The organism is Citrobacter sp. S55_ASV_140 (assembly GCF_018919505.1).
Taxonomy (GTDB): domain Bacteria; phylum Pseudomonadota; class Gammaproteobacteria; order Enterobacterales; family Enterobacteriaceae; genus Citrobacter; species Citrobacter werkmanii.
Map to the genome: position 1 here is coordinate 1 of NZ_JAHLQZ010000014.1, position 45,673 is coordinate 45,673.

The window sequence follows — 45,673 nt, forward strand, 5'->3', positions numbered from 1 at the left end:
TTTGTTAAAGAAACGGCGCTTATTGCGGAAAAAGGGAAGTTGGATTTTATTTTTGTCGCCGATGGTCTGTATATTAATGAAAAATCAATTCCACATTTTTTAAATCGCTTTGAGCCGCTGACGGTATTATCTGCGTTGGCCAGCATCACTCGCAATCTGGGACTGGTTGGCACTGTCTCCACGTCATACAGCGAGCCCTTTACCACCGCCCGGCAGTTTGCCAGCCTCGACCATCTCAGCCAGGGCCGTGCCGGATGGAACGTGGTGACGTCGCCTCTGGAAGGGTCGGCAAAAAACTATTCCCGCGCCCAGCATCCAGAGCATGCCCAACGTTATCGTATTGCCGATGAATATTTACAGGTAGTGAAAGGACTGTGGGATTCCTGGGAAGATGATGCTTTTACCCGTAACAAGGCAAGCGGAGAATTTTTTAATCCGCAAAAATTGCACACGCTTAACCATCATGGGGATTATTTCCAGGTTGCCGGGCCGTTAAATATCGGGCGAACACCACAAGGCCGTCCAATTATATTTCAGGCTGGGGCTTCATCCGATGGCAAGAAATTAGCAGCGCAGCATGCTGATGCCATTTTTACTCATCAGGAGTCGCTGGCGGAAGCTAAAGCGTTCTATCAGGATGTAAAAAGCCAATTAGCAACCACCGGGCGCGGTCCCGAACAATTGCATATATTCCAGGGCGTCAGCGTCATTGTTGGCGACAGTGCAGAGGACGTAGAGCAGCAGTATCAGACTACCGCTGCGCTGGTTTCCATTACTGACGCACTGAACTACCTTGGCCGCTACTTCGAACATCATGATTTTGCCCAATATCCGCTGGACGCACCGTTCCCGGATCTGGGTTCTCTCGGACAAAACAGCTTTCGCAGTACGACTGATGAGATCAAACGCACTGCGCGTGAGCGTGGCTTAACTCTCCGCCAGGTTGCACTGGAGGCGGCCAGCCCACGTCCGCGCTTCAGCGGCACGCCGCAACAGGTAGCCGACGGCCTTCAGCAGTGGTTCGACGAGAAAGCGGCTGACGGTTTTATCATTCAGGGAGGAACGCCGGATACCTTCCCACGTTTTGTCGAACAGGTTATCCCCGTGCTTCAGGCTCGTGGCCTGTTCCGCCATGAATATCCCGGTACGACCCTGCGCGCAAGCCTGGGATTAGCGACACCTGCAAATCAATTCACACAATAAGAGAAAAACGCTATGCAGAAAAAATCAGTTTTCCTCGCGCTGTCGCTGGCCTTCAGCGCGACCGTCTGGGCAAATGACGTGACTATTAACGGCACGGGCGTAAGCCTGGAAGCCAATAAAACGCCGATTAATACGGCAAAAAATCCGCAGGCGATTGCGCAATTACCTGCGAACCTGCACCTGGCTGTACCGGGCAAATTCACCGTGGCGATTGCCGGGCTCAGTCAGCCGCCGCTGACCGTGTTTGCCGATGACAATAAAACACTGATCGGCAGCGAGGCGGACATTGCCCGTCTGGTGGCAGACAGTCTGGGGCTGGAACTCAACGTTGTGCCCACATCATGGGAAGACTGGCCGCTGGGCGTCACCTCCGGCAAATATGATGCCGCGATCAGCAATATTACCGTCACAAAAGCGCGCAAAGAGAAATTCGATTTCGCGACCTATCGTAAGGACTCCCTGGGCTTTTATGTCAAAACCGGCAGCAAGCTGAAGAAAATCGAGCAGGCGGAAGATATCGCCGGTCTGCGCATTATCGTCGGTTCGGGGACGAACCAGGAAGCCATCCTGCTGGCCTGGAACGATGAAAACGTGAAGAAAGGGTTACAGCCGTTTACGCCAGTGTATACCAAAGACGATGCCGCCCAGACTCTGGCCCTGCAGTCAGGTCGCGCTGATGCCTACTTCGGTCCTAACGTTATTGGCGCGTGGAAAGCCGCGCTCAACGGTAAAACACAATTGGTGGGTAGCGTTGATGGCGGTTGGCCAAAAGCGGCACATATCGCCGTGACGCTGAAAAAGGACAGCGGTTTGGTTCTGCCTGTGCAAACCGCCCTCAACGGCGTGATTGGCAACGGCGACTACGACAAGGTACTGAACCGTTGGGGGGAAGGGGTGGAACGCATTCCGCAATCTGAGATCAACCCAGCCGGGTTAGGCGACTAAGGAGGTTATCGTGAGCGATCAATTTCGCGTGGTCTCACCTGAAGCCAGCGAGCTGCAACCCATTTTAAACGGTCTATTTGGTGAATATGCCGCCCGCTATGGCGATTATTTTTCTCGCGACGCAGAGGTGGAGCTGACCGAATGGTATCTGGCGCCGCAGGGGCTGTTCGTAGTACTGGAACGTAACGGTGAGATCATCGCCACCGGGGCCTACAAACCTTACGACAAAGATACCGCCGAGATTAAGCGTATCTGGACGAAAAGTAGCCTGCGACAGCAGGGGCTGGCGGCGCGCGTAGTGCAGGAGCTGGAGCGTAGGGCGCTACTCGCGGGCTACAGCCGGATTTATCTGACCACAGGATTTCGCCAGCCGGAGGCCGTCCGGCTGTATTTAAGTCAGGGCTACGATCCGCAGTTTGATACGGAGCGCGATCCCGAAGAGTACAGCCAGCCGCCGTTTGATGGACGACTGCGCTTTACTAAACTGTTGACCATCGCCGGTCAGGCCAGAATAGCCTGAGGAGATAAAATGAAAACGACTGATAGCATTAAAGTCGTACCGGCGCGCTATCCCATGCGTACCGTCGGAGCGATCATTGCTTTGTTTGTTCTGGCGGTGATTATCCAGTCCGTGGCGTTTAACCCGCGCTGGGAATGGGCCGTGTTTGCCCGCTGGTTCTTCGATCCGGTTATCTTGTCCGGTCTCGGGCAAACATTGTTGCTGACGCTTATCGGTACGCTGTTGAGTATTCTCATCGGCGGTCTGCTGGCGCTGGCGCGACTTTCATCTTCCTGGCTGCTGAACGGTCTGGCATGGGGATACATCTGGCTGTTTCGCTCGTTACCGCTGATTGTCGTGTTAATCGTTCTGTACAACTTCTCCTATCTGTACGACACGTTGACGATTGGTATTCCGTTTACTCCCATTCAGTGGGGCAGTTTTGAGACCATCAATGTACTCGGCCAGTTTTCCACTGCGGTAGTCGGCCTGACGCTGGTGCAAAGCGCCTATACCGCTGAAATTATTCGTGGTGGATTTTTGGGGGTTGATCACGGTCAGTACGAGGCTGCTGCGGCGCTGGGCTTACCGGCATGGCGACGTACGCTGCGAATTATCCTGCCACAGGCGCTGCGCACTATTTTGCCTGCCGGGTTCAATGAAATCATCAGTCTGGCGAAAGGGACGGCGATGGTATACGTGCTGGCCATGCCTGAGTTGTTCTACACCATCCAGATGATCTACAACCGCACGCAGGAGGTGATCCCGCTGCTGATGGTCGGCGCGGTGTGGTATCTGGTGATCACCAGCGTCCTGTCGTTAATTCAGCACCTGGTCGAACGCGCGCTGGCACGTAGCGAACGACGTTCAGCGATCAATACCGCCCGGGTGAGTCGTGCAGAAAAACGCAGTCGTCAACGTCCGCAGCAGGAGACCGTCCATGTCCCACTTGCCTGAAGGCCATATTTCTATTACCGGCGTCAGCAAATACTTTGGTCGCCACAAAGCGCTGGATAATGTGTCGCTGGAGATCCCACCCGGTACGGTAACCGTTATTCTTGGCCCATCCGGCTCCGGGAAATCCACGCTTTTGCGGACTATCAACCATCTGGAGCGCGTCGATGAAGGGTTTATTCAAATTGATGGCGATTACATTGGCTATCGTCGGCAGGGAGACAAGCTGTATGAGTTGAAAGAGGCGGAAATTTTGCGCCAGCGCGTTAACGTCGGCTATGTGTTCCAGAACTTTAACCTGTTCCCGCACTTAACGGTGCTGGAGAATTTGATTGAAGCGCCCATTGCGCACGGTCTGGCAACACGTAAAGCCGCCACCGAGCGGGCATTAACCCTGCTTGATGCGGTAGGACTGCGTAATAAAGCCGATGCCTGGTCGCGTCACTTATCCGGCGGACAGCAACAACGTATCGCCATTGCCCGTGCACTGGCATTAAATCCGCGCGTCATGCTGTTTGATGAACCCACGTCAGCGCTTGATCCCGAACTGGTGGGCGAAGTGCTGGATGTTATCAAAGCGCTGGCGCAGTCGGGAACCACGCTGGTTGTAGTAACGCACGAGATTGGCTTCGCCCGGGAAGTGGCGGATCAGGTGGTGTTTATGGTCGATGGCAAAATTGTCGAGCAGGGCAGCAGCGAGCAGGTGCTGAATCATCCACGCCACACGCGTACCCAGCAGTTTTTGTCGAAAGTGCTTTGAGTACTGCGTCCAAAGAGTGAAATTATCAAGAAAATATGAACGTCCGTTAATCCTAAATTAGTTTTCCTTTCGAGTAACAAACTTAGTGACTAATTATCAAAAAATCACTTTATTATCATGTGAATAATGACTTGGATCTGGAATATATCACCCTTAGTAAAGTTGTGAGCAAGCATAGTAAAACTTTGCTTAAATCATGTGTTATGTATCATGCCATTGAGTATTACCACTTTTTAACTAAAGAATTGAAAATGGTAAGAGCACTGGCCTGTCTCGGCGATAAAACAAGTTATGGAAAAATTATTACTGCTTCTGCATCCTGGTATGATGGTGATAGAGCTATTGCCCAAACCGGTGACAGGGCAATTTGTCGGAAATGCAATGGACATTTTCCAATTTTCGCTTCTGCAGTGGACTGGATGGAAAATGGTAAAGCATATGTAGCTACTGGCGACAGGGTGTTGTGTGGCTGCTCCAATCACTATGTTTTTGGTACAGCCACACAATATACCAGCAGTGGCGCGGGTACTTTAACCACCCGCGACACCAGTCAATTATCGATAATGATGCAGAACTCACAGGATGTCAGCAGCAGAAACTGTATTCGTTTTAAGTGTGCAGATGATAACGGCAGACTGATGGTGGATTGCCGGTATCTTCTCATACTCCCGGACGGCCATACAGAAACGGGGAATACAGATAGCCAAGGGATGACAGAGTGGCATTATGCTGAATCCGCTGAAAATATTAACCTGCACATATTAATGGATTAATTATGGCTGTTTATCCGCTCAGCACCCGTATTCGCTCTAATGTTCCTGCAAACTCTTTATTATATGATCTATCTATTTATCGTATGAATGCTGACAGAAATAAATATTATCTGATAGATGTGAGACAGCAGAAATTTAAGGATAACTACCAAACTCAGATACATATGTCTGAAGATATAAATGAGCCTCTATCAACTATCTACATTATGGAAATGACGCTTTATCGTAAGACGATGCTGCATACTCACAGTGTTACTCCAAAGCCTTTCACAAAGATGTATACGCTTGCAGAATTTAGTACAGGTAAAGCATGGTCTGAGGCTAAACGTGAAAATCTCTGTTATTTTGAATCGGCAGGTACACCTAAACCTGAAAGTCAGGGCGGTGAAACGAAAATAATTACCATAACCCGCGAGGAGAGACCATTTATAGCAAAAGAATATCCCATTGGTAATTCCAGGGATCCTTTTGATAAAAAATTAGTAGAACGTCAAATAGAAGAAAGATTTAACGGATTTGATTTCCCTAATCAAATAGCTGCAAGTGTATGTGGACCTGCAGCATTTTTTTACTGCCTGCAAAAGGATCGCCCTGATGTGTATGCGCAAGCTGCCCGTGAACTTTGGCGATACGGAAAAACTAAAATAGGTAATTTAATCATTTCGCCAGGTAAAGGCTGTCGGCATCCTACAGGTGCATTTTACTATGATGACGGCAGACCGAAGATAGCCGGTACTGACTGGATGACACTTGCTGGACTCAGAGATTCAGAGAATACAATGCTGAGCTTTGATGCTCTTGATTCTCCAGTTGCTGGTATCACAATTTGGCAAATTTTGGCAGAATGGTTTGAAAAAGTCGGCTATAAAATGGTTTTCAGTAATGTCGGTATTACTCAGGCGGGTGTTCAGGGAATCAGAGATTTAAATAAATATATTGAGCAAGATTATAAAGTCGTAACATTGATAAATGACGGGCTTCTTGTAAATAGTACAAATAAAACAACATTACCTACACACTGGGTTGTTTGGAATGGTTCAGTCATGCAAGATCCTAATGGATATATTAGTTTAGAATTGTTTTCTTGGGGAAAGGAAAAAAACTGGATAAAACCAAACAAAGATTTGCAATTTTTTATCAACAGGTTTTTTGGAGGGATGGTTTTCAAATCATTGAAATAAAATGGGAAAATTTTTTTTGATTCTGCCTTTATTTTTACTGTCTGCCTGTTCGTTGCAGGCAGAATTCACTCCAGAAGGGGAGGTGCTTAATGATGCAACTGTTGGCATTCCCTATTGTAACCAAATAAATATATTTGGTGGAGTAGTCCTTTCTTATGATCTTTATGGTAAACAAGTCATTGCTGGAGATATTCATCCAGATAATTTAGGGCTTCACTTACAGTATTGTGATGATAATGAATTCAATAATTGTATCCAGATTAGAGGGACACCAACAAAAGCAGGCATAGCTAAAGTGCGAGTACATGGGGGCTTAGGTGGCGGAATGCTTTCAAAATCAGGAGAGTTCGATAAAACCTATACTATTACGGTCAAAGATTCAGAAGGATCTTCTTAAGATCGTTTGAGAGGCGCTCTCAGCATAGCCCATCAAGATACGAGAACCCGCTCAGAGACAAGTTTTCTCATTTCTTGATGGTTAAAAACAGCATTAACGTACAATATTAGGTGCTGAATCATCCACGCCACACGCGTACCCAGCAGTTTTTGTCGAAAGTGCTTTGAGACACATTGCGGCACAAGGGTGTGCCGCACAGGGGTTATACAGTGACGACGATTTTGCCTACCTGACCGTTGGCTTCCATGTATTGATGTGCCTCGACGATATCATCAAAGGCGAAGGTTTTATCAATCAGCGGCTTGAGCTGCCCGGACTGCAATCCTTTAAAGATAAACCGTTTCGCTCGCGAAAGTTTTTCTGCGTCCGAGGTGATTTCAAAAATTTCATAACCACGGAAAGTCAAATGGCGACCGAGGATCTCAATGACCGGTATAGAAAGGTCGCGTGCATCAAGCGAGCCATATTGGAAAAAGATCCCACCGGCCGGCATCACCTGGGCAATTTTTGCCACTCCCGGGCCACCGACCGGATCGAAGACCACACGGGTTCCTTTGCCATCAGTAATGCGTGAGATCTCAGTGACAAGATCTTGCTCATGACTGGCGATAACATCTGCTGCGCCAAGCTGCAAAAGCTGGTTTCGCTTCTCGCTGGTTCGCGTCATCGCAATAGGCTTTGCGCCGAGCATATTAGCAATCTGAATTGCCGCCAGTCCGACGCTACTGGAAGCAGCATTGATCAGCACATTATCTCCAGGTTTAATATCCGCATATTCAACCAGTGCACCGAATGCGGTCACATACATCATCCAACTGGCGGCGGCTTCGGCAAAGCTGAGGTTTTGCGGATGCTTTACGACCGCGTGCGCCGGGGCATTAACGACTTCTCCATACATACCATATTGATGAAAGCTGAAAGCCGGAATGACGCTAACGTAATCCCCTGGTGCAAACTCACCTACGTTGTCTCCTACAGATTCAACGACTCCGGCAGTTTCATAACCCAACCGTGCCGGGAAATTAGGTTGGTAAATATACTGACCTGTGCGGTACATAATCTCCGCACGGTTGATACCAATTGCCCGTACGCGGATCTGAACCTCATTTGCATCAGGCGCGGGAACCTGCATGTCCTGAATCTTCAGGACGTCAGCGTCACCAATTTGATTAAAAACTACGACCTTAGACATAGCAGACCTCAGTAAATTGTTCTGTATTGGGTCTGCACAATTTAACGATTCAGATGAGAGTGAAAAACCGCAGTTGCGGAACTTCACTATTACTCATTTCGTAACAATCCCTGAAGCCGCGGTTTTTGTTGGCTAAAAAGTTCGCACAGCCAGTCAATGAATACCCGTACGCGAGGGGTGAGGTGACGCCTGTCGGGGTAAAGCACAGAAACCGGTTTTGATTCTCCAGCGTAATCGGCCAGCACCTCAACGAGCTGACCCGACTGGAGGTAGGGGGCCAGCACGGCATGAACACCACGTATGATGCCGAGTCCAGATAAACAGCCGGTCAGCAATATATCGGAGTTATCAACGCTTATCCGCCCGGTGGGCGTGAACGATAAAGTTTTACCTCCGCTAATGAAGGACCACTCCAGCGCTTCCCGGTGACGCTCGCTAAAAAAGTTAAGCGCCTGGTGTCGGGATAAATCCTCTGGCGTCTGTGGTACGCCATGTTGTTGCAAATAATCCGGTGACGCGCAGGTCACCATCTTTACTTCACCAAGTCGCCTGGATATCAGGGAAGAGTCTTGTAATTCGCCGATACGGATCATGCAGTCGATACCTTCGGCAAGCATATCGATTTTACGGTCGGTGGAGGTGAGTACCATCTCGATGTCAGGATATCGCGACTGGAAATCTTTCAGCGCAGGAACTAACACGGAATGCGCCAGCGACAGAGGGGCATTAACCCTGAGTTTTCCGCGTGGCGGGCGGGTTGGCGAGAAAGAGGCCATGATGTCATCAACGTCGCCAAGCAGTATTTTTGTGCGTTGGTAAAAAGCGTCACCTTCATCGGTCAGCGTCACTTTACGGGTTGTGCGGTTAAGTAACTTTGCCCCCAGTTCGTCTTCAAGATGCTGGATGGCTTTGGTCACTGCGGGGCGATGCAGGTGTAATACGTCTGCAGCTCTGGCAAATCCACCTTGCTCAACAACCTGTATAAAAATGGTCATATATTCAAACATACTGGAACGCATCGCTTATTTCTCCCGATATCCGATCATTGTTATTATGAGAGTAATAATCATGCCTGCATAGGTTATTGAATGCTGCTCTACACTTAGTGTTTTAACGTTGAGGGTTACAGCATGATTAAGGTCTATGGGGTGCCGGGCTGGGGATCGGCCATCAGTGAAGTGATGCTCACACTGGCGGAGATCCCTTACAGTTTTATTAATGTCGACGGTTTTGACAGCGATGGTCCTTCGCGGGAGTTGCTTAAGACAATGAATCCGCTATGCCAGGTGCCCACACTGGTACTGGAAAATGGCGAAGTCATGACGGAAACTGCGGCGATCGCCCTGATGATCCTCGATCGTTGTCCCGAGCTTTCGCCCTCCGTTGGGCGCAGCGAGCGTCAGCAGTTCCAGCGTCTGTTGATATGGCTGGTGGCAAATGTCTATCCCACATTTACCTATGCCGATTATCCTGAACGCTGGGTGCCGGATGCTCCGACGCAGTTGAAAAAAAATTGTATTGAGTACCGAAAATCTCTCTATATGTGGTTGAATGACCAGCTAAGCGCCGAGCCGTACGCTTTCGGAGAGCAGCTAACCTTGCTGGACGTCTATATTTGTGTGATGCGTAGCTGGGGGCCGGGACATGACTGGTTCCAGGACAACACGCCGAATATTAGCGCTATCGCTGATGCGGTTTGCCAGCACCCACGGCTACGTTCCGTGCTGAAAAACAATAAGATTATTTGAGAAAACACACTTTCTGACCAAAACAATAAGGAACCTGCTATGCCGCACGTTGATATTAAATGTTTTCCCCGCGATCTGAGCGACGAGCAAAAATCCGCGCTGGCGGCGGATATTACCGACGTCATTATTCGTCATTTGCAAAGCAAAGACAGCTCGGTAAGCGTGGCGCTGAATCAAGTTGAGCCAGAGGCGTGGCAGGGCGTGTGGGATGCGGAGATTAAGCCGCAGATGGCAACGTTAATTAAAAAACCTGGCTACAGCATGTGAGATAAAACGGGCGAATTTTCCGCCCGTTTTCAACAGGTTTACGGTGTAACGATGTTAAACCAGAATTCGAACTTATCCATATAGCCGAGCATAGCGTCAAGTTTAGCGCCGTCGCCGGTTATCTTCACATCGCCGCTGTCTTGCGCCTGTTTCAGCGTCACTTCCTTGAGGATGATTTTATTGAGCGTGTCGCGACTCAATGTGATGGTGGCGTCAGCCTCTTTTGCTTCGGCATTGGCGGTATGGTTTAGCACGCCATTTTCCAGTTCAAGCTTATATTTACCACCGTCGCTGCCAAGGTCGATGTTAAACACCGATTTGGCATCACCCGCTTTCTGCCCGTTAATATGTACCGCCAGATAGTCGAAGAACATTTCCGGCGTCATGGCGCGTACGGTATCCGGGCTGGCGGTGTTCGGGGTTGGGCCTTTAACCACACCATTACGCAGCTCTTGCGCGCCGGTCAGGTAGAAGTTGCGCCACGGACCGGATTCAGCCTGGTATCCTAGCTGTTCCAGCGCATCAGCTTCCAGGTTGCGCGCGGCCTGGTTATTGGGATCGGCAAACACCACTTTGCTCACCACCTGGGCCACCCAGCGATAGTTACCCTGGTCATAGTCGGCTTTCGCTTTCTGCAGAATGGCGTCCGCTCCGCCCATATAGTCGACGAATTTCTTCGCCGCTTCTTCCGGCGGCAGTTCATCCAGCGTTGCCGGGTTACCATCAAACCAGCCGAGATAGAGCACATAGGTCGCTTTCACATCATGACTGACGGAACCATAGTAACCGCGATTAGCCCAGGTATGCGCCAGTGAGTCCGGCAGTTTAAAGTTCGCGGCGATTTCATCGCGGGTCAGACCTTCGTTAGCCATACGCAGCGTCTGGTCGTTGATGTAACGATACAGATCTCGTTGGCTTTTCAACAGGTTCACGACTTTGTCATTACCCCAGGTTGGCCAGTGGTGCTGCGCCATCAGGATTTCTGCTTTATCTCCCCAGCGTACAATCGCTTCGTTAATGTATTTGGACCATGGCAACGGCTCACGAATTTTGGCCCCGCGCAGGGAGTAGGTGTTGTGCAGGGTGTGGGTGACGTCTTCAGCAGACTCAATCAGTTTCTTCTCTTCGATATACCACAACATTTCTGACGGCGCTTCGGAGCCTGGGGCCAACATGAAGTCATAGGTCAGGCCATCAATGACCTCTTTTTGCCCATCTTTTTCAATTATATTGGTTGGCGCAATCAGGGTGACGGTTCCCGCGGAGGTCGTGGTTCCCAGTCCGGCACCAACCTGACCTTTGGCATCAGGTTTTAGTAGATTGCCGTACATATAGCTCGCGCGACGGCTCATGACGTTACCGGCCATGATATTCTCAGCCACCGCCGCTTCCATAAAGCCGGCAGGTGCATAAATCTTCACTTTGCCCGCTTTAACGTCTGCTTCATCAACAACGCCGCGTACGCCGCCGTAATGGTCAACGTGGCTGTGCGTATAAATCACCGCGACAACGGGTTTTTGACCGCGGTTTTTAAAGTAAAGATCCATCCCGACTTTGGCCGTTTCTGCTGATACCAGCGGGTCAACAACGGTGACGCCTTCTTTACCTTCAATGATCGTCATGTTGGACAGATCGAGGTTACGGATCTGGTAAACGCCTTCCGTCACTTCAAACAGTCCGCTGATGTTGATCAACTGGGACTGACGCCACAGGCTCGGATTTACCGTATCCGGGGCTTTATCGCCTTCTTTAATGAACGCATATTGTTGCGGATTCCAGATGACATTTCCTTGCTCACCTTTGATCACATCCTGAGGAATAGGGGCGATGAAGCCTTTATGAGCATCGGTAAAGTCGGTGTTATCGGAGAAGGGCAGTTGATTGAAAAGCGCATTGTTCGCTTGTTGCGTGGAAGCGGTTGCGTCCTTTGGCGCTTCAGCGGCAATCAGGGGAGCAGAGGCAGAGGTGAGTAACCCGGCAAGGATAAAACTTTGTGCGATTCTATTCAGTTGCATCGTAAAACCTCTCTGACACTTTATAAGTACAGTTGGGGGATGCTGCTTTGACTGATTGGATTTGGAATAGATATTTGAGTTAGAGCAAGTTTAACTATAATTCACGCAAATGATTCAGCAAGGAAGGACAGCGATTCATCCGACTGGTTTTTCAGAAGTTTTAAGAAGACGGTGAGGGATGAAAAGCATGAGCCGCCATTCGTTAGCAGACAATTATTCACCTGCGGTAATGCGTCTCCCTATGGAGACAAACGTTCCGGCCCCAAGGTGATGCAGGGTAGTGAGCTTGTCATCATCAAACTGCCATCGCCCTTCCACGAAGGCTCTCTCATCAGCGGCCGCCGAGACCACTTCCCCAAACAGGGTGTCATACTTTTCCTGCGCCGCCGTTGCAGGCAGTAGACGGCATTCCATCCAGGCCAGGCATTTTGCTTCTATCAGCGGTAAACCCAACACCGGTCCTTGCACCACAGGAATGCCGTAGCAGTTGAATTTATCTTCCACGCGACCGGAAACGCTGCCAACGGCCCAGGTCCAGTTGGCGGCGGCAACCCCCGGAATAACGATGCCAAACATGCCGCTGCGTTCAATCAGTTCCCGCGACCAGGCGGTTTTATCAACCACAATTGCGATACGTGGTGGTTCAAACTCAACGGGCATTGACCACGCAGCAGCCATCACATTCCGCCGCTCTGTATGATCGTCCCGACTGGTAATTAAAATGGTAGGGCCGTGATTTAGCAGTCGACTGGCATGTTTTAGTTCGAGAGGACGAAAATGGCTCATGGATGCTCCTTGGCTGAGAGATAACACACCACAATTAACTTAGATATTAACGGTATTAGCGATTTTGTCGCCTCGTGAGGAAGAACAACGCACAAAATCGACAGCGTAAAATTAAAAATGCGTTATAAGTACAACATTACACAAACAGGAAGCTGGTATGACGCCTTTTTCAAACGCTTATTTTGCCCGTATTGGCTGGTCAGGTTCGGCCAACGTCAACATTGAAACCCTGCGAGCGCTGCATTTACTGCACAACAGCGCCATTCCTTTTGAAAATCTCGATGTACTGCTGCCACGCGAAATGCAACTCGACGACGCATCGCTGGAAGAGAAACTGGTGACGGCGCGTCGCGGCGGTTATTGTTTTGAGCAAAATGGGTTATTTGAGCGGGCGCTCCGCGAAATCGGTTTTACCGTTCGCAGTTTACTTGGACGTGTGGTACTGGCGAATCCGTCAAGCCTACCGCCACGCACGCATCGTCTGCTGCTGGTTGAGCTGCAGGGAGAGCAGTGGATCGCTGACGTCGGATTCGGTGGGCAAACGCTGACAGCGCCGATTCGTCTGCAGGCAGATGTTGCACAGCACACACCACACGGAGAGTATCGTCTGATTCAGGAAGGTGAAGACTGGATTTTGCAGTTCCTTCATCACGAACACTGGCAATCAATGTACCGTTTTGACCTGGTTATGCAGCATCAGAGCGATTATCTGATGGGCAACTTCTGGTCGGCGCATTGGCCGCAGTCGCATTTTCGTCACCATCTGCTGATGTGCCGTCATCTGCCAGACGGCGGTAAATTTACGTTAACCAATTTTCATTTTACCCATTATCAGGATGGCCATGCGGTAGAGCAGATTAATCTGCCTGACGTCGCCAGCCTGTACGCCTTATTGCAGGCGCGGTTTGGATTGGGCGTGGATGATGTGAAGCATGGATTTACTGAAGAAGAATTGGCGACGGTAATGGCGGCGTTTGATACGCACCCGGAAGCGGGGAAATAACACCATCGGGAATAGTGCCGGATGCGGCGTAATCGCCATATCCGGCCCACAGGTATAGATTAAAAATCTATCGCCCATTCGGCATGAAACAGGATCACCGCCGAACCGGTAATGGTGACTTTTTCCGGCTGGTTATCACGAATAGCGACCTTCACATCAACTATACCGTCACGACCCAGCGCGCGGCCCTGATGCCCCAGAACACGTAACGTTTTGCCATCATGCGCCATCAGTCGGTGATGAACCAGCCACGCGCCCATCGGCCCGTTGGCATTGCCGGTGACTGGATCTTCCACAATACCAATTGCGGGTGAAAACATGCGTCCATCGGTGGCGTTTTCGCCCTTACGGATTTGAAAAGGGAAGAAACCGTTACAGCCAATTTGTTGGCTGATGGTCGCCAGAGCCTGCAAATCTGGGGCAAGGGCGTCCAGATCTACCTCAGGCTTTAGCGGAATCATCACTTTCGAATGGCCGGTGGTGGCAACCTGGATCGGCAGCCCTGGCAGCATATCGTCTTCGCTCAGATGCAGGGCGTGGATAATTGCAGCGCGAACCGCGCCTTGCAGCGGAGGTTCAAATCCAGGTGTTCCTTGCTCAAGGCTAATGCGATAGTCATTCCCTACAGTTTCAACATCCACCCGATGGCGCCCGGCCAGCGAGGTTTGCCAGACGGTCGTGTTGCTCAGACCCAGTACCTTGGCCCGCACGTAGTGCGCGGCGACGGTAGCATGTCCACAGATGGGAACTTCGACCGTCGGCGTGAAATAGCGGATGTGTACATCGCTGTCGTTGCTGGTCAGCAGGAATGCAGTTTCCGAATGACGCAGCTCGCGGGCAATGAGCTGCATCTGCGCTTCGCTCAGTCCGTCAGCATGCAGCACCACGCCCGCTGAATTGCCGCGAAAGGGGACCGAGGTAAAGGCATCGACGTGGTAAACCTGTGGTTTCATTAGCGTTCTCCCTGGAATGGAGAAGCATCATAGCGTACAAAAAGCGGGATAGCGATGCAGACCTGGTGGCGCTTAGGCCACCAGGCATCAGAGTCAATTAGCGGCGCGAGCGCACAATTTGATAGCGGCGGGTGAAGTACTCAAACGGCGCACTCCACACGTGTACAAGACGTGTGAATGGAAACAGTAGGAATATCGTCATGCCTAACACCAGATGGGCACGGAATATCGGCGCCACGCCATCCAGATGCGCAGATGCGCCCCCCTGGAAAGTCACCACCGACTGCGCCCAACCGACCAGTTTCAGCATTTCACTACCGTCAGGGTGTTGTGCGGAGAACGGAATAGTGGTTAAGCCGAGAATGCATTGAACCAGCAGAATGCACAGGATCAGAATATCAGCGGTGGATGATGTTGCGCGAATGCGTGGATTCGTCAGACGGCGCACCAGCAAACCCGCGCCCCCAACCAGCGTTAACACGCCGCAGACACCGCCGAGAATCATTGCCATTTGCTGTTTCACCGCAATCGGCAGGAACCAGGCATACATCCAGTGCGGGGTCAGCATGCCAAACAGGTGACCGAAAAAAATCCCCAGAATGCCGATATGGAACAAGTTTGACCATAACACCATACCGCGTTTGTCCAGCATTTGACTGGAAGAGGCGCGCCAGGTGTATTGCCCGTAGTCGTAACGCAACCAACTGCCGAGGATAAACACCGTGCCGCACAGATACGGGTAGATATCGTAAAAGAAGACGTTCAGATACTGTATCATTTCGGACCTCCCGCGCTGACGTCGACATACTGCGGCGCCACGTCCTGGCTAAAGCGTCGTTGATAGTTTTGTAACGGTGAACTGTCACAAGCGGTGGCGTTATCTTCGATAAACTTCACCTGTTCCTCTTCCCAGACCGCATCCAGGGCCTGACGGGTATCGTCACGTGTTTCTGCGCCAACCTGCCTGGTGACACTGTCACTTGAAAGAGGACTACCGGCAAGCAGCAGCAGGGCGTCAAACAACTGATACCACGGCGTATCGCGCTGTTTTAAGCGACCGCCAAGCAGTGCCAGAATGGGGGCGACATTCTGTAAACCTTCTTTGGCCTGGGCCTCCGGCAGCACGCTTAAATACTCCAGATACAACGGTAGATGATCCGGCAGCTCGCGGCAGTTTAGCTGGAGCCCGACCTTTTCGTACTGCGCCAGCAGATCAACCATCGCCTGGCCGCGATCACGCGACTCGGCATGGACATGTTCGAACAACAGCAGTGAGGTGGCACGCCCCCGTTCAAACACCTCGCACCATTCGGCTTGCTTATCCAGTAATGGCGCATTGAGCAGTGCCTGGCTAAATTCGATAAGCATTGGGGCATCGCTGGACACCAGCGCCAGCGCGTCGTCTTTACACTCCCACAGCAGTTCGTCCGGATATTCCATCAGCAGTCCGATAACCTTGAGGATTTGCATTATTCACCCTCCGCTTTATCGCGCACTTCGGTAATGTCGATGGCATCAATACGGCTGCTGTTAAACAGGTTGAACTTGGTATCCGAACCGTGACAGCCGTCGCCAAAGGTGAAACCACAACCGTTTTTCTCCGGGAAAGCGTCGCGCGCCATTTCACGGTGGCTGGTCGGGATCACGAAGCGGTCTTCATAGTTGGCGATAGCCAGATAGCGATACATCTCCTCTACCTGCTCGACGGTCAGACCGACTTCCTCAATGGCGCGGGTATCCGTCACGCCTTCGACGGTTTGTGAGCGCATATAGTGGCGCATCGCCATCATGCGTTTGAGCGCGCGTAGTACCGGGGCGGTATCGCCAGCGCTTAGCATATTGGCGAGGTACTGTACCGGGATACGCAGTGATTCCACCGCCGGTAAAATATTGCCATTGTGCGGCAGGCCACCGGCATCAGCGACCGACTGAATCGGTGACAACGGCGGCACATACCAGACCATCGGCAGAGTGCGATACTCAGGATGTAACGGCAGCGCCAGCTTCCAGTCCATTGCCATTTTGTAGACCGGCGAACGTTGGGCTGCGTCGATAACATTCTGTGGAATGCCTTGTTTTAACGCCTCTTCGATGACCGCCGGATCGTGCGGATTGAGGAACACATCTCACTGACGCTCATACAGGTCGGTCTCATGCTCGGTACTGGCCGCTTCCTCGATGCGGTCGGCGTCGTACAGCAATACACCGAGATAACGGATACGCCCAACGCAGGTTTCCGAACATACCGTCGGCTGGCCGGACTCAATACGCGGGTAACAGAAAATGCACTTCTCTGACTTACCGCTCTTCCAGTTAAAATAGATTTTCTTGTATGGACAACCGCTGATACACAAACGCCAACCGCGGCATTTGTCCTGGTCGATCAGCACAATGCCGTCTTCCTCACGCTTATAGATGGCACCACTCGGGCAGGTGGCGACACAGCTTGGGTTCAGACAGTGTTCACAGAGTCGCGGTAAATACATCATGAAGGTGTTTTCGAACTGACCGTACATCTCCTTCTGCATTTTCTCGAAGTTTCGGTCACGGGCGCGTTTTGAGAACTCGCCGGCGAGCAGCTCTTCCCAGTTGGGGCCCCAGATAATCTTGTCCATCCGTTTACCGTCGATCAAAGAACGTGGACGCGCAGTGGGCTGGTTTTTGCCTTCCGGTGCGCTATGCAGATGCTGATAATCGTAGGTAAACGGTTCATAGTAATCATCGATTTGCGGGATCACCGGGTTGGCGAATATTTTGGTAATCACCCCCATCTTGCCGCCCAGACGCGGTCTTATCTTGCCGTTGACATCGCGAACCCAGCCGCCTTGCCACTCTTCCTGATCTTCCCAGTTTTTCGGATAACCAATGCCTGGTTTGGTCTCGACGTTGTTAAACCATGCATATTCCATCCCTTCGCGCCCGGTCCAGACATTTTTACAGGTGACGGAGCAGGTGTGGCAGCCGATACACTTGTCAAGATTAAGAACCATGCCTACCTGTGAGCGTATTTTCATTTTTTCGCCTCCTGTACCTGATCGCGACCTTCATCATCCAGCCAGTTAATATTTTTCATTTTTCTAATCATGATGAACTCATCGCGGTTAGAGCCGACCGTACCGTAATAGTTAAAGCTGTACGCCAACTGCGCATAGCCACCGATCATATGCGTCGGTTTCGGGCAAACGCGGGTGACCGAGTTATGGATCCCGCCACGCATCCCGGTGACTTCTGAGCCGGGAATGTTCATGATTCGTTCCTGAGCGTGATACATCATGGTCATTCCCGGTGGCACGCGCTGACTCACTACCGCACGGGCGGTAAGCGCGCCATTGGCGTTAAAGGCTTCGATCCAGTCGTTATCTTCAATACCCAACTCTTTGGCATCGGTCTCGCTGATCCAGACGATGGGGCCGCCGCGCGACAGCGTCAGCATCAGCAGGTTTTCGCTGTAGGTGGAGTGGATCCCCCATTTCTGATGCGGCGTCAGGAAATTGAGCGCTTTTTCCGGGAAACCGTTAGGCGGAACGTCGCGCATTTCGCTAACGCTGCGGGTGTCGATAGGCGGACGGTAGGCCACCAGGCTTTCACCAAATGCACGCATCCACGCGTGATCCTGATACAACTGCTGGCGACCGGACAGGGTGCGCCATGGGATCAGCTCGTGGACGTTGGTATAGCCTGCGTTATAGGAGACATGTTCGCTTTCAAGACCGGACCAGGTAGGGCTGGAGATAATTTTGCGCGGCTGCGCCTGAATATCGCGAAAACGGATCTTCTCATCTTCTTTGTTCAACGCCAGATGCGTATGGTCGCGTCCGGTCATGGCGCCCAGCGCTTCCCAGGCTTTGACCGCCACCTGACCGTTGGTTTCCGGCGCCAGGGCGAGGATCACCTCCGACGCATCCAGTGCGGTGTCGATCAGCGGTCGACCTTTCGCCGGACCTTCGCGTTTGGTGTAGTTCAGCTTGCCGAGGAAATCGACCTCGGTCTGGGTATTCCAGGAGATACCTTTGCCACCATTTCCGAGTTTGTCCATTAGCGGGCCGAGCGAGGTAAAACGTTCGTAAGTGGCAGGGTAGTCACGCTCCACGACGGCGATATTAGGCGCAGTTTTTCCTGGAACAAGATCGCATTCGCCTTTGCGCCAGTCGAGGATGTCAAACGGCTGCGCCAGTTCTGCTGGTGAGTCGTGTTGCAGCGGTTGCAGGACGACATCGGTTTCTTGCCCAAGGTGCCCGACACAGACCTCCGAGAACACTTTGGCGATGCCTTTATAGATTTCCCAGTCGCTCTTCGATTCCCACGCCGGATCGACCGCCGCCGACAGCGGGTGAATAAACGGATGCATATCCGAGGTGTTCATATCATCTTTTTCGTACCAGGTGGCGGTCGGCAGAACGATATCGGAGAACAGACAGGTACTGGACATACGGAAATCGAGCGTGACCAGCAGATCAAGCTTGCCTTCAATCGCCGCAGCCTGCCATTCCACCTCTTCAGGTTTAATGCCCTCGCTTGAACCGAGCGCTTCTCCCTGGATCCCGCTTTCGGTACCCAGCAAATATTTGAGCATGTATTCATGCCCTTTACCGGAGGAGCCGAGCAGGTTAGAGCGCCAGACAAAGAGGTTGCGCGGATGGTTGTGGCCGCTGTCCGGCTGCTCGCAGGCAAAACGGATATCACCCGATTTCAGCGCTTGTGCGGTGTATTCCACAGGAGACAAACCAGCCTGTTCAGCCTTCGCTTTCACGGTCAATGGGTTGAGGTTAAGCTGCGGGGCGGACGGCAGCCAGCCCATTCTTTCGGCGCGTACGTTAAAGTCGATTAAATGCCCGCTAAATTTCGACGCGTCGGCTAGCGGAGAGAGGAGCTCCTGCGCGGTGAGTTTTTCATAACGCCACTGGCTGGAGTGGTTGTAGAAAAAAGAAGTGCTGTTCATCTGACGCGGCGGGCGGTTCCAGTCCAGCGCAAACGCCAGCGGTAACCAGCCGGTTTGCGGACGCAGTTTCTCCTGACCCACATAGTGCGCCCAGCCACCGCCGCTTTGCCCCACGCAGCCACAGAACACCAGCATGTTAATCATGCCACGGTAGTTCATATCCATGTGATACCAGTGATTAACGCCAGCCCCGAGGATGATCATCGACCGGCCATGAGTTTTGTGTGCCGTATCGGCAAACTCTCTGGCGATTTGTTCGATATGACGTCGTGGCACGCCGGTGATTTGTTCCCCCCAGGCCGGGGTGTAGGCTTTCACTTCACTGTAATCTTGTGCGCTATGAACGTCATCCAGACCACGATCGAGGCCATAATTCGCCAGCACCAGATCATAAACGCTCACTACCGGACAACTGCGGCCATCGACGAGGGTGAGGCGTTTTACCGGAAGTTGCCGTACCAGCACAGGTTCTTGTTTGACGCTGCGAAAATGCGGGTTTTCGTTACCGCCAAAGTAGGGGAATGCTACCCCCGCCACGTCATCATGCTGACCCAGCAACGAGAGGGAAAGTTCTGTTTCTGCCCCTGCGGCCAACGACTCGAGGTTCCATTTGCCCGTCTCCCCCCAGCGAAAGCCGATGGAGCCATTCGGCACGACCAGCTCACCGTCGCTGTTAAAGGCCACGGTTTTCCACTCCGGATTGTTGCTTTCGCCCAGACCGTCAACAAGGTCTGAAGCGCGCATCATACGTCCAGGCACGTAGCTGCCGTCTTCGCGTGCCTCCAGCAGAACCAGCATTGGCATATCGGTATAGCGGCGGCAGTAATTGAGGAAGTAGTCGCTGGGCCTGTCGAGGTGGAACTCTTTCAGGATGACGTGGCCCATGGCCATCGCCAGCGCGCTGTCGGTGCCTTGTTTTGGTGCCAGCCACTGGTCGCACAGTTTGGCGACTTCCGAGTAGTCTGGCGTAATGGCAATGGTTTTAGTGCCTTTGTAGCGCACTTCGGTAAAAAAGTGCGCGTCAGGCGTACGGGTCTGTGGGACGTTAGAACCCCAGGCAATAATATAACTGGAGTTATACCAGTCGGCGGATTCAGGAACGTCGGTCTGTTCGCCCCAGGTCATTGGCGACGCAGGCGGTAAGTCGCAATACCAGTCATAAAAGCTCAGGCAGGTGCCGCCAAGAAGGGAAAGATAACGCGTGCCTGCGGCATAGGAGACCATCGACATTGCCGGAATAGGTGAAAATCCGGCCACGCGATCCGGGCCGTAGGTCTTTACCGTCCAGACGTTGGCGGCGGCAATCAACTGATTAAGTTCTTTCCAGCTAGAACGGATAAAACCACCGCGACCGCGTACCTGCTTGTAGCTCTGGCATTTTTGCGGGTCGTTCATAATCGATTCCCAGGCCAGCACCGGGTCGGACTGGCGGGTCAGGGCGTCGCGCCACAGTTCGATCAAACGTTTACGCACTAACGGATATTTCAGGCGGTTGGCGCTGTAAAGATACCAGGAGTAGCTGGCGCCGCGCGGACAGCCGCGGGGTTCATGATTTGGCAGGTCAGGGCGGGTGCGCGGGTAGTCAGTTTGCTGCGTTTCCCAGGTCACCAGTCCGTTTTTGACGTAGATTTTCCAGCTACATGAGCCGGTACAGTTCACGCCGTGGGTAGAGCGCACAATTTTATCGAACTGCCAGCGCTGACGATAACTGTCTTCCCAGTCCCGATTGGTGTGCATCACTTGCCCATGCCCCTCGGCAAACGTATCGCCCTTTTGTTTAAAGTAGCGAAAGCGATCTAACAGTTTACTCATGACATAACTCCTGCTTCGATAATATTGCCGACGATGAATCGCACACCAGGCCTGCCTGAATGTCCGATCCAGCGGTATCCATTTCGTTATTTTTTTTGTGATTTACGGCCATAGACCAGCCAGGTCACCAGCACACAGACGATGTAAAACACCAAAAATATTTTCATAGCCCCCACCGGAGAGCCGGTTAGCGCCAGGGATGAACCAAACGCTTTGGGGATGAAGAAGCCGCCCACAGCGCCAATGGCTGAGATGAATCCAAGCGCGGCGGCGGTGTCGGTTACCGCTTCACGCTGGGCCTGTTCCTCTGTACCACCGCGCAGTTTCACCCGGTAAATCGTTATTTTGCGAAAGATCACCGCAATCATCTGGAAGGTCGACCCGCTTCCCAGACCCGCGGTCAGGAACAGCCCCATAAACACCAGATAGAAGGCGACAAAGTTTCCTTCACCGGACCCCGGCAGAGTAAGAAACAGCAGGGCGCTGAACAGTGCCATAAAGATGAAGTTAATTAACGTGACGCGTACACCGCCGAACTTGTCAGAGATGACGCCGCCCGCCGATCGCGCAAGCGCGCCGATGAAGGGGCCGAAGAACGCCAGTTGCAGAATATCCACGTCAGGAAATTGCGTTTTCGCCAGCATGGCAAAGCCCGCCGAAAAGCCGATAAATGACCCGAAAGTTGCAAGATACAGCAGGCTTAACAACCACAAGTGAAAACGCTTGAGGACCGGTAACTGGGAAGCAATAGAAGCCTTCGAACTGGCAATATCATTCATTCCCATACCTGCCGCCAGGGTGGCTATTAGCAGAAGTGGAACCCAAATCCATGCGGCATTGACCAGCGACAATAACGAGCCATCAGCTTGCGGTACGCCCTGGACGCCCAAAAAGGTAAATATGGGCAGAAAAATCACCAGCGGCGCGATCAACTGCATCACGCTGACGCCGAGGTTGCCAAGACCGCCGTTAACGCCCAGCGCGCTGCCTTGCTTTGCTTTGGGGAAGAAAAAACTAATATTGCCCATGCTGGAGGCAAAGTTAGCGCCAGCAAAACCGCACATCAGCGCAATAATAATAAATACTCCAAACGGAGTAGCGGTATTTTGCACGGCAAATCCCAGCCAGACGCAGGGAATAACCAGAATAATCGTGCTAAAAATGGTCCAACGGCGACCGCCAAATATAGGTACCATAAAGGAGTAGGGAACGCGCAATATTGCACCAGAAAGGGAGGGTAATGCCGTTAATAAAAACAGTTGATCGGTGGTGAAATTAAAACCAATTTTATTCAGATTGACGGCTACGGCGCTAAACAGCATCCAGACGCAGAAGGCAAGCAAAAGGCAACTTACTGATATCCAAAGATTTCTACGAGCAATGTGCTTGCCTTTGTTTTCCCAAAAGGCAGGGTTTTCTGGTTTCCAGTCAGTCAAAAGATAACGATTATTTTTCTCATTTAATGATGACATATTATTCTCCATGCACATGCCGTTCATGAAAAAGAAATAAACGCATACAGGCCGCGCGGCTTCTTTTTAGAAACTATTGAAAGGTTTTGGGAATATTGACTGAAAGAATAGATAAAAAAGCGCAATAACGCGGGATAAGGGGAGAATTACAGGTTGGTTAAGTGTTACTAATTGTAAACTTAAATGATGTATTGTTTGTTCATCTATAACATCAACTAAATAACTCCAGCGTAATCATACGATCCAGGTGGTGCTCGAAAGCGGGATCGGCCATTTCCTCTATGCCCAACACATACATACCATCCAGGCCGCAGACCACTGCGATTAAACGCCATGCGACATCGGCGGCATCTGGGGTGGATAAAAACTCACCGGCTTTCTGTCCCTGAGTGATGATGTTAGCCGTTTCCTCATGCCACATCCGCATGGTCAGCAGATAGGCGCTTTTGATCTCAGGATCTTTATCTGCCAGCACCTGTGCTTCACGCCACAGCCTGATATGGGGTTCGAACCCGCCATCTTCGCTGCCCAGCATGGCATGCAGCCGTTCCCGAAAACTGGCGTTTTCGCTGACCAGTTCAGCATCAAGCAGGGTACGGATCAGGCGCACAAAAGCCTGTGACTTGAGTTCACCGGCAGAGGAAAAGTGATGATGCACCTGACCCGTCGCCACATGGGCTTCCGCCGCTATACGTCGTACGGTCATGGCAGTAAACCCTTCTTCCAGTGCAACGCGCATCGCCGCTTGCAGAATCACTTCCCGACGTTCATCCCGGTTCAGATAGCTCATCATTCCTCCTGTATCTCTATAGCACGCAGTCTAACAAAAAGTTGGACATACGTTCAATTTTCCGTAGGATCGCTAAAGCTGGACATGTGTCCAGTTTCGGTTTTGTTAGGGAGTTTTATGTTTCGTCAGTGGTTAACGTTAGTCATTATTGTACTGGTCTACATCCCTGTTGCGATTGATGCAACGGTGCTGCACGTTGCCGCGCCCACGCTGAGTATGACGCTGGGTGCCAGTGGTAACGAGCTGCTGTGGATTATTGATATTTATTCGCTGGTCATGGCTGGCATGGTGTTGCCAATGGGGGCATTGGGCGATCGCATCGGTTTTAAACGTCTGCTGCTGTTGGGCGGGGGGGTATTTGGCCTGGCATCGCTGGCCGCTGCGTTTGCCCACAGCGCCAGTTGGCTGATTGCCACGCGGGCGGTATTAGCGATCGGGGCGGCGATGATTGTTCCGGCTACGCTCGCGGGTATTCGCGCCACCTTTGCCGAACAGCGTCATCGCAATATGGCGCTCGGCGTCTGGGCCGCTGTCGGTTCCGGCGGCGCGGCGTTTGGGCCATTAGTAGGCGGCATACTGCTGGAGCACTTCTATTGGGGATCCGTGTTCTTAATCAATGTGCCTATTGTTGTGGTGGTAATGGCATTGACGGCTCGTTTCGTGCCACGCCAGGCTGGACGTCGCGATCAATCGTTAAATTTTGGTCATGCGATAATGCTGATTGTCGCTATTCTGCTGCTGGTCTATAGCGCCAAAACCGCCCTGAAAGGTCATATGGCGACCACTGCCATCGTGCTGACATTGTTAACCGGAGCATTGCTGTTGGGGCAGTTTGTCCGTATCCAGCTAGCGGCTACCCGGCCAATGATTGATATGCGGCTGTTCACGCATCGCATTATCTTAAGTGGCGTAGTAATGGCGATGACCGCGATGATTACGCTGGTTGGTTTCGAATTGCTGATGGCTCAGGAGCTCCAGTTTGTGCACGGTTTGACGCCGTATCAGGCCGGTCTGTTTATGCTGCCGGTGATGCTGGCAAGTGGTTTCAGCGGCCCCATTGCCGGCATGTTGGTGTCACGTCTGGGATTACGTTGTGTGGCAACGGCGGGTATGGCGCTTAGCGCCGTCAGTTTTTACGGTCTGGCGATGACGGATTTCAGTACGCAGCAAATACAGGCGTGGATATTGATGGCCTTGCTCGGATTCAGCGCGGCAAGTGCGCTTTTGGCCTCAACTGCGGCAATCATGGCAGCAGCCCCGGCAGAAAAAGCGGCAGCGGCTGGCGCCATTGAGACGATGGCTTATGAACTTGGCGCTGGGCTTGGCATCGCTATCTTTGGCTTACTGTTGAGCCGTAGCTTTTCTGCCTCGATTCTGCCACCTGCCGGACTTAATCCGCAGGAGATAGAGCGCGCCTCATCATCAATGGGTGAAGCGGTGCAACTTGCGCATTCGCTCCCGTCGTCGCTGAGTGAGGCATTGCTGGCGGCTGCCAGAGAAGCCTTTACCTGGTCACATAGCGTGGCCTTAAGCAGCGCTGGCAGTATGCTTATCGTATTAGCGATAGGGATGTGGTTCAGTCTGGCAAAGCTACAGCGTCAATAACTAGTGGGCTAAATGACAGGGGTAATCCATCTCTTCGACTTCTTTTCCACTCAAGCGAGCGTATTGCCCCGTCAGTCTCCAGAATGCAGGTTGAGTTTCCGTATAGATTTCTGCCGCTAACACCAGGCGGCGGCGATCTACCTCGTTAAGTTCCAGTAGCGTCCACGGCACAAAATAGCGTTCGCTACCCGTCAGGGTAAACCACAGCGGGCACCCACAGCCGGAACAGAAGAAACGTTCACCACGATTTGAAGAAGGAAAGTGTGAGGGTTGGGCTGAATCCGGCGACATCTGCGGATGAGCGCTGGCCTCCAGATACATAGCGATGCCACCCGACCATTTCTGACACAACGTACAGTGGCAGGCATAGACATCCAGCATTTCGACGTCAACGGTAAAATGACTCTGTCCGCAAAGACAACGACCAGTGAACGTCTGCACGGCATACTCCTTATGACCGAGACTACATCAAGAGAAAAAGCCAGCCCCGAAAGGACTGGCTTTGTATTCAGACTACAACAAAATTAGAACTGGTAGTTCAGACCAACAGCCACGATGTTGTCAGTGCTTACACCGGCAGTGCGGGTGAAGTCGTTGTCATCCAGCAGGTTGATTTTGTAATCAACGAAGGTAGACATGTTTTTGTTGAAGTAGTAGGTAGCACCCAGGTCAACGTATTCAACCAGATCCTGGTCGCCGTAACCATTGATGTCTTTACCTTTAGATTTCAGGTAAGCAACGGACGGACGCAGACCGAAGTCGAACTGGTACTGAGCAACAGCTTCAAAGTTCTGTGCTTTATCAGCGATACCGTTAACTTTAGAACCATAGGTGGTCATGTTGCGGGTTTCGGAGTAGGTGGTTGCCAGGTAGATGTTGTTCGCATCATATTTCAGACCAGCAGCCCATACTTCAGCGTTTTTACCGTCAGCTTTGAACGCGCTGCCAGCACTGCTCTGAGAGTCAGTACGGTCAGATTTCGCATAGGTAGCACCTACGCCGAAGCCTTCATACTCGTAAGTAGAAGACAGACCGAAACCGTCGCCATTAGCTTCTTTGTCTTTGCTACGGTCATTTTTGCCCTGATACTGAGCAGCAAAGTTCAGACCTTCAACCAGACCGAAGAAATCGGTGTTACGGTAGGTTGCAACGCCGGTAGCACGCTGAGTCATGAATACGTCAGTCTGGGTCCAGGTATCGCCACCGAACTCTGGCAGAACGTCGGTCCATGCGCCGATGTCGTAAGCTACGCCGTAGTTACGACCGTAGTCGAAAGAACCGTATTCAGCGAATTTCAGGCCAGCGAATGCCAGACGGGTTTTGTCTGCTTCGGAACCCTGATCTTCAGAACGGTTGCCTTTGAATTCATATTCCCACTGACCAAAACCAACCAGTTGGTCATTGATCTGAGTTTCGCCTTTGAAGCCCAGACGTGCGTAGGTTTTGTCGCCATCGCTGCTGGTGTCATCAGAGAAATAATGCTGAGCGTGAACTTTACCGTAGATATCCAGTTTGTTTGCGTCTTTGTTATATACCTCAGCCGCGTTTACTGCACCTGCCGCCAACAGGCTAGTCACTGCCACTGCAACTAATTTAAGTTTCATTCTAAATAATCCTTATAATTTTTTCTTGGTGTGTTTCCTAAACCATTGCTAAACGAAGGGGTTCGTCAATGGCAAACCATTTTTAAATGACGCAGTGGTATAAGTTCAATAATAAGTTTCATAATATTGCGAAATATTTGAAGTTGTGTGATCCAGATCTACATAATACAGCTGATTGTATTAATCTTAATATGTGACAAATATGATGAGATATATTTACGCAGGGGACTATTATGGCAGCTATGGTTTAAATGGCGTTAGTTTCGCTTGTATAATATATACATGCGGAGGGTTATAGATAAACATGAAATACTTTCACGCGTTAACTAATAATCATATATTTAACATTTAATTAAACAAATATAAACAAAAAACACAAGTGCAATGCGCAATAATTATCCATCAGCCTGGCTAAAGTATAGCCGGATTTTATTTATTTGTGATAAAACCCGGTTTTTTTTCAGGCGCGGCGCGTTGCCAACCAGCAAAGTAACGAGCCAGCGCAAACCATCAGCGCGCCTTGCCAGAAAGAAAGTGATAGCGGGGCGCTGAGTAGCACGGCGGCAAGCGCGGAGGACAGTACGGGAGTAAAATAAGAACCCACCGCCATAATGGTGACATTACCGTGCAAAATACCAATATTCCACGCAGCATAGGCAAATCCTAACGTTAATGCTGCAGTGAACATTTTAATCGTCACCGGAGTGCTGAAAACCATTTCCGGCTGAGGGGTGACAAAATAGTAAACCCACAGACTTGCGGCTGTCAGTAAGACGAACACCGTGATGCCGTTAAAGCCTTTTGCATATTTATTGGTCACTGTGCAATATGTGGCCCAGATAAAAGCCCCCAGAAAGGCGAGAAAATAACTGAGCGGACTACTGGCAACATTGCTGATAATTTCGCCAGGATTGAGGCCATTTTCACCACCTAATACCCAACAAACACCGGTCAATGCGATAATTAATCCAGGAATGACCAGCCAGGTTGATTTTTGACCATTAAATAATATGGCGAACAATATCGTCAGGCTTGGCCAGAGATAATTTACCATCCCGACTTCAATAGCCTGATGACGGGTAGCGGCATAACCCAGGGCCAGTGCTAAACAAATTTCATAGCTAACAAAAAGCACGCTACCGGCGATTAAATAGCGAACAGGAATTTTTCTGATATTTGGAAATCCGACGGTAAATATGAGCAACAGGCCGCTTAATGAAAAAATCATCGCTGCGCCGCCAGCAGGTCCCAGTCCCTCACTCACTCCCCGAATAAGTCCAACCATCGTGCTCCAGAGTACGATGGCAATCAGACCAATTAACGTTGCTTTTTGTTTTGTCATTCTGTTTCTCTGTTCATACCACTGGCAAAAAATAAGCTGAAATTTATAGCACTTTTACACCGTAGCACGCTAATTAATTACCTTTTGCATACCTCCTTATGGGTACAAGGGTTAAACAAAGTGCACTATTTAGTAGCGGAACCGTTTCGTTTTTGATTTGACGCAAAAAAAATATGGATATAGCTGATAGTTTCGTCGCGAAGTTGTACATGTCATCTTTCAGGCTGCCTCGATTACGCACTTTGAGAGATTTCTTGTACGAATCCCTGCAAAAAAGAGGAAAGCAATGGACGTCAGCCGCAGACAATTTTTTAAAATCTGCGCGGGCGGTATGGCGGGAACAACAGTAGCCGCTCTGGGTTTTGCACCCAAAATGGCACTGGCTCAGGCACGAAACTATAAGTTATTACGCGCCAAAGAGATCCGAAACACCTGCACATACTGTTCCGTAGGTTGCGGGCTATTAATGTATAGCCTGGGTGATGGAGCAAAAAACGCCAAAGAGTCGATTTACCATATTGAAGGGGATCCGGATCATCCGGTGAGCCGGGGGGCATTATGTCCTAAGGGCGCAGGATTACTGGATTACGTACACAGTGAAAACCGTCTGCGTTACCCGGAATATCGCGCTCCTGGTTCCGACAAATGGCAGCGTATCAGCTGGGATGAAGCTTTCTCCCGCATCGCGAAGCTGATGAAAACTGACCGTGACGCCAACTTTATTGAGAAAAATGAGCAGGGCGTAACGGTTAACCGCTGGCTTTCCACCGGGATGCTGTGCGCATCTGCAGCAAGTAATGAAACCGGCATGCTGACGCAAAAATTTGTGCGCTCACTCGGCATGCTGGCAGTAGACAACCAGGCGCGCGTCTGACACGGACCAACGGTAGCAAGTCTTGCTCCAACATTTGGTCGCGGTGCGATGACCAACCACTGGGTTGATATTAAAAATGCTAACGTCGTGATGGTGATGGGCGGTAACGCCGCTGAAGCACATCCGGTGGGATTCCGCTGGGCGATGGAAGCTAAAAACAACAATGACGCCACGCTGATTGTTGTTGACCCACGTTTTACACGTACAGCCTCGGTGGCGGATATTTACGCACCGATTCGTTCCGGCACGGACATTACGTTCCTGTCCGGCGTTTTGCTGTACCTGATTGAAAATAACAAAATCAACGCTGAATACGTTAAGCATTACACCAACGCCAGCCTGCTGGTGCGGGATGATTTTGCTTTCGAAGAGGGTCTGTTCAGCGGGTATGACGCGAAAAAACGTCAGTATGATAAATCGTCCTGGAACTATCAGTTCGATGAAAACGGCTACGCCAAACGCGATGAAACATTAAGTCATCCGCGCTGCGTGTGGAACCTGCTGAAACAGCATGTATCCCGTTACACGCCAGATGTGGTGGAAAATATCTGCGGTACGCCAAAAGAGGACTTCCTGAAAGTCTGCGAAGTGCTGGCTTCCACCAGCGCAGCCGATCGTACAACCACGTTCCTGTATGCGCTGGGCTGGACGCAGCATACCGTCGGGGCGCAAAACATCCGCGCCATGGCGATGATCCAGCTGCTGCTCGGCAATATGGGGATGGCCGGCGGCGGTGTCAACGCCTTGCGCGGTCACTCCAACATTCAGGGGTTAACCGACTTAGGACTGCTCTCTACCAGTCTGCCGGGCTACCTGACGCTACCGTCAGAAAAACAGACAGATCTGCAAACCTATCTGGCCGCGAACACGCCAAAAGCGACGTTGGCCGATCAGGTTAACTACTGGGGCAACTATCCGAAGTTTTTCGTTAGCCTGATGAAATCTTTCTACGGCAATGCGGCGCAGAAAGAGAATGACTGGGGCTTTGAGTGGTTGCCGAAGTGGGATCAGTCCTACGACGTGATCAAATACTTCAACATGATGGACAGCGGAAAAGTCACCGGTTACATCTGTCAGGGCTTTAACCCGGTTGCGTCCTTCCCGGACAAAAACAAAGTGGTGCAGTCCCTGAGCAAACTGAAGTATCTGGTCGTTATCGATCCGCTGGTGACAGAAACTTCAACGTTCTGGCAAAACCACGGCGAATCAAACGACGTTGATCCGGCATCTATCCAGACCGAAGTCTTCCGTTTGCCGTCAACCTGCTTTGCGGAAGAGGACGGTTCAATTGCCAACTCCGGTCGCTGGTTGCAGTGGCACTGGAAAGGTCAGGACGCGCCGGGCGAAGCCCGTAACGACGGCGAAATTCTGGCCGGTATATACCACCGTCTGCGCGATATGTATCGCACCGAGGGCGGTAAAGCCGCAGAACCTGTACTGAAAATGAGCTGGAACTATAAGCAGCCGGACGAACCGCATTCAGAAGAAGTGGCGAAAGAGAACAACGGCTATGCGCTGGAAGATCTCTATGATGCCAACGGTGTGCTGATTGCGAAGAAAGGCCAGTTGCTCAATAGCTTTGCGCTGCTGCGTGATGATGGCACAACCTCATCTTCCTGCTGGATTTATACCGGTAGCTGGACCGAGCAGGGCAACCAGATGGCCAACCGCGATAACGCCGACCCGTCAGGGCTGGGTAATACGCTGGGTTGGGCATGGGCATGGCCACTGAACCGTCGCGTTCTGTATAACCGCGCGTCGGCGGATCCGCAGGGTAAACCGTGGGATCCAAAACGCATGCTGATCCAGTGGAACGGTACGAAGTGGACGGGGAACGACATCCCGGACTTCAACACCGCGGCGCCTGGCAGCGGCACCAATCCGTTTATCATGCAGCCGGAAGGTCTGGGTCGTCTGTTCGCCATTGATAAGATGGCGGAAGGGCCGTTCCCGGAACACTACGAGCCAATGGAAACGCCGCTGGGTACCAACCCGCTGCACCCGAACGTAATCTCCAACCCGGCAGCCCGTCTGTACGAGGCGGATAAGCTACGCATGGGAACCAAACAGGACTTCCCGTACGTTGGGACGACTTATCGTCTGACCGAACACTTCCATACCTGGACCAAGCACGCATTGCTGAATGCGATTGCTCAACCAGAACAGTTTGTGGAAATCAGCGAAACGCTGGCGGCAGCGAAAGGTATCAATAACGGCGATCGCGTGAAAGTCAGCAGCAAGCGTGGATTTATTCGCGCAGTTGCGGTGGTTACGCGTCGTCTGCGTACCCTGAACGTCAACGGTCAGCAGGTTGAAACGGTTGGGATCCCGATCCACTGGGGCTTTGAAGGAGTCGCGCGTAAAGGCTATATCGCCAACACCCTGACGCCGAATGTCGGTGATGCAAACTCGCAAACGCCGGAATACAAAGCGTTTTTAGTAAACATCGAGAAGGCGTAAGGGGGCGAATATATGTCTATGGAAACGCAGGACATCATCAAACGGTCCGCAACAAACTCCATCACGCCGCCGCCTCAGGCCCGTGATTACAAAGCAGAGGTCGCGAAACTGATCGATGTGTCCACCTGTATAGGCTGTAAGGCCTGCCAGGTGGCATGTTCAGAGTGGAACGATATCCGCGATGAAGTCGGTCATTGCGTCGGGGTGTATGACAACCCCGCCGATCTCAGCGCCAAATCCTGGACGGTGATGCGATTTAGCGAAACCGAACAGAACGGCAAGCTTGAGTGGCTAATTCGTAAAGACGGCTGTATGCACTGTGAAGATCCGGGCTGCCTGAAGGCATGCCCGTCTGCCGGGGCGATTATTCAGTACGCCAACGGGATTGTCGATTTCCAGTCAGAGCACTGCATTGGCTGCGGCTACTGTATTGCCGGGTGTCCATTTAATATTCCGCGCCTCAATAAAGAGGATAACCGCGTGTATAAATGTACGCTGTGTGTGGACCGCGTCAGCGTCGGGCAGGAGCCTGCCTGCGTCAAGACCTGTCCAACAGGGGCAATACATTTCGGCACCAAGCAGGAAATGCTGGAAATGGGCGAACAGCGGGTGGCCAAACTGAAAGCTCGCGGTTTCGAACACGCCGGACTCTACAACCCGGAAGGTGTGGGGGGGACGCATGTAATGTACGTTCTGCATCATGCCAACCAGCCGGAGCTGTACCACGGCCTGCCGAAAGATCCGCAGATTGATACCTCTATCAATCTGTGGAAAGGGGCGCTGAAACCACTGGCCGCAGCCGGATTTATCGCCACCTTCGCCGGACTTATTTACCACTACGTTGGTATTGGTCCGAATAAGGAAGTGGACGACGACGAGGAGGATCATCATGAGTAAGTCGAAAATGATTGTGCGCACGAAGTTTATCGACCGCGCCTGTCACTGGACGGTGGTGATCTGCTTCTTCCTGGTGGCGCTGTCGGGGATTTCATTTTTCTTCCCGACTCTGCAATGGCTGACGCAGACTTTCGGTACGCCGCAGATGGGGCGTATTTTGCACCCGTTCTTCGGGCTGCTGATCTTCGTGGCGTTAATGTTCATGTTTGTACGCTTTGTTCACCACAACATCCCGGATAAAAAAGATATTCCGTGGCTGAAAAACATTGTGGAAGTGCTGAAAGGCAATGAACATAAAGTGGCGGATGTGGGCAAGTACAACGCCGGACAGAAAATGATGTTCTGGTCGATCATGAGCATGATTTTCGTGCTGCTGATTACCGGCATTATTATCTGGCGTCCGTACTTTGCACAGTTCTTCCCGATGCAGGTCGTGCGTTATAGCCTGCTGATCCATGCGGCGGCAGGCATTATCCTGATGCACGCCATCCTCATCCATATGTATATGGCATTCTGGGTGAAAGGCTCTATTAAAGGCATGATCGAAGGGAAAGTGAGCCGTCGCTGGGCGAAGAAACATCACCCGCGCTGGTATCGCGAAGTCGAAAGACAAGAAGCGAAAAAAGAGAGCGAGGAAGGGGTTAACTAATCCCTGACGTTACCTCCACGTAATGGCGCTACATCGGTAGCGCCATTTTTTTGCCAAAAAAACGTCATGTTTCTGTCATCTGCTCAACGTAAGGTGTTGTCTTTAATAATAGAAGAGTTAAAAGACAATGCATCTGGTAAAAAAATTACTCGCAGTCAGCGTGTTTCTTTGTGCGTCCGCTCAGGCGCAGAACATCCTCGAATTTCCTCAGCCGGAAAATAACCCGGAAGAGTTTTATGCCGTAACTGAAATCCCGGCAGGTGGAATGATTAAATATGAAACCGACGCCAAAACCGGTTTTATCGTTGCCGATCGCTTCCAGTCAATGCCGGTTGCCTATCCTGCCAACTACGGCTCGTTGACTCAATCTTTAGCCGGTGACGGCGACCCGCTGGACGTCATTTTTTATACCCGTGCGCCACTGGCCCCAGGAACATTGATTAAGCTGCGCGCGATTGGCGTGCTGAAGATGATCGACGGCGGAGAAAAGGACGACAAAATTGTCGCCGTTCCGGCCAGTAAAATTGACCCGACTTATGATGACATCAAAGAGTTGAGCGATCTGCCCAAGATTGAAGTGCAACGCCTGGAATCTTTCTTCCGCGTGTACAAAGATCTGCCGGAAGGGCGCAAAAAGGTAGAATTAAACGGTTTCAACGACGCCGCTACGGCAAAGCAAGAGATCAAACAGGCCTGGGATGCCTGGAAAGAGAAAAAACCGCAGTAATACATGGCATGCCGGATGACGGGCCTACAGGCGCATTTTGCTGATGTAGGCCGGATAAGCTTGCGCCATCCGGCAATGCGGTTTACTCCAGTATTGAGTTCAGACGCGCAATCTCCTGACGCCATTGCGCTTGTAACAGCGGTTTTTGATGTTTCGGCTTACGAGCGAGATCGTCGGCCAGCCGCTGCTCCAGTTCGAGAAGTTGTTCCAGTAACACATCACTGTCGCGGCTTATTTCATTTCTCGCTTCAACCACCGTTTTCGGGACCGGTATCTCAGCAGATGTTTCCCGAATTCGCGCGTTGATCGCGTCGAGATCGTGCCATTCGCTGAGTTCGCCGTTCTCAATAAACCAGAACCGGTTACAGCTTTTGCTGATAAGCTGGCGATCATGACTGACCAGCAGCACGCCGCCGTGATAGCTTTGCAGCGTTTCTGCCAGCGCCTCTTTGCCTTCCATATCCAGATGGTTGGTCGGTTCATCGAGCATCAGCAGGCTATAACGCGCAAGCGTCAGTCCCACAAACAATAACCGGGAACGCTCGCCACCACTTAATGTACTGACCCGCTGTGCGTGACGAACCCATGGAAAGCCCGCGCTAATCAAGGCCATTTTGCGAATATCAGGCTGAGGAGCAAACGCTTCCAGCGCGTCAAACAGCGAGTCGTCATCAGCGAGTTGGTGCAGCGTTTGATCGTAATACCCCAGCGTAACGCGCGGGTGTAACACCAATGAAGGCGATGCCAGCTGTGAGTGAAACTGTTGCCAGATAAGCCTTAACAGCGATGATTTCCCACACCCATTGCGCCCGACAATCGCCACGCGATCGCCGCTTTTTACGCGGATACCGGCTATCGAAAACAGCGAATCTGCGCCAGGAGCAGGGGCCACGGACAGATGAGTCATCTCCAGCAAACGATCCGCACGCAGGGCATCACCCTGCAATGTTAGTGTCCACTGACTTCCCGAGGTTACTTCGGTCTGTACCTCTTTCAGGCGCAGCACCTGTTTTTCCATCTGCTTGGCTTTACGGGAAAGGTCTTCGTTGTCGTAGACCCGCCCCCAGGTCGCCAGCCGTTTGGCGCTGGCGGTGACGCGGTCGATCTCCTTTTGTTCAGCCTTATGGCGCAAAGCATCGCTGGCGTCTCTGTCTACCAGAGCCTGACGCGCCGCGCTACAGGGCAGATCGAAGGCATGCAGGGTGCGATCGCGCAGGATCCAGGTCCCGTGAGTTACGGCATCCAGCAACTGCGGATCGTGGGAAACCACCACAAAACTACCAGACCAGTTCTGTAAGAACTGTTCCAGCCACAGTAATGTGGGCAAATCCAGGTGGTTACCCGGTTCATCCAGCAGTAGCAGGTCAGGATTTCGCATCAGCGCCCGCGCTAATAACAGGCGCGTGTGTTGTCCGCCGCTCAGCGTTTGTGCTGTCAGAGATAAATTCTCCGGCGTGAAACCCATTTCGGCCAGCAACGCTTCAACTCGCCATTGCTGGCTCGCGCGTTCATGTTCGGGAAGTTGAGCAAGCACCGCCTCTTGCAACGTAAGCGGCAGTATATCGTCAGGTAAATGTTGCTCCACACGTGCGAGATGACAGTGATTCGCCTGCGCGATAGACCCGCTGGTGGGTGAAATCGTGCCATCAAGCAGTTTTAACAGCGTACTTTTGCCGCAGCCGTTGTAACCGATAAGCCCGATGCGGTCACCTTTTTTCAGGGTGAAGGAAAGATCGTCGAATAGCGTGCCAAATGCCGTATCAACGTGTAAGGATTGTGCGGTTAGTAATGTGCTCATTGTTGCTTACTCAAGAGTTACAGGCGTAAAAACGCCTCGTCAAACATCGCTGACGATAACCCGGTAAGCCCGAGAGAAGGGGATTGAGAAGTTAGCTTCGCTCAAGCAGAAGTTATCGCAGCACGATACCGATAACGCTTGAGCACTGGCGATCGCCAAAAGCATGTGAAACGATAAAACGTTCACAGTACAGCATAAGTATCCTCCTTTTGTTTTTCAGAATGTTAATCGGTGATGAAAGTGTAAGCGCAACATACGCGGTAGCGCAAGCTTTGAACGCCCAGCAGATCACAAGACAAATAAATCAGGAAAAAGTTAATTTTCGTCGCGTCGAAAGCTTGAGTTAAGGATCACAATAACGATCGCTGTTCTCCGGTACGCTGTCGCTCACTATTTTATTAATTGGAGAATAGATGACATGAAAAAAACAATGACATTGACGATGATTGCGCTGGGATGTTTATTTGCAAATGCACAAGCAAGTGAAAAACTCGCTGGTAATGAGATACTTAAAGTGCAAAAGGGTGGTGTTCCTGACAAAATTTACACGCAGAATAACCCGCATTTAAAGATTGCCACCTATAACATTGGTAAAAATGAAGCATCTGCTGATGTGGCGGATTTTACGGCACTTAATTCAGCTATTAAAAGAATAGATGCAGATATTATAGCAGTGCCAGAGGTTGATAATAAAACAGGGCGCAGTCAAAAGATCGATCAACTCAAAAAAATCGCTGATGCCAATAAACTGTATTACGCCTTTGGTAAAGCGCTCGATTTTGATGGCGGTGAGTACGGGTTAGGACTGCTTTCCAAATATAAAATATTGCATACGCAGGTGGTAAAATTACCGTCGGGTAATGCTGAACAACGCGTGGCGTTACTGGCGCAGGTTGACGTGCCTGGGTTTGATTCTGCCCCCATCATTATGGTGACCCATCTCGACTGGCAAAAAGATCCTACCATGCGTACGGAACAAGCCCGCTATCTTTTAGATATCAGCATTGGCGACGCGACATCAGATTTCCCGGATATCGCCTCCTCAATTAAAATCCTTGCAGGGGACTTTAATTCGACCCGGGACGAGCAGCCGCTGAAAGAAATACGTTACTTTTTCAACGAAGTGACGAAAGAAGGGGTTGATACCCGCAGTTGGCCAGCCGTTAACCCTGCGATCGATATAGACCATATTTTCACGTTTAAAGGGCAGAAGTGGAACGTCAAAAATCTGGAAATTCCACATAACTCACCCGAATTTACGTGGTCTACGGCGAGCGATCACCTGCCGGTTATCGCTGAGCTGGAACTTTCAGAACAGTAATCTACATACTGTATTTCGTTCATCGAACGCTTAAAATTGCCCGGCAGACTCTGCTGCCGGGCAAACCGTCAAATAGACGTTCGACGGTAGTCGCGATATTCCGCCTGCCAGAAATTATCGTCAATCGCCTGTTGCAGCGCTTCGGCGGACGTTTTCACAGCTACGCCTTGCTGCTGGGCCATTTTACCCACGGCAAAAGCAATCGCACGGGAAACTGTCTGAATGTCTTTCAGTTCCGGTAACACCAGTCCTTCGCCGTTCAGCACCAGCGGTGAATACTGCGCCAGTGTTTCACTGGCCGACATCAGCATTTCATCGGTAATGCGCGATGCGCCGGAAGCAATAACACCCAGCCCGATACCCGGGAAAATATAGGCGTTGTTACACTGGGCAATCGGGAAGACTTTTTCCTTCCACACTACCGGCGCGAACGGACTACCGGTCGCAACCAGGGCGTTACCTTCGGTCCAGGCGATAATATCCTGTGGCGTAGCTTCCACGCGTGAAGTCGGGTTAGACAGCGGCATGACGATGGGGCGCGAACAATGCTTGTGCATTTCGCGGATGATCTCTTCGGTAAACAGGCCGGTCTGTCCGGAAACACCAATCAGGATATCCGGCTTAACGTTACGCACCACGTCGAGTAACGACAGCACATCCTCTTGCGTATCCCAGTGCTGCAGATTTTCGCGTTTTTGCACCAGCTTGGTCTGGAAGGAGAGCAGGTTCGGCATTTTGTCGGTTAACAGGCCGAAGCGATCGACCATAAACACGCGCTGACGCGCCGCTTCCTCGCTTAAACCTTCACGCTGGATTTGCGCAATGATCTGCTCGGCAATCCCGCAACCGGCTGAGCCCGCACCAAGGAACACGATATTCTGTTCACTTAACTGGCTACCCGCCGCGCGGCTGGCGGCAATGAGCGTACCAACGGTAACCGCTGCGGTGCCCTGAATATCGTCGTTAAACGAGCAAATTTCATCGCGATAGCGGTTCAGCAACGGCATCGCATTTTTCTGCGCGAAGTCTTCGAATTGCAGCAGCACGTCCGGCCAACGATGCTTCACAGCCTGGATGAATTCATCGACAAATTCGTAGTATTCATCATCAGTGATACGCGGATTACGCCAGCCCATATACAGCGGATCGTTCAGCAGTTGCTGGTTGTTGGTACCGACGTCCAGGACGACCGGCAGGGTGTAGGCCGGACTAATTCCGCCACACGCGGTATACAGCGACAGCTTACCGATCGGAATACCCATCCCGCCGATCCCCTGGTCGCCAAGGCCCAGAATACGTTCACCGTCGGTGACGACGATGACTTTGATATTGTGGTTAGGTACGTTCTGCAGGATATCGTCCATATTGTGGCGGTTCTGATAAGAGATAAACACACCGCGCGCGCGACGGTAGATCTCAGAGAAACGCTCACAGGCAGCACCTACCGTTGGGGTATAGATAACCGGCATCATCTCATCAAGGTGATTATGCACCAGTCGGTAAAACAGGGTTTCGTTGGTGTCCTGAATGTTACGCAGGTAAATATGCTTGTCGATTTCGGTTTTGAATCCCTGATATTGGATCCAGGCGCGTTCAGCCTGTTCTTCAATCGTCTCGACCACTTCCGGCAGTAACCCCAGCAGGTTGAAGTTACGGCGTTCTTCCACACTGAAAGCGCTCCCTTTATTCAGTAAAGGGAATTCCAGCAGTACCGGGCCAGCGTAGGGGATGTAAAGGGAACGCAGTTTTTTAGTTTCGTTTTCCATGTCACTCACTCTTTTTTGAATAACCGTCCCTGGCGTTCTTTATGATCGTATGTGGCCTGTCCGCCAGGGAAACGGGCGAAGTATAAAGCATTGTGAATGGGGTATGGGGTTTTATAAGCAAAAACACCACTGCGGTTGCAATGGTGTTTATCTCGTTATTCAGTCAGACCTGCGAAAGACTATTTGCCGTCAGCGCGGCGTTTTCTTCCGGTAGGATTGTTGACCACACTGGTTTTGTCACCTTCGGTCACGACTTTACGTTGGTTTGAGATTTTGTGGTCCAGTCCAAGAATATGACGGGCCTGACGGTTCGATTTCATTCTAACTCCTTAATCCTGTTTCTGGTTTCAAGGGCGAGCCCGTATAACAACGGACGAAATACAACCTGATAGAAAGCCGATGTTTAAAATAACGGCTTTCAGGATGGTCGGTCATTTTGTCTGAAAGGTCAATGCTTAAGCGGTAAATGCAGAACTATCCCGGATGGATCATGCATTTTCTCAGGCGTCCTATACTTGTAACTTCAACGACAACACAGGAGAACGGTAATGACTATCCATAAGAAGGGTCAGGCACACTGGGAAGGCGACATTAAACGCGGTAAAGGTACCGTATCGACCGAAAGTGGCGTGCTGAATCAGCAACCGTATGGGTTTAATACGCGGTTCGAAGGGGTAAAAGGCACCAATCCTGAAGAGTTGATTGGCGCGGCCCATGCCGCCTGCTTCTCAATGGCGCTTTCGTTAATGCTGGGCGATGCGGGCTTTACGCCAGACGCCATTGATACCACTGCCGATGTTTCTCTGGATAAGGTGGATGCGGGATTTGCGATAACCAAAGTAGCGCTGCACAGTGAGGTAAGCGTTCCGGGGATAGACGCCGCCACGTTTGACGGCATCATCCAGAAAGCGAAGGCCGGCTGCCCAGTTTCGCAGGTACTGAACGCGGAAATTACACTGGATTATCAGCTGAAGTCTTAATCGTGGCGTGCCGGATGCGACTACGTCTTATCCGGCACCCGATGATGTTATTGCGCCACCCAGCCGCCATCCATATTCCACGCAACGCCTCGTACCTGCGCCGCACCGTCTGAACATAAAAACAACGCGAGTTCCCCTAACTGCTCCGGCGTGACGAATTCGCGCGACGGTTGCTTTTCCGCCAGCAGGGCGTCACGTGCGACGTCAGGCGCAGCGCCTTCGGCAATACGTTTATCAATCTGCTGCTGGACCAACGGTGTGAGCACCCAACCGGGGCATAGCGCATTGCAGGTGATGCCGGTCTGCGCGGTTTCCAGCGCAATGGTCTTGGTTAATCCCACCACGCCGTGCTTGGCTGCCACGTACGCGGATTTCTCTTTAGAAGCCACCAGGCCGTGAACCGAGGCGATATTAATGATGCGTCCCCAGTTCCGTGCGCGCATGCCTGGCAGCGCCAGTCGCGTAGTGTGAAAAACGGATGAGAGGTTAATAGCAATAATTGCGTTCCATTTTTCAACCGGGAAGGTTTCTACCGGAGACACATGCTGGATCCCGGCGTTGTTGACCAGGATATCCACACCGCCAAATTCGCTTGCGGCATAGCGCATCATGTCAGCAATTTGCGCTTCATCGCTCAGGTCCGCGCCGTGGTAGCCTGGCGTTTTGTCATACTGCGCCACGGCGTCTTTGGCGGCTTCGACATCACCAAACCCGTTGAGGATCAACGAAGCGCCCGCTTGTGCCAGCACCTGAGCGATGCCTAATCCAATACCGCTGGTCGAGCCGGTAACCAGGGCGGTTTTTCCCGTTAAGTTCATGATGATTCTCCTTAAACAATTCCGGTGGTGTAGAAGACGCCGATAACAAACAGCACGGCCAGGCTTTTGATCACGGTGATGGCGAAAATCCCGCCGTACGCCTGACGATGGCTGAGGCCGGTAATAGCCAGCAGGGTAATGACCGCGCCGTTGTGCGGCAGGGTATCCATGCCGCCACTGGCCATTGACGCCACGCGGTGGAAGACTTCGAGTGGAATATTGGCGGCATGGGCAGCGGCAATAAAAGTGTCAGACATGGCGGCGAGGGCAATACTCATTCCGCCAGACGCCGAGCCGGTGATCCCGGCCAGCGTGGTGATGCTGATGGCTTCGTTAAGAAGCGGGTCGGGGATCGCCGCCAGCGCTTTTGACAACACAAGGAAACCCGGCAGGGCAGCGATCACCGCACCAAAACCATACTCCGACGCGGTGTTCATGGCCGCGAGGATCGCGCCGCCAACCGCCGTTCTACTGCCTTCCGCCAGGCGACCTTTAATGTTGCGATAGCCGAACAGCACCACCAGCAGGATCCCTGAAATCAGCGCCGCTTCCACCGCCCAGATAGCGGTAATTTTACCGACTTCGGTGGTAATCGGTTTGGCAAGGCCTGGCAGTTCCAGTTGATGTGTTGCGCCGTACCACTGTGGGATCCAGCGGGTAAACAGCAGGTTAAATACCCCAACCAGAATCAGCGGAGAGATAGCGATTATCGGGTTCGGCAGGTTAATGTTATCCGGCGTTTCCGGCTCGTTTAACAGTTCAGTGCCATAGCCTTCATTCTTTGCCTGCGCTTTACGACGCTGACGTTCGAGATAAACCAGACCGACGAAAATAATAAACAGCGAGCCTATCAGCCCCAGCCACGGCGCGGCCCAGGCGTTAGTCCCAAAGAAGCTGGTCGGAATAATATTCTGGATCTGCGGCGTGCCCGGCAAGGCGTCCATCGTGAAGGAAAACGCGCCCAGCGCAACGGTGGCCGGGATCAGGCGCTTAGGGATATTACTCTGGCGGAACAGCTCCGCCGCAAAGGGATACACCGCAAACGCCACGACGAACAGCGATACCCCGCCGTAGGTTAACAGCGCGCACACCAGCACGATCACCGGGATGGCGTGACGCCGCCCGAGAATATTGATGGCGGCGGCAACAATAGAGCGGGAAAAACCAGACAACTCGATTAACTTGCCAAACACCGCACCCAGCAAAAATACCGGGAAGTAAAGCTTCACAAAACCGACCATTTTTTCCATAAACAGGCCGGTGAAGGCAGGGCCGACGGCGCTGGGTTCGGTAAGCAATACAGCACCTAATGCCGCGATGGGGGCAAACAGGATGACGCTGTATCCGCGATAGGCTGCAAGCATCAGCAGGCCCAGCGCTGCCAGGGCGATTAATACACTCATCATGACTCCTCAATATCATTGTTATAGTGGGTACAGAAAGAGAAGTTACGGTTTCAGGGCAAAGCGCAGCTGGTGCTCTCTGCGTTGCTGGATGTACTTCTTGCGCGAATCATCCCAGCGATAAAATCCCTGGCCGCTGCGCAAACCGGTTTCACCATTGGCGACCTTGTCAGCGACCAGCGACATCATGTCGCTACCGGTGGCGAGCGTGGGTAACAGATGCCGACAAATGTCCTGTACCGTAGAAAGACCCGTCATATCAGCCGCCTCCAGCGGGCCAACCATGGCATAGCGTCGTCCGAGCGAGGCACGCATTACCTGATCCACTACCTCCGCGCTGGCGATACCGCTTTTAACGATATGCAACGCTTCACGCAGCAGGGCGAATTGCAGACGGTTGCCGACAAACCCTGGCGCGGCGCGATCGAGTACGACCGCTTCCAGCTGCATCGACAGCAGTAGTTGTTGTAATTCATGGAGATATTCCGCCTTCGTTGCCGTCCCCGGCACAATTTCAACCAGCGGAATAAAGTGTGGCGGGTTCCAGAAATGGGCAATCAGCAACCGCTCAGGATAGGCAAGCTTTTCTGCCAGGGCATCGGGTGGCAGTCCGCTGGTATTACTGGCGATCACCGCCTCCGGTGCGATCAGCTCTTCCAGTTGCGCATACAGCGCATGTTTAAGTTCGAGGCGTTCCGGGATGGCTTCAATCAGCAATCCGCACGCGGCAATATCCTGTAGCGATGTCGTACCGTGTAGACGGTTCATAACCGATGCTTTTTCGCTTAGAGCAAATTGTTCAGTAGCAATAAGCTCATCCACAATACCGCTGGCAATAAGGCTAATTTCCGCAATTCGGCTGCTATCGGTGTCGTACAACCAGATATCGTGACCAAAGCGGGCAAAGTGGGTGGCGATGCCGACGCCCATTAAACCCGCGCCCAGTACGCAAATTTGCTTATTTTTCATGAGATCCCCCCGGACGCTCTACTGCCAGCGCGACACCCTGACCACCGCCTACGCACAGTGTGGCCAACCCTTTGGCGGCGTTGCTGCGGGCCATTTCATGCAGCAGGGTCACCAGAATCCGGCACCCGGAGGCACCAATCGGATGACCCAGCGCGATCGCGCCGCCATTGACGTTAACTTTGCTGCTATCCCAGTTCAGTGATTCGCCAACCGCCAGCGCTTGTGCGGCAAACGCTTCGTTGGCTTCAATGAGATCAACATCGTTCAGCGCCCAGCCAGCCCGTTGCAGACACTGAAGTGACGCTTCTACTGGCCCAATACCCATAATGGCCGGATCGACGCCGGAGACCGCGTAGCCCGCAACCCGTCCCAGAACCGGCAAATTGAGTTCTGCGGCTTTGGCGGCGCTCATTAGCATCACCGCCGCGGCGCCATCATTGATTGAAGAAGCATTCCCGGCGGTCACCGTGCCGTTTCCAGGCCGAAACGCTGGCTTCAGCTGCGCCAGCTTATCAGCCTGAGTATCCGGGCGAGGCTGTTCGTCACGGTCCACTACACGCGGCGGTTTTTTCCCCTGCGGAACGCTGACCGGGGTAATCTCCGCACTAAAACGACCGGCTTCAATCGCGGCAGCTGCTTTTTGCTGGGAGTGCAGAGCAAATGCATCCTGTTGCTCACGACTGATAGCGAACTTATCCGCCAGATTCTCCGCGGTAATGCCCATGTGATAGTCGTTGAAGGCGTCCCATAAACCGTCATGCACTACGCTGTCTTTCAGGCTGGCATGACCCAGGCGCAGACCGGCCCGCGCGCCGTCGAGGAAATAGGGCGCATTGCTCATGCTCTCCTGCCCACCGGCAATCACAATTTGCGCATCACCGCAGCGAATCGCCTGTACCGCCTGATGCACCGCCTTCAGGCCCGAGCCGCACACCAGATTAATGGTTAGCGCTGGCGTAGTGACCGGTAAGCCCGCGCGTAACGCCGTCTGTCTGGCCGGATTTTGACCACTGCCCGTCGTGAGCACCTGACCCAAAATCACTTCATCAATTTGCTCAGGCGCCACGGCCGTTTTTTCCAGTAGGGAACGGATAACCACCGAACCGAGTTCAACCGCCGAAAGCGGCGCCAGCGCGCCATGAAAACTGCCAATCGGGGTGCGCGTTGCCGCGACAATAACAACATCCTGCATGGTCAGCTCCTCAGTTAAATTGCATCTCGGGGACATTTTCAGGAACGATCAGCTTGCCGGCGGTTCTGGCGACAATGTCATCCACGCTGATACCCGGGGCGCGTTCACGCAGAATGAACGCCCCGTCGGCAATCTCCAGCAACGCCAGATCGGTAAGTACGCGTTTGATGCAGGCCACGCCGGTCAGCGGCAGGGTGCAGGCGGGAAGCAATTTTGACTCACCGTTTTTGGAGGCATGGGTCATCACCACGATGATGTTGTCGGCTCCGGCCACCAGGTCCATTGCGCCGCCCATGCCTTTCACCATTTTTCCGGGGATCATCCACGAGGCGATATTGCCGTTAACATCGACTTCAAACGCGCCGAGCACCGTCAGGTCAACGTGGCCGCCGCGGATCATCGCGAAGGATTGCGCCGAGTCGAAAATCGCTGCGCCTTTGCGCGCCGTCACGGTCTGTTTTCCGGCGTTGATCATGTCTGCATCAATTTCGTCTTCTGTGGGAAACGGCCCCATACCCAGCAAACCGTTTTCCGATTGCAGCATCACGTCCATACCATCGGGGATGTAGTTCGCTACCAGAGTGGGAATACCAATCCCAAGATTGACGTAATAACCGTCGCGCAGCTCACGGGCGACACGCATTGCCATTTGTTCACGCGTTAACATGGTCAGGCTCCTTTCTGGCGCAGGGTGCGTTGTTCAATACGTTTTTCAAATTGCCCCTGAATAATGCGGTTAACAAAAATTCCGGGAGTATGAATCGAAGCGGGATCCAACTCGCCAGGGGGGACAATCTCTTCAACTTCCACCACGGTAATGCGCCCGGCAGCGGCCATCAGCGGATTAAAATTCTGTGCGGTATGGCGATAGATAACATTGCCGTACCAGTCGGCTTTCCAGCCTTTGACCAGCGCAAAGTCTCCGGTTATGGCCTGTTCTAAAATGTACGGACGTCCGGCAAACTCGCGCACCTCTTTTCCTTCGGCCACGGGGGTCCCGTATCCGGTCGCGGTGAAGAAAGCGGGGATCCCCGCGCCGCCAGCGCGCAACTGCTCCGCCAGCGTGCCTTGCGGCGTCAGGATGGCTTCCAGTTCGCCGCTAAGCACCTGCTTTTCAAACAGCGCGTTTTCACCCACATAGGATGCAACCACTTTGCGCACCTGACGCGTTTCCAGCAGTACGCCGAGGCCAAAACCGTCCACGCCGCAGTTGTTTGACACCACGGTAAGACCCTGAACCTCCCGACGACGTACTTCGGCAATCAGATTTTCAGGGATGCCACATAAGCCAAAACCGCCCGCGAGCAGCGTCATGTTGTCGGTCAGTCCTTCCAGCGCCTCTTGATACGTGGCGACCCGTTTATCCAGTCCAGCCATATACTTGCCCCTCCTGTTGTCCTTGCCGACATCATTGAGGGAGAAAAATGATTTGTTAATTTTAAATTTGTGACTCACTCATTGGGTTTTTTTATCAATTTAATGTTAATTAAAGGTATTCAATAGGTTAAAGGAATGCGAAATGGGAATGAGCATCAAACAGTTACGCGCGTTTTTAGCGGTAGCTCACACTCTGAATTTT

At 52.0% G+C, this 45,673-nt stretch carries 37 protein-coding genes and 3 pseudogenes; 17 read left to right on the plus strand and 23 right to left on the minus strand.

The genetic code is table 11. The annotated features are described in order from the left end of the window. From KQJ18_RS24610 to KQJ18_RS04235, 7 genes and pseudogenes are all read left to right on the plus strand, one after another. Window positions 1-2,148: pseudogene (locus tag KQJ18_RS24610) on the plus strand (NtaA/DmoA family FMN-dependent monooxygenase); the annotation flags it as partial. Between the two features lie 10 nt (window positions 2,149-2,158). Next, window positions 2,159-2,668 carry a GNAT family N-acetyltransferase gene (locus tag KQJ18_RS04210; RefSeq protein WP_069324921.1) on the plus strand — a complete coding sequence of 170 codons (510 nt, stop codon included), beginning with the start codon at window positions 2,159-2,161 and terminating at the stop codon, window positions 2,666-2,668. Between the two features lie 9 nt (window positions 2,669-2,677). Further along, window positions 2,678-3,604, plus strand: coding sequence for an amino acid ABC transporter permease (locus tag KQJ18_RS04215; protein WP_216421505.1), 927 nt, complete (start codon window positions 2,678-2,680; stop codon window positions 3,602-3,604). Then, entirely contained in the window at window positions 3,588-4,361 is a 774-nt protein-coding gene (locus KQJ18_RS04220; RefSeq protein WP_174331414.1) for an amino acid ABC transporter ATP-binding protein, read from the plus strand. The genes KQJ18_RS04215 and KQJ18_RS04220 overlap by 17 nt, the downstream gene beginning before the upstream one ends. A 131-nt stretch (window positions 4,362-4,492) precedes the next feature. After that, the gene (locus KQJ18_RS04225; RefSeq protein WP_253297446.1) at window positions 4,493-5,134 is read left to right on the plus strand and encodes a PAAR domain-containing protein; all 642 of its coding nucleotides are present in this window, start codon (window positions 4,493-4,495) and stop codon (window positions 5,132-5,134) included. Between the two features lie 2 nt (window positions 5,135-5,136). Next, complete coding sequence (locus KQJ18_RS04230; RefSeq protein ID WP_216421509.1) at window positions 5,137-6,315, plus strand: hypothetical protein; 1,179 nt, start codon at window positions 5,137-5,139, stop codon at window positions 6,313-6,315. Window position 6,316: 1 nt separating this feature from the next. Then, entirely contained in the window at window positions 6,317-6,712 is a 396-nt protein-coding gene (locus KQJ18_RS04235; RefSeq protein ID WP_216421511.1) for a hypothetical protein, read from the plus strand. A gap of 202 nt (window positions 6,713-6,914) precedes the next feature. Here the strand turns inward: KQJ18_RS04235 and KQJ18_RS04240 are convergent, their stop codons facing one another. Both KQJ18_RS04240 and KQJ18_RS04245 read right to left on the minus strand, forming a co-directional pair. Further along, window positions 6,915-7,904 (minus strand): zinc-dependent alcohol dehydrogenase family protein, encoded by a 990-nt coding sequence (locus KQJ18_RS04240; protein WP_216421531.1) that lies wholly within the window; start codon window positions 7,902-7,904, stop codon window positions 6,915-6,917. Window positions 7,905-7,993: 89 nt separating this feature from the next. Then, the gene (locus KQJ18_RS04245) at window positions 7,994-8,923 is read right to left on the minus strand and encodes a LysR family transcriptional regulator (RefSeq protein ID WP_069324918.1); all 930 of its coding nucleotides are present in this window, start codon (window positions 8,921-8,923) and stop codon (window positions 7,994-7,996) included. A gap of 111 nt (window positions 8,924-9,034) precedes the next feature. Here KQJ18_RS04245 and KQJ18_RS04250 point away from each other — a divergent pair, with 111 nt between their 5' ends. Both KQJ18_RS04250 and pptA read left to right on the plus strand, forming a co-directional pair. Continuing rightward, window positions 9,035-9,652, plus strand: coding sequence for a glutathione S-transferase family protein (locus KQJ18_RS04250; protein WP_038640673.1), 618 nt, complete (start codon window positions 9,035-9,037; stop codon window positions 9,650-9,652). 39 nt (window positions 9,653-9,691) lie between these two features. After that, window positions 9,692-9,919: a tautomerase PptA gene (gene pptA, locus KQJ18_RS04255; RefSeq protein ID WP_069324916.1), complete on the plus strand. Its 228-nt coding sequence runs from the start codon at window positions 9,692-9,694 to the stop codon at window positions 9,917-9,919. 38 nt (window positions 9,920-9,957) lie between these two features. Here the strand turns inward: pptA and KQJ18_RS04260 are convergent, their stop codons facing one another. Both KQJ18_RS04260 and KQJ18_RS04265 read right to left on the minus strand, forming a co-directional pair. Beyond that, window positions 9,958-11,934 (minus strand): alkyl sulfatase dimerization domain-containing protein, encoded by a 1,977-nt coding sequence (locus KQJ18_RS04260; RefSeq protein ID WP_199963890.1) that lies wholly within the window; start codon window positions 11,932-11,934, stop codon window positions 9,958-9,960. Window positions 11,935-12,147: 213 nt separating this feature from the next. Continuing rightward, window positions 12,148-12,720 carry a flavin reductase family protein gene (locus KQJ18_RS04265; RefSeq protein WP_121529063.1) on the minus strand — a complete coding sequence of 191 codons (573 nt, stop codon included), beginning with the start codon at window positions 12,718-12,720 and terminating at the stop codon, window positions 12,148-12,150. Between the two features lie 157 nt (window positions 12,721-12,877). Between KQJ18_RS04265 and nhoA the strand changes: the two genes are divergently transcribed. Further along, window positions 12,878-13,723, plus strand: coding sequence for an N-hydroxyarylamine O-acetyltransferase (gene nhoA / locus KQJ18_RS04270; protein ID WP_160956129.1), 846 nt, complete (start codon window positions 12,878-12,880; stop codon window positions 13,721-13,723). 59 nt (window positions 13,724-13,782) lie between these two features. Here nhoA and KQJ18_RS04275 read toward each other — a convergent pair whose 3' ends face one another. From KQJ18_RS04275 to KQJ18_RS04305, 7 genes and pseudogenes are all read right to left on the minus strand, one after another. Beyond that, window positions 13,783-14,676: a PhzF family isomerase gene (locus KQJ18_RS04275; RefSeq protein ID WP_216421513.1), complete on the minus strand. Its 894-nt coding sequence runs from the start codon at window positions 14,674-14,676 to the stop codon at window positions 13,783-13,785. 97 nt (window positions 14,677-14,773) lie between these two features. Continuing rightward, entirely contained in the window at window positions 14,774-15,454 is a 681-nt protein-coding gene (gene narI / locus KQJ18_RS04280; protein WP_038640663.1) for a respiratory nitrate reductase subunit gamma, read from the minus strand. Beyond that, window positions 15,451-16,146 (minus strand): nitrate reductase molybdenum cofactor assembly chaperone, encoded by a 696-nt coding sequence (gene narW, locus KQJ18_RS04285; RefSeq protein WP_216421515.1) that lies wholly within the window; start codon window positions 16,144-16,146, stop codon window positions 15,451-15,453. The genes narI and narW overlap by 4 nt, the downstream gene beginning before the upstream one ends. Then, window positions 16,146-17,690: pseudogene (narH, locus tag KQJ18_RS04290) on the minus strand (nitrate reductase subunit beta). Before narH ends, narW begins: the two are co-directional and overlap by 1 nt. Further along, complete coding sequence (locus tag KQJ18_RS04295; RefSeq protein ID WP_216421517.1) at window positions 17,687-21,427, minus strand: nitrate reductase subunit alpha; 3,741 nt, start codon at window positions 21,425-21,427, stop codon at window positions 17,687-17,689. Before KQJ18_RS04295 ends, narH begins: the two are co-directional and overlap by 4 nt. Before the next feature lie 86 nt (window positions 21,428-21,513). Further along, window positions 21,514-22,899 (minus strand): NarK family nitrate/nitrite MFS transporter, encoded by a 1,386-nt coding sequence (locus KQJ18_RS04300; RefSeq protein ID WP_216421521.1) that lies wholly within the window; start codon window positions 22,897-22,899, stop codon window positions 21,514-21,516. Window positions 22,900-23,110: 211 nt separating this feature from the next. Continuing rightward, window positions 23,111-23,689, minus strand: coding sequence for a TetR family transcriptional regulator (locus KQJ18_RS04305; protein WP_085048192.1), 579 nt, complete (start codon window positions 23,687-23,689; stop codon window positions 23,111-23,113). A gap of 117 nt (window positions 23,690-23,806) precedes the next feature. Here KQJ18_RS04305 and KQJ18_RS04310 point away from each other — a divergent pair, with 117 nt between their 5' ends. After that, on the plus strand, window positions 23,807-25,294 hold the full coding sequence (locus KQJ18_RS04310; protein WP_199979960.1) for an MFS transporter: 1,488 nt from the start codon (window positions 23,807-23,809) through the stop codon (window positions 25,292-25,294). Here KQJ18_RS04310 and KQJ18_RS04315 read toward each other — a convergent pair whose 3' ends face one another. The 3 genes from KQJ18_RS04315 to yddG form a co-directional block, all read right to left on the minus strand. Continuing rightward, the gene (locus KQJ18_RS04315; protein ID WP_087856632.1) at window positions 25,295-25,675 is read right to left on the minus strand and encodes a GFA family protein; all 381 of its coding nucleotides are present in this window, start codon (window positions 25,673-25,675) and stop codon (window positions 25,295-25,297) included. It abuts the gene before it with no gap. Window positions 25,676-25,818: 143 nt separating this feature from the next. Further along, on the minus strand, window positions 25,819-26,898 hold the full coding sequence (ompD, locus tag KQJ18_RS04320; RefSeq protein ID WP_216421523.1) for a porin OmpD: 1,080 nt from the start codon (window positions 26,896-26,898) through the stop codon (window positions 25,819-25,821). 460 nt (window positions 26,899-27,358) lie between these two features. Beyond that, window positions 27,359-28,240, minus strand: a complete 882-nt coding sequence (gene yddG, locus KQJ18_RS04325; RefSeq protein ID WP_121529058.1) for an aromatic amino acid efflux DMT transporter YddG — start codon at window positions 28,238-28,240, stop codon at window positions 27,359-27,361. Between the two features lie 286 nt (window positions 28,241-28,526). Here yddG and fdnG point away from each other — a divergent pair, with 286 nt between their 5' ends. The 4 genes and pseudogenes from fdnG to KQJ18_RS04345 all read left to right on the plus strand — a co-directional run. Beyond that, a complete protein-coding gene (gene fdnG, locus KQJ18_RS04330) occupies window positions 28,527-31,574 on the plus strand; it encodes a formate dehydrogenase-N subunit alpha (RefSeq protein WP_216421527.1) in 3,048 nt (1,015 codons plus the stop codon). A gap of 12 nt (window positions 31,575-31,586) precedes the next feature. Then, on the plus strand, window positions 31,587-32,471 hold the full coding sequence (fdnH, locus tag KQJ18_RS04335; RefSeq protein ID WP_038640640.1) for a formate dehydrogenase N subunit beta: 885 nt from the start codon (window positions 31,587-31,589) through the stop codon (window positions 32,469-32,471). Continuing rightward, window positions 32,464-33,120 carry a formate dehydrogenase-N subunit gamma gene (gene fdnI / locus KQJ18_RS04340; protein ID WP_038640638.1) on the plus strand — a complete coding sequence of 219 codons (657 nt, stop codon included), beginning with the start codon at window positions 32,464-32,466 and terminating at the stop codon, window positions 33,118-33,120. Before fdnH ends, fdnI begins: the two co-directional genes overlap by 8 nt. Window positions 33,121-33,247: 127 nt before the next feature. After that, window positions 33,248-33,848: pseudogene (locus KQJ18_RS04345) on the plus strand (inorganic diphosphatase); the annotation flags it as partial. Between the two features lie 81 nt (window positions 33,849-33,929). Here the strand turns inward: KQJ18_RS04345 and KQJ18_RS04350 are convergent. Beyond that, window positions 33,930-35,645 carry an ABC-F family ATP-binding cassette domain-containing protein gene (locus tag KQJ18_RS04350; RefSeq protein ID WP_204578084.1) on the minus strand — a complete coding sequence of 572 codons (1,716 nt, stop codon included), beginning with the start codon at window positions 35,643-35,645 and terminating at the stop codon, window positions 33,930-33,932. A 418-nt stretch (window positions 35,646-36,063) separates the two neighbouring features. Here KQJ18_RS04350 and KQJ18_RS04355 point away from each other — a divergent pair, with 418 nt between their 5' ends. Continuing rightward, window positions 36,064-36,966 carry an endonuclease/exonuclease/phosphatase family protein gene (locus KQJ18_RS04355; RefSeq protein ID WP_121529055.1) on the plus strand — a complete coding sequence of 301 codons (903 nt, stop codon included), beginning with the start codon at window positions 36,064-36,066 and terminating at the stop codon, window positions 36,964-36,966. A gap of 68 nt (window positions 36,967-37,034) precedes the next feature. Here the strand turns inward: KQJ18_RS04355 and maeA are convergent, their stop codons facing one another. Both maeA and sra read right to left on the minus strand, forming a co-directional pair. Continuing rightward, window positions 37,035-38,732, minus strand: coding sequence for a malate dehydrogenase (maeA, locus tag KQJ18_RS04360; protein WP_038640630.1), 1,698 nt, complete (start codon window positions 38,730-38,732; stop codon window positions 37,035-37,037). A gap of 179 nt (window positions 38,733-38,911) precedes the next feature. Further along, the gene (gene sra / locus KQJ18_RS04365) at window positions 38,912-39,052 is read right to left on the minus strand and encodes a stationary-phase-induced ribosome-associated protein (protein WP_038640628.1); all 141 of its coding nucleotides are present in this window, start codon (window positions 39,050-39,052) and stop codon (window positions 38,912-38,914) included. A 228-nt stretch (window positions 39,053-39,280) separates the two neighbouring features. Between sra and KQJ18_RS04370 the strand changes: the two genes are divergently transcribed. After that, the gene (locus tag KQJ18_RS04370; protein WP_085048199.1) at window positions 39,281-39,712 is read left to right on the plus strand and encodes an OsmC family protein; all 432 of its coding nucleotides are present in this window, start codon (window positions 39,281-39,283) and stop codon (window positions 39,710-39,712) included. Between the two features lie 47 nt (window positions 39,713-39,759). On the opposite strand, the gene KQJ18_RS04375 is transcribed toward KQJ18_RS04370, so the two are convergent. Genes KQJ18_RS04375 through KQJ18_RS04400 form a run of 6 tightly spaced genes read right to left on the minus strand, consistent with a single transcriptional unit; the run spans window position 39,760 to window position 45,471 of the window. Then, a complete protein-coding gene (locus KQJ18_RS04375; RefSeq protein ID WP_216421528.1) occupies window positions 39,760-40,530 on the minus strand; it encodes a 3-hydroxybutyrate dehydrogenase in 771 nt (256 codons plus the stop codon). Window positions 40,531-40,541: 11 nt separating this feature from the next. Continuing rightward, window positions 40,542-41,936 carry a GntP family permease gene (locus KQJ18_RS04380; protein WP_199951110.1) on the minus strand — a complete coding sequence of 465 codons (1,395 nt, stop codon included), beginning with the start codon at window positions 41,934-41,936 and terminating at the stop codon, window positions 40,542-40,544. Between the two features lie 42 nt (window positions 41,937-41,978). Continuing rightward, entirely contained in the window at window positions 41,979-42,902 is a 924-nt protein-coding gene (locus KQJ18_RS04385; protein WP_199952071.1) for a 3-hydroxyacyl-CoA dehydrogenase family protein, read from the minus strand. After that, a complete protein-coding gene (locus KQJ18_RS04390; RefSeq protein ID WP_121529052.1) occupies window positions 42,892-44,094 on the minus strand; it encodes an acetyl-CoA C-acetyltransferase in 1,203 nt (400 codons plus the stop codon). The genes KQJ18_RS04385 and KQJ18_RS04390 overlap by 11 nt, the downstream gene beginning before the upstream one ends. Window positions 44,095-44,104: 10 nt before the next feature. Next, window positions 44,105-44,761, minus strand: coding sequence for a CoA transferase subunit B (locus tag KQJ18_RS04395; protein WP_038640615.1), 657 nt, complete (start codon window positions 44,759-44,761; stop codon window positions 44,105-44,107). Window positions 44,762-44,763: 2 nt separating this feature from the next. Continuing rightward, window positions 44,764-45,471, minus strand: coding sequence for a CoA transferase subunit A (locus KQJ18_RS04400; protein WP_204525980.1), 708 nt, complete (start codon window positions 45,469-45,471; stop codon window positions 44,764-44,766). Window positions 45,472-45,673 lie beyond the last annotated feature (202 nt).

Bases quoted from the DNA above. Each gene is read 5' to 3' on its own strand.
- KQJ18_RS04215 (WP_216421505.1), top strand. From the start codon at position 2,678: ATGAAAACGACTGATAGCATTAAAGTCGTACCGGCGCGCTATCCCATG.
- KQJ18_RS04220 (WP_174331414.1), top strand. From the start codon at position 3,588: ATGTCCCACTTGCCTGAAGGCCATATTTCTATTACCGGCGTCAGCAAA.
- KQJ18_RS04230 (WP_216421509.1), top strand. From the start codon at position 5,137: ATGGCTGTTTATCCGCTCAGCACCCGTATTCGCTCTAATGTTCCTGCA.
- KQJ18_RS04235 (WP_216421511.1), top strand. From the start codon at position 6,317: ATGGGAAAATTTTTTTTGATTCTGCCTTTATTTTTACTGTCTGCCTGT.
- KQJ18_RS04240 (WP_216421531.1), bottom strand. From the start codon at position 7,904: ATGTCTAAGGTCGTAGTTTTTAATCAAATTGGTGACGCTGACGTCCTG.
- KQJ18_RS04245 (WP_069324918.1), bottom strand. From the start codon at position 8,923: ATGCGTTCCAGTATGTTTGAATATATGACCATTTTTATACAGGTTGTT.
- KQJ18_RS04250 (WP_038640673.1), top strand. From the start codon at position 9,035: ATGATTAAGGTCTATGGGGTGCCGGGCTGGGGATCGGCCATCAGTGAA.
- pptA (WP_069324916.1), top strand. From the start codon at position 9,692: ATGCCGCACGTTGATATTAAATGTTTTCCCCGCGATCTGAGCGACGAG.
- KQJ18_RS04260 (WP_199963890.1), bottom strand. From the start codon at position 11,934: ATGCAACTGAATAGAATCGCACAAAGTTTTATCCTTGCCGGGTTACTC.
- KQJ18_RS04265 (WP_121529063.1), bottom strand. From the start codon at position 12,720: ATGAGCCATTTTCGTCCTCTCGAACTAAAACATGCCAGTCGACTGCTA.
- nhoA (WP_160956129.1), top strand. From the start codon at position 12,878: ATGACGCCTTTTTCAAACGCTTATTTTGCCCGTATTGGCTGGTCAGGT.
- KQJ18_RS04275 (WP_216421513.1), bottom strand. From the start codon at position 14,676: ATGAAACCACAGGTTTACCACGTCGATGCCTTTACCTCGGTCCCCTTT.
- narI (WP_038640663.1), bottom strand. From the start codon at position 15,454: ATGATACAGTATCTGAACGTCTTCTTTTACGATATCTACCCGTATCTG.
- narW (WP_216421515.1), bottom strand. From the start codon at position 16,146: ATGCAAATCCTCAAGGTTATCGGACTGCTGATGGAATATCCGGACGAA.
- KQJ18_RS04295 (WP_216421517.1), bottom strand. From the start codon at position 21,427: ATGAGTAAACTGTTAGATCGCTTTCGCTACTTTAAACAAAAGGGCGAT.
- KQJ18_RS04300 (WP_216421521.1), bottom strand. From the start codon at position 22,899: ATGTCATCATTAAATGAGAAAAATAATCGTTATCTTTTGACTGACTGG.
- KQJ18_RS04305 (WP_085048192.1), bottom strand. From the start codon at position 23,689: ATGAGCTATCTGAACCGGGATGAACGTCGGGAAGTGATTCTGCAAGCG.
- KQJ18_RS04310 (WP_199979960.1), top strand. From the start codon at position 23,807: ATGTTTCGTCAGTGGTTAACGTTAGTCATTATTGTACTGGTCTACATC.
- KQJ18_RS04315 (WP_087856632.1), bottom strand. From the start codon at position 25,675: ATGCTGGATGTCTATGCCTGCCACTGTACGTTGTGTCAGAAATGGTCG.
- ompD (WP_216421523.1), bottom strand. From the start codon at position 26,898: ATGAAACTTAAATTAGTTGCAGTGGCAGTGACTAGCCTGTTGGCGGCA.
- yddG (WP_121529058.1), bottom strand. From the start codon at position 28,240: ATGACAAAACAAAAAGCAACGTTAATTGGTCTGATTGCCATCGTACTC.
- fdnH (WP_038640640.1), top strand. From the start codon at position 31,587: ATGTCTATGGAAACGCAGGACATCATCAAACGGTCCGCAACAAACTCC.
- fdnI (WP_038640638.1), top strand. From the start codon at position 32,464: ATGAGTAAGTCGAAAATGATTGTGCGCACGAAGTTTATCGACCGCGCC.
- KQJ18_RS04350 (WP_204578084.1), bottom strand. From the start codon at position 35,645: ATGAGCACATTACTAACCGCACAATCCTTACACGTTGATACGGCATTT.
- KQJ18_RS04355 (WP_121529055.1), top strand. From the start codon at position 36,064: ATGAAAAAAACAATGACATTGACGATGATTGCGCTGGGATGTTTATTT.
- maeA (WP_038640630.1), bottom strand. From the start codon at position 38,732: ATGGAAAACGAAACTAAAAAACTGCGTTCCCTTTACATCCCCTACGCT.
- sra (WP_038640628.1), bottom strand. From the start codon at position 39,052: ATGAAATCGAACCGTCAGGCCCGTCATATTCTTGGACTGGACCACAAA.
- KQJ18_RS04370 (WP_085048199.1), top strand. From the start codon at position 39,281: ATGACTATCCATAAGAAGGGTCAGGCACACTGGGAAGGCGACATTAAA.
- KQJ18_RS04375 (WP_216421528.1), bottom strand. From the start codon at position 40,530: ATGAACTTAACGGGAAAAACCGCCCTGGTTACCGGCTCGACCAGCGGT.
- KQJ18_RS04380 (WP_199951110.1), bottom strand. From the start codon at position 41,936: ATGATGAGTGTATTAATCGCCCTGGCAGCGCTGGGCCTGCTGATGCTT.
- KQJ18_RS04385 (WP_199952071.1), bottom strand. From the start codon at position 42,902: ATGAAAAATAAGCAAATTTGCGTACTGGGCGCGGGTTTAATGGGCGTC.
- KQJ18_RS04390 (WP_121529052.1), bottom strand. From the start codon at position 44,094: ATGCAGGATGTTGTTATTGTCGCGGCAACGCGCACCCCGATTGGCAGT.
- KQJ18_RS04395 (WP_038640615.1), bottom strand. From the start codon at position 44,761: ATGTTAACGCGTGAACAAATGGCAATGCGTGTCGCCCGTGAGCTGCGC.
- KQJ18_RS04400 (WP_204525980.1), bottom strand. From the start codon at position 45,471: ATGGCTGGACTGGATAAACGGGTCGCCACGTATCAAGAGGCGCTGGAA.